Below are 57,442 nucleotides of genomic sequence, written 5' to 3'. Positions count from 1 at the left end.
CTTCGATGTAAGCAACTACGACTTTTGTTTTTGATATAGAACCAACTATAACTTCTTTGAAAACTAATTGTTCTGTGACGATATTTCGCCGAAGTAAGTGTATATTTGTATCGATATTCTCAACAAATCCGACTTTTGGACCGATGACACTATATTCATTTTCAGTATCGTTATATAGCCGTGTACCTAAAACGGAACTTTCAGCACGAATAAGTGCATATTCTGCGATTTGAGAATCATTTTTTAGTTGTATAAGTACATACCCACTTAATAATTTTTCACGAATGTCATCAATAGTAGGGCCAGTGATAATCTCCTCAAGTGTGACGATATTTGCTATATCACTTATATTTTCAATGTGATCTAATTCTCTTTTAATAGGTGTTAAAATGAATCGATTAATGAGGAGTGATTCAGCTGTAGATTTATAATAAAACAAACACAATGTTCCATCGTCTACTACGTTATAAGACACGAAATCACTGGATTCTTTCATAGTGTGGATAAACTCCGGAATAGAACAGAGTGCTTTTTTCTTCTTTTTAGATGATACACGGAACATTTCCTCACCCCTTACACACATCATTTACTTGTGTTAGTTTTTGGGAAAGACGGGAATTTATACTTGAAAATTGAAAGTTCATAAAGTGAAGGCTAATAATCGGGATTTTACGGGCAGCACGACTCCCACCTAACTTCTTTGCTCCAGCCGAATTTTGAGGTGGGAGTTTTACTACCCAGAAATAGCGGGATAAAGAAAAGGAAGAGTATTGAATATCTCTTCCTTTTTGACAGGCTAATTTGTTTTCTTTTCTTTAATAGACTTCACTAATTTAATCATTTCTGCCCGTATATCTTCTTTTTTAACATTTAATTTTTCCGCAATTTGTTTAATATCCATCCCATCTTTTTTCATTTTTAGTACATCGTCAAGAGGGGTATTACTTTTTTGAGAGATGATTGTTAACACGGTAAGTTGGCGTAAGCCGATGTTATATTCTTTCATTTTTTGTTTCAGTCCATCTGGTGTGGACTTTTGCATATTTGCTAATTTTTGCAGTAGTGCTTTTTTCGTTTCTTTATTCATATGATGCTTTTTCAATTTACTTGGGTCTACACCGAAATGCTCGGCTGTTTTCTCCCAAGATTTATTTTGCTTATAGTAAGCTAAAACGTCCTTAATTTCTTTTTTACTTATTCTTGCAATGTGGGCAGCTTTCCAAATTTCATGTTTATTATAGCCGAGTTTTTCGAGCGACTGCATTTCTTCTTCTGAAATAGGCTTATGATGGTGCATTGTTACTTCTTTTGGCGTGGCAGCGGAAGCAGGAAAGACAGATATCCCGCACAATAATGCTGCCATAGTCATACTTACTGCGATTTTCTTGTACATATAAACTCCTCCTAGATGGGTAATGTGGAAAACTTACACATATCATTTCCATAAAATGTGAAAAACTTGTGAACAAGTTAAGTTTTTTTATTCACAGTATAAAAAGAAGTTTTTCATGGTTTTCCAACATAAAACATTGATTAATAGTGAAAAACTAGGTTATAATCGAAATTGAAAATCAATATCAATGACGGATTTATACATATAGATAAAAATAAGGGAGAGAAAAATATGACTACATATACTTCCATCGCAAACGTTATTAAAGAAAGACGTTCTGTTCGTACATTTACAAATAAAGCAGTAGAAAAAGAGCTATTAATTGAACTATTGAACGACGCAACATGGGCACCGAATCATAAACACCGTGAACCATGGAATTGTAAATTATACATTGGAGAAGGCCGTCAGAAATTAGTAGACGCAGTACTAAACTCTTTCACAGAAGAAGAAAGAGCAAAACGCGGCAAAACTTTATCTGATCGTTTCTTAAGCACACCTGCACAAATCGTTGTTTACATTAATGAAGATCCGCGTCAAATTCAACGTGACGAAGATTACGCTGCAACATGTGCATTTATGCAAAACTTCCAATTACTTGCTTGGGAACGCGGCTTAGGTTGCGTTTGGAAATCAGGTGGATTAAACTACAATCCACTATTTATAGAAGGAATTGGTTTAACAAGAGGTCAACGCATCATTGGAATTCTTCATATCGGCTATTTCGATAAAGCACCAGAAGGAAAAGCTCGTACACCGATTACGGAGAAGATGGAGATCATTGAAGGTTAATTAGAAAGAGGCATTCTCGTTTTTTTAGAGGGTGTCTTTTTATTATGCAATCAATCCTCATGAAAGCTTGTTCCTCATCATACACTTTCTTAAGGGAAAGTGTAAGGAGGGAAAATAATGAGAGCAAGTGATGATAAAGCACTACAATATGCGATTGCTGAAATTACGGAAATTGCGACTGGATTTGGTCTTGATTTTTATCCGATGCGCTATGAAGTATGTCCAGCGGAAATTATCTATACATTTGGTGCATATGGGATGCCGACGAGGTTTTCGCATTGGAGTTTTGGAAAGCAATTTTTCAGAATGAAATTACAATACGATTTAGGACTTAGTAAAATTTATGAACTCGTTATTAACTCTAATCCATGTTACGCCTTTTTATTAGATACGAATTCTTTAATTCAAAATAAATTAATCGTGGCGCACGTTTTAGCACATTGTGATTTCTTCAAAAATAATATTCGTTTTTCTAATACGAAGCGCGATATGGTGGAGAGTATGGCAGCGACAGCAGATCGTGTGAAGGCGTATGAACATAAGTATGGAAGAGAAGAGGTAGAAACATTTTTAGATGCCGTACTTGCCATTCAAGAACATATTGATCCATCGCTTATGCGTCCGAAACTTGCATGGAGTATTGAAGATTTAGAAGAGGATGTAGAAAAGAAAAAGATATCACAGTACGATGATTTATGGAATTTAGATGATCGAAACAAAAAGAGAGAACGACCTAATATGCATAAAAAGAAGAAAATCCCACCGCAGCCAGAAAAAGATTTACTCCTCTTTATTGAAGAATATAGCCGTGAGCTAGAAGAGTGGCAGCGCGACATATTAACGATGATGCGTGAAGAAATGTTATACTTCTGGCCACAGCTTGAAACGAAGATTATGAATGAAGGTTGGGCTTCCTTCTGGCATCAACGCATACTTCGTGAAATGGACTTAACATCTTCTGAAGCAATCGAATTCGCGAAGCTTAACGCAGGTGTCGTACAGCCATCAAAAACAAGTATTAATCCATACTACCTCGGTATTAAAATGTTCGAAGATATTGAAGAGCGCTATAACAACCCGACAGAAGAAATGAAACGACGCGGTGTGAAACCTGGTTCTGGTCGTGACAAAATCTTTGAAGTACGGGAAATTGAATGGGATGTATCGTTCCTAAGAAACTATTTAAATAAAAAACTTGTAATGAGAGAAGATATGTACTTATTCCAGCGCCAAGGAAAAGAATATAAAGTAATTGATAAAGAATGGGAGCATGTACGCGATCAACTCGTAAATATGCGCACAAATGGAGGTTTCCCGTACTTAGTAGTAGAAGATGGAGACTACTTAAAGAATGGGGAATTGTACATTAAACATAGCTATGAAGGAATTGAGTTAGATTTAAAATACTTAGAAAAAGTATTACCGTATCTTCATCAGCTATGGGGAAGAACAGTGCATATGGAATCGATTGTGGAGAGTAAGGGCGTTGTGTTTTCTTATGATGGGAAGATGGTGCATCGGAAGTATGTGTGATGGAAAGAACGGACATAGAAATGCTATGTCCGTTCTTTTTTATTATATGGAGTTTTTGTTTACCAAACAGGTCGTATGCTCGATGATAATTTTCCTGTATTTTCTTTAGTAACGAATGTTGTTAAATCCTCTTTAAGCATTTGCATTCGTTCTGCACCTATGTTTGCAATCCATCGTTGTTCTATTTCAGCTACTATTTCTTCTTTTGCTTTCATTACTGCTAAACCACGCTCGGTTAAAACAACAATTTTACCTCTTTTATCAGTAGGATGCGTTTGGCGCGTGACATAACCACTGTTCTCAAGAGAATCTACCATTTTACTTATGGCTTGTTTTGAAACCCCTAAAGATTCAGCTAGTTCTATACCGGTTGCTCCATTAGGAAGGATGCGTTTGAACATAAAACCATGCGCTGGCCTAATATCTTCAAATCCTAATTCACTTAATTTGTCATGTAGTTCAGTAATTAATGTGCTGAAAGATAGTGATAAAAGTGATGTAAGATCTAGTTCGTTAAGTGTTTGATGAGTCATGTATATAACCTCCTTACTTATAGTCAATTAAGTTGACTATGAGTGGAATCTATTGTACTATACAGGATATAGTCAATCAAATTGACTATATAATAGTAATAGAACAAATAATGATTTATCTAAATAAAATCAATGAATTATGGAGGTTTCACATGGTTAATATCGTTAAAATTAGAGGGAGTGTATTTGCACCGTATGCTTTGCTGAAACCTATTCAGGATCCTGCGACGGGAAGAGTGTTTGAATATGCCGGAGATGCACGTGAATTTACACCATACGCTGTGAACACAAAGCGTTCAAGATTAGAACAAGAAGTGGTTGTTGATTTTTATAAAAGAGAAATTTTCACATATGCAGATGCTTGTATCGTTACTGTGAAAATTACAAATCCAGATGGCTCAATTGAGTATCAAAAAGGAGAAACAAGTACAGAAAACATTGCATGTACAAATATTGTATGGAGTGAAGATGAAGTTTCATTTGAAATGAGAGCAAGTGCAAGTAATCCGTTAAACGCGGTAGCACCTGCAGCTGATTATTTTTTGACTATACGAGTTAATGAAAGTGGTACTGTGCATGTTGAAGGTTTACATGATGGTTTTCCTTGCTATGAATTTTATAAACAAATCGACTTTAGTTCATTTGAATTAATATATACACATGATTTCAGGAAAACGGATGATACCCCAGCAGCACTAGCTGGAGAAATGGAATATAGCTTTAAAACGAAAATCTAGATATAAATATAGCGCTATTTTTTAGAAGGAAGTAGCAAACGTAAAAGAGAAAGCTATTGGTTCTAGGATTGAAATTGTGGTCTATTTTATTCAATAGTATGCAGTATATAAAATTAGAATTACAGGGGTGTTTCTTATGACGAATATCGTTAAAATTAGAGCCAGTGTATTTATTCCAGTGTCTTGGACAGAACCGCGGAAGGATGTACAAACAGGGAAAGTAATCCAATTCGAAGGTGATTCACGTGAGTTTACACCACATGCGGTAAATACTATGCGCTCTAGAGTTGAGCAAGAGGTAGTAGTGGACTTTTATAAAGAAGAAGTGTTTTCATATGCAAACACGGGTATTACGACAGAGAAGGTCACAAATCCAGATGGTTCTGTGAATAAAAGAACAGGAAAAGCGAGTACTGAAAATATTGTATGTACGGATATTTCATGGAATTCTGATGGTGTGCAATTCAAAATGAGTGCAAGCGCTAGTAATCCGTTAAATGTGTATGCCCCTCCTGTGGACTATTTATTAACTGTATGTGTGAACAAGGATGGTAGTATCGATATTCAAGGAGAACATGATGGATTCCCTTGTTTCGAATTTTATAAGCAAGTAGATTTCGGTTCATTTGAACAAATTTATACACATGATTTTAGAGAAACTGGTGATACACCTGAAGCGTTAGGTGGAGAAATGGATTATAGTTTTACAAAGAGGTTATAAGAAGTAGGATAATAAAACGGTTGATTCCTTGATTCGTAAATGAAATGAATTAGTTGGACTACCAAGCAGTGTAGTTGAGAAATGCAAAAGCCAATAAAATCAGTGGCTTTTGCATTTTTACTATACTCTAGGAGATTTCAAAAAAATAAACCACTTTACAATATACCCTTAAGGGTATATGATATTATACAAAGTTACAAAGTAATGTATAATATAGTTATAATTACGGAGGTGGTCTACAGTGGAATATAATCAAGATATGAAAAATAGATTGAAACGTATTGAAGGTCAAGTTCGTGGTGTGCTTCGCATGATGGAAGAGGGAAAAGATTGCCGAGATGTGATTACACAGTTAACTGCATCCCGTTCTGCACTTGATCGTACAATTGGACTCGTTGTTGGAACAAATTTAGAGCAATGTTTGCGCGAGCAGTTTGAAACAGGTAATGGTTCAAATGAAGAGTTAATTAAAGAAGCTGTTCAATTACTTGTAAAAAGCCGATAATCTGTCAAACATATGTGTTGACAGATTTTCAAAAACATTTTATTATACCCCTACAGGTATACGTATAATGGTTAGGGAGGAAATGATTATGAGTATAAAAGTTGATATGAATTTAGACTGTAAAGGCTTGGCTTGTCCGATGCCAATTGTGAAGACAAAAAAGGCGATGGAAGGATTGGCATCAGGACAAGTTATTGAAATAGAGGCGACGGATAAAGGATCGACGTTAGATATACAAAGTTGGTCAAATAAAGTAGGGCATCAATATATTGGAACGAAACAAGAGGGAGATATATTAAAGCATTATGTACGAAAATCCCATGAACATGAAGTAAATGAAGTTGTGAAGTATCCTCATACAATTACGAATGGGGAATTGCAAAATATATTATTAAGTGGTGAAGAGTGCACTGTATTAGATGTTCGTGAAGAAGCGGAATTCGTCTTTGGTCATATTCCATCCGCAATTTCGGTGCCGTTAGGTGAATTAGATAGTGCTATGTTAGACAGTGCGAAACCAATTTATGTCGTTTGCCGAACTGGTAACCGTAGTGATGTAGCTTGCCAAGTGTTGAAAGAGAGAGGTTTTTCAAACGTGAAAAATGTCATTCCAGGTATGTTAGAGTGGCAAGGAAATATAGAAAAATAAAATTTTTTAAATATAAATATACATCAGGGGGTAATTGAATGAGTGTTAAACTGTTACAAGCAAAAGATGTCGTAGAGAAAGTTTTATTCGGAGAATTGTTTATTTTAGATGTTCGTAATGAAACGGACTATGAAGATTGGAAAATTGGAGGGAAACAAGTTTCTTCTATAAATAAACCGTATTTTGACTTATTAGATGGTGTAGATCATATTGTAGATGAATTGCCGAGGGAGAAAGAAATTTTAGTCGTATGTGCGAAAGAAGGTTCTTCGCAGTTTGTCGCAGAGCAATTGTTACATGCCGGATTCAATGATGTTTATTATTTAGCTGGTGGTATGAAAGCTTGGAGTGAATATGTAAAGCCGTTAAAAGTAGGAGATGTACAGGGTGGAGGAAGTGTATATCAATTTAACCGTCTTGGAAAAGGCTGTTTATCTTATATGATCGTCTCAAACGGTGAAGCAGCAGTTATTGATGCAGTCAGAACGGTTGAAGCATATGAAGATTTTGCGGAAGAGCATGGTGTTACTATTACGAATGTCATGGATACACATTTACATGCAGACCATATTTCTGGAGGACGTAGGTTAGCTGAAAAAGTAGGTGGTACGTATTGGTTACCTCCAAAAGATGCGGAGGAAGTCGTTTTCTCATATAAACCGCTTGTTGAAGGATCTGTTATTACGGTGGGGGGTACCAAAATTGAAATTGACGCATTATACTCACCGGGGCATACGATTGGAAGTACATCATTTATTGTAGATGATTCCTATTTATTATCAGGTGATATTTTATTTGTAGATTCAATTGGCCGTCCAGATCTTGCTGGGAAGGCTGAAGATTGGGTGAGTGATTTACGAAATACGTTATATAAACTTTATAAGGAACTGTCTCAAGATTTAATTGTTTTACCGGCTCATTATTCAAAAATAAGTGAAATGGACGACAGAGGCATTGTGAGTGCGCATTTACAAGATTTATTTAAGGAGAATGTAGGGTTAAATATTGTTGATGAGGGAGAGTTTCGTAAAAATGTGACAGAGAACTTACCGTCTCAGCCGAATGCTTATGAAGAAATTCGTCAAACGAATATGGGTAAGATTTATCCGAGTGTGGAAGAAGAGCGTGAAATGGAGATTGGCCCAAATCGTTGTGCAGTTCATGATTCATTATAAAATAACAAACTGGAGGAATAGATGATGAATGTAAAACAAGTATTAGATGCGAAAGGTTTAGCATGTCCAATGCCGATTGTAAGAACGAAGAGAGCGATGGATGCTTTACAAACTGGAGAAGTGTTAGAAGTACATGTAACAGATAAAGGATCAGTAAAAGATATTCCAGCATGGTCAAAAACAGGCGGTCATGAAATAGTAAAGCATAATATAGAGGACGATGTACTGAAGTTTTGGATTAAGAAGGCGTAGTGAAGAACTAGTTTTGTAAAGGCGGAGAGGTTGGTTATATGAATACAATATTAAGTACGCTTTTCATTGTACTTGCTGCATGGTTTGTTATTTCGCGTTTTTTACCGGTGAAAGGTGTTCAAAATATAAATGGAAAAGAATTAAAGAGTATAGTGGGAAAACAGGGAAAACAATTTGTCGATGTTCGTACAGTAGGTGAATATAGAGGAAATCATATGAAGGGATTTCAGAATATCCCACTAAATGAGTTAGCTAGTAGAGCAAATCAATTAGATAAAAATAAGGAAGTGATTGTTATTTGTCAGAGCGGGATGAGAAGTAAGCAAGCAGCAAAAGTGTTAAAAAAATTAGGGTTTCAGCGCATTATAAATGTTTTAGGCGGTATGAACGCTTTGTAAGGGGAAATTAGTATCGGGTGTAGCTAGATAATTTGAGCCATTTCACAATTTTTTAAATACCCCCATAGGTAATTAGGAGGAGAACAACATGGAACAACAGAAGAAAACAACAATTGTTTTATTTAGCGGAGATTATGATAAAGCGATGGCTGCTTATATTATTGCAAATGGTGCAGCGGCGTACGATCATGAGGTGACTATTTTTCATACTTTCTGGGGTTTAAATGCCCTTAGGAAAGAGGAGCATGTGAAAGTAAAGAAAACGTTCATAGAAAAAGTATTTGGAAAAATGATGCCGCGTGGTGCGGATAAGATGGGATTATCAAAAATGAATTTTGCTGGTATGGGGCCAAAAATGATTAAAGGTATTATGAAAAAACATAATGCGATGCCTTTACCAGATTTAATTGATTTGGCGAAAGAACAGGGAGTTAAACTTGTAGCTTGTCAAATGACAGTAGATTTATTAGGGTTAAAAGAGGAAGAGATTATGGAAGGGGTAGAGTTTGCAGGAGTAGGTGCATATTTAGCAGATGCTTCGGATGGGAATGTGAATTTATTTATTTAAATCACCTTCTTTTTAGAAGGCGGGGGATACAATATGAGTTTAACAGTACTGCTTTTTATTATTGGGTTTATAGGGTCATTTATTTCAGGAATGGTTGGGATTGGCGGTGCAATTATTAATTATCCGATGATCTTATACATTCCAGTATTGCTAGGATTTGCTGGATATACATCACATGAAGTGAGTGGTATTACAGCGATTCAAGTATTCTTTGCAACTTTTGCAGGCGCGTGGGCGTATAGGAAAAGTAACGATATGGATAAAACTTTAGTTGTGTATATGGGAGCTAGTATATTAATGGGAAGCTTTGTAGGTAGCTTTAGTGCGAATCTATTAAATGAGCATGCTGTAAACGTTGTTTACACATTACTAGCTACTATTGCGTCTATTATGATGTTTATACCGAAGCGAAGCAATCGTAAGGGGACAGAAGGAATTACGTACAATAAGTGGCTCGCTAGTTTGCTAGCGTTTATTGTAGGAAGTGTTTCCGGCATTATTGGGGCTGGTGGTGCATTTCTTTTAGTACCGATTATGCTAGTTGTTTTAAAACTACCGATACGTACAACAATAGCAACATCTATCGCTATCACTTTTATTTCCTCGATAGGAATTACTACTGGGAAAGTGATTACTGGACAAATAGTTGTTATTCCGGCTCTTATCGTTGCGATAGCAAGTTTATTTGCCGCTCCTCTTGGGGTGAGAGTAGGGAAGAGAGTGAATCAAAAAGTTTTACAATATGTATTGTCTATTTTAATTGTAGGCACCGCTATAAAGATGTGGATCGATATGATATGAATAAAAAAGGATGGTGCTGCTTGCAGCCCATCCTTTTACTTATGCCCAAATAACTTTCATTAAGTTTTTATACTCGTCATTTGCTAATTTATATAGCATTCTCGTATGTTCAAAGACAAGTGCGGGATTAAAGTTTGGTTCTGAGAATGCAAGGGATGTTGAAATATCAATTGCATTTTGTTTGTTTAGCGTGAATTTTGCAAATCGATAAGATGTGTTTAATTCATTGATGACATGTAAAATATCATTTGTTGATGTTGAATCAGGTACAAGAGCAACATTGAAGCAGTATATATCCACAGCAGGATGTTCGCTTTGGAAAGCAGCGATAAGTTGAATTTTTGCGCCAGCTTCTGTTTCTAATCCTACTGAAAAATGTACAGAACCATCATTTTCATCTATATTTTCTTCCATGTATATATCGTTTGATTTTAAGTACTCTTTAAAATCTGAAATGTTATGTTTTACTGCAGCTTTCATATGTATGAGCCCCCTGATAATTGGAATAGATTACTATTATTTATTATAATTTAAAAATATTAAAAAAGATAGTTGGAAAGTTCTGATTTTTTGTTTTGAAAGCATTAAAAAGAAGCAGTGCTCTACCTCCATAGAGCACTGCTTCACTTTATTCATTGTCATTAGACGATGTTTCTGTATCTTCACTGTTATTCTTATTATTTGTTTCATTGTTACTTGATTCGCGTTCACTCGTATTTGCAGACTTAGATTCTTTTGTTTTCTCTGAGTTTGTTTTTTTCGAATCAGAATCAGATTTTGTATATGCAGGTAGTCCAAGGTGACTACGAAGTTCGTTTGTAACATTAGCTAATTCTTTTTTATCTGGATTGTAGTAGTAAGTTCGGCCACCACCAGATGACTTACTACATGTATCATCACCTTTTGCCATGTAACAATCTTCACCTTCAATTTGTAATTTCTCAATTGAAGAATCTGCTCCATATTTATAGAATGAAAGCATATCATCGAATGTTAAGTTTGTAACGAATTGTCCGTTAATATCATCAATGATGTTACCAACTTTTGTTACGGATCCAACGCTTGTTAGTTTCTTTAAAATTGCTTCAATAACGAGTTGCTGACGTTGTCCACGCATCGCATCACTATCAACGTGTCGTGTTCTAGCAAGAGCAAGAGCTTCTTCACTATTTAACTTTTGAACACCTTTTTTCAGGTGAATTGCATCGGCGTTATCATTACTATCTTGTTCAGTAAATTCAACTGGTACGTCAACTTCAATGCCGCCTAAATCATCAACGATTTTCATGAATGATTTAAAGTTGAATTTTACAAAGTAATCGACGGGAACATTCATTAATTTTTCAACTGCATCAATACTAGCTTGTGGTCCACCATCTTTTCCGTTTTTAGTAGAACCAAATGCATGAGCGTGTGTAATTTTATCTTTTTTCTTTTCTACTGGAATATAAGTATACGTGTCACGTGGAATACTTAATAGCTTTACAGTTTTGCTATCTTTATTAAACGTTGCAAGTAATAGTGCATCCGTTCTTATAGCTTCACCATATTCTTTCCCACGGACATCGCTTTCATCAACACCCATTATTAAGACAGAGACGTTATTTGTAATAGGTTTTACAGCTTTATCACGTAAATCAGATTTATCACCGCGCGCTAAATCGTGAGCGGCATTTCGAACAGCAGAAGATGCTTTATTTACTAAAAACCATGTATAACCGCCACCTACTATTAAAAAGAATAGAATGACGCTTATAATAATTTTTGTTTTTTTCTTACTTTTTTTCGGTTTATTGCGTGTATTTTCTTGCAAAGATGGGTTTTGCTCCATTTCTTGTACTCCTTCATTTGAATTGAAATACGACACTCATATCCACTTATTATAATGAAATTTAGCGAAAAAAAACATTACAAATCATTTACATTTCGTAAAAATTCAATTTATTTATAAAAAGTCAGATTTTCTATATTTTATTTTTAAGATGTAGAACAAGTATAATGTGTTTTAGTAGAAATGAAAATATGTAATGTGAGAAAGTGATAGAGAAGTAAGATTTGTTGAAATATAGCCAAGAAGATGTCATTAGCTGTATATATACTTCTTATATAATAAAGAAAGATTTTACGGATGAAGGAGAGAGCATAATGAATCATACATCATTCCGAGCAATTGTCGTGAACGAAAAAGAAAATAATCAATTTGAAAGAAATCTTGTTGAGAGAGAAATTAATAGTTTACCTGAAGGAGACGTATTAATACGTGTTTATTATTCTTCATTAAATTATAAAGATGCCCTTTCAGCTACTGGTAATAAAGGTGTAACGAGAACATATCCTCATACACCAGGTATCGATGCAGCGGGAGAGGTAGTTAGTAGTGAAAATAACGCCTTTCAGGAAGGCGATCAAGTTATTGTAACTGGATATGATTTAGGTATGAATACTTCTGGTGGTTTCGGAGAATATATTCGCGTGCCATCATCTTGGGTTGTTCCTTTACCGAAAGAAATGTCTTTGAAGGAAAGTATGATGTACGGGACAGCCGGTTTTACAGCTGCCTTATCGGTATATAAGCTCATTAGAGCGGGAATTACGCCTAGTATGGGAGATGTTTTAGTAACGGGTGCTACGGGCGGAGTAGGCAGTGTAGCAGTTAGCATTTTAGCGAAGCTAGGATATAACGTAGTAGGATCAACTGGGAAAATGGAAGAGGAACAGATGCTGCTACGTTTAGGTGCAAAAAAGATGATTCATCGCGCGGAGTTGAGTGATGAATCAGGAAGACCGATGCTTAAAGGAATATACGCTGGGGTTGTCGATACCGTAGGCGGAAGCATGTTAGAAAGTTCTTTAAAGGTAGTTAAGTATGGAGGCTGTGTAACAACGTGTGGTAACGTAGCAGGGCATGAATTAAATACAAGTGTATACCCATTCATATTACGAGGGATTAGCCTTTTAGGAATAGATTCAGTTCAATGTCCAGTAGATGTGAGAAGAGACGTGTGGGCATTGCTAGCAGGTGAGTGGAAAAATTCAGAGCTATTATCTTATACAGAAGAATGTACATTAAAAGAATTAGATGAGAAGTTTGCACTTATATTGCAAGGAAAGCTAAAAGGAAGAACGGTTGTAAAGATGAAATAAAAAAGAGACGCTTACATTAGCGTCTCTTTTTCTAATTATAATGATTGTTTTACTGCTAGTTTACCTTGTTCGCCTAAAACACCATCAGCAATATTTACAGCATGATCACCGATACGCTCTAAGTTACTTACCATATCAACGTAGATGATGCTTGCATCACCTGAACAGCTACGTTCGTTCAGACGTAATACGTGACGTTTGCGAAGAACACGTTCCATTTGGTCGATTTTACGTTCTTTTGCAATAACAGTTTGAGCTAGTTCAGTATCGAAGTTTGTTAAAGCATTGATTGCATCTTGTAATGTTGAAATTGTTAATTCAAGCATTTCATTTAATTCAGCTAGTGCCTCATCTGATAGTGAAACGCGGTTTGAAATTTGGAAATCTACAAGTTCTACAAGGTTTTCTACATGATCACCGACACGTTCAATATCTCCAACAACACCAGCCAAAACAGAATGCTTCTCAGAATCTGTAGGTGAAAGTGGTTTTTCTGATAATAAAACTAAATACTCGGTAATTTTTTTATCTAAATTGTTAATAGCGCCTTCTAATTGAGTAGCCATGTTCGCGTGTTTTTTGTCCTGTGTATTTAAAAATTGGTTTGCTTCTTTTAATCCATCTAATGAAAACTCCGCCATACGGATAATCTCTTTTTGAGCTTCTGTTAAAGCAATAGCTGGAGATTGTTCAATAAAGATTGGATTTAAATGCTGTGGTTTGAAGTTAATAGATGCATCTTCACCACGAATAAGTTTTGTTACAATCCATGCTAATACTGCAATGAATGGGAACTGAATGATTGTATTCGTTACGTTAAACGTCCCGTGTGCAAATGCAATTGTCATTTCTGGATTTAAGTTTAATGACGTTTGGAAATATTGAATTAAACTTGTAAATGGTATTAATATAATCGTAAAGATAATGGTACCGATAATATTAAAGATAACGTGAACTAATGCTGCACGTCTTGCTGCAATTGAAGTACCGATTGCTGCTAATACTGCTGTAATTGTCGTACCGATGTTATCACCGAATAATACAGGAAGGGCAGCTTGTAAGTCGATTGCACCTTGACCGAATAATTCTTGTAAAATACCGATTGTCGCACTTGAACTTTGTACAATTAAAGTGAAGACTGTACCAACAACAATTCCTAAAATTGGATTATCACTCATGCTAACCATTAACTCTTGGAATGACTCTAAAGAACGAAGAGGTTTCATACCTGCGCTCATTAATTCTAAACCGAAGAATAACATACCAAAACCGAATACAACTTGACCTACAGAATGTACTTTTTTATTTTTAAAGAAGAATAGTAAGATTGCTCCAACTGCCATAATTGGGAGAGCGTATTCTCCGATTTTAATTCCGATAATAAATGCAGTAACTGTCGTTCCGATGTTCGCACCCATAATAACACCAATTGCTTGTCTTAATGTCATAAATCCGGCACTTACAAGTCCGACTGTTAAAGCGGTTGTTCCTGAACTTGATTGAATTAATACAGTAACTAACATACCTGCTAGTACACCCATAAGAGGATTTGTTGTAAAACGATCTAGAATATCGCGAAGACGATCTCCAGCTGCTTGTTGCAGTCCATCGCCCATGTATTTAATCCCGAATAAGAAAATACCTAATCCACCAATGAACTGGAAGATCATATCTTGAATATTGTATTCCACGCATTCCACTCCTTAAATTTCATGTACGATGTAATTATTAACTAAACCTTGAGGCACTGTAAACGGTTTGTCTGTAAAATTTACACTAAATTTACAAAGTGATAAAAAGTTTACAATTCTTTAAAGAAACACCTGGATTTAATTGGTTTTCATGCATGGTATATGACTATTTTGTGAAGAAGTCACATTTATCACACTATTTATTGATAGTAAAAATAGGTGAAGAGAAACTACCCAACTGGGTATGCGGATTGGAATTTTATTTTGTTATGATGATGGTTCTTTGCATATTTTTTGATTAAAGTTAGAAAAATATGTAGGGAAACGGGGGAGGTTTGAAATGGATTTATTTAATGAAAGTAAAAAACGATTAAATTATTATAAACTGTTTTCTTTTGAGATGCTCGCAACAATAAAAAAGAGCAATTCGCATATGAATTTGCTCTGCTTTTTTATGTTAAAAACTTTCGGTGCTTTGCATTTTAACAATTATGCAAAGTGTTTTTTCTTTATTTAGAATCGTCATTATGCTCCATAGTTATGACGACATTGCCCTTCTTATGTCCTTTTTCAACATATATGTGAGCTTCAATAATTTCCTCAAAAGTGTATTGCCTATCAATGACCACTTTTATTTTACCGTTCTCAACAAGTTCTTTAAGGAAATTTAATGCTTCGGAAGTTTCAGGTGCGTTTTGACTTAATATGAGTTTCACGCGACTTGTCAATTTAGTCCAGAGCATTTGAGCACTTGGTAACGGTTCAACGATATTTATATAGGTACCATCTTCCTTTAACATTTTAATACACTCTGAAAAGGGGCTCCTGTTTACCGCTTCAAAGATAACATCATAAGTTTCGTCTGTAGTAGAAAAATTTTTTGTGGTGTAATCAATTACTTCGTCAGCTCCTAGAGATTTGACCAATTCTAAATTGGAGCTACTGCACACACCTGTAACTGTTGCGCCGAAATACTTGGAAATTTGTACTGCATAACTTCCGACACTTCCAGAAGCTCCGTAAATAAGAATGTTTTGACCGCTTTGAACGTTAGCTTTCCTAAGGAAAAACAAAGCTGTACGTGCTCCAATTGGGATGGCTGCGGCTTCTTCATAGGATATATTGGAGGGCTTCATGCACACTGCTCCACCTTCAGGTAGACAAATATACTCAGCATAAGAACCAAAATTTACTTGGGTAGCTGCAAAAACTTGGTCTCCTTTTTTAAATCGTGTGACGTCTTTTCCTACCGATTCAACTTCACCAGCCAATTCCATTCCGAGTATTTGTTTTTTCGGTTGCTTAAATCCAAGTGCGATTCGAGCGGGTAGCCAAACAGAAGAGGGAACCGTAAAACTTCGTGAGCGAATATCTCCTGCTGTTACGGTTGTCGCTTTTATTTTTACTAGTATTTCATTGTCCTTAGGAGCAGGTTTTTCTATCTCTTTCAGTTGAAGAACGTCGGGGAGACCGTATTTTGTGTACACTATTGCTTTCATTAATATTTCCTCCAATTCGTTCTATATTAATATCATACGAACAACATGAATAAATAGAACAGCGGTTCACTCTTCAATACAATGCAAAAAGCAGTGTGATTTTTTTAGGAATCCACTGCTTTTTACAAATGTGTATACATGATTTTTTGGTCCAAGTACTTCGAAAAAGAACCAATTAGCATTACCCAACGGCTTTTTCTTTTGTTTTATCCCCCTGTTTTTGCTTCCGTAAGCTTGTGATGTAAATGAAAAGAAAAGCGATAAGTAATAGAGAGGAATATCGATATACAGTTGCATAGTTGGTAAAGTGTGCAATGAATCCAAAAATAATCGCTCCAGCACCAATTCCAAGATCAAATGCTGAGAAGAATGTTGCTGTTGCTACTCCTCTCCGGTGCGGTGCTACTCGGTCAATCATCCATGCTTGTAGTGCCGGTTGAATTGCTCCGAAACCACTGCCGTAGCACGCTGCGGCAATAATTAAACTCGGAATTGTAGTTGTATACGACAGCAAGATAATACCTGTAAACGTAATAATAACTCCTGGAATGATGACGAATGTATGGCCTTTCGTATCATATAATCTTCCAGAAAACGGGCGAGTTACAGCGATTGCAAGTGCATTAAATAAAAAGAAGAGACTGATATCAGCAATCCCGACTTCTGTAGCAAATAATGTGATAAAGCTCCCAATTCCCCCGTACATTAATGTAATACATAATATTAATAATGAAGGAAGTAAAGCTTTACGCTCAATAAATCCATCGAGAAAGGTACCAGATGTTTGCTGTGGTGGTTGCGGCGATTTTTTGATTTGAAGTAGTTTCGTTAATATTAATGAAACTATTGTGCATGAAAGTGCACATAAAAAAAGAATCGTGAAGTCATATGCTTGCATAAGCCAAAGTCCGATAAGGGGACCGAGCGCCATGGCGATAGTTCCAGAAAGACCGAAATATCCCATGCCTTCACCGCGGCGAGCTTGCGGAATTAAATCTGAAACGACAGTTCCGTATGTAGTCGTTGTAATACCAAAACCAGCTCCGTGTAAAATTCGAACGGCAAGCAATAGGAAAACGGTTGAAGCGAAAAGATAACTGCCCATAGCGAGTAAACAAATAGCGGTACCGATCATTAAAATGATTTTTTTGTTGAATTTCTGCAAGGCATTTCCAGTTAGCGGCCTAATAAAAAGTGCTGCAACGGTAAACATGCCGACAACGAATCCGATATTTGAACTTGTGCCCCCAATTTCTTTCACATAAACAGGTAAAGTTGGAATTAACATTTGAAATCCTAAAAACATACATAAGTTTGCTAGAATTAGCGCAATAAACTCTTTTGTCCATAACGGTTCTCGTTTTACGAGTACTGCCTCTCCCATATATTCATCCCCTATATAAAAGTTTTCCCGCGTTAACGGGCAGTAAGACTCTCACCTCAAAATTTGGTTGGAGCAAAGAAGTTAGGTGGGAGCCCTGCTGTCCGTTAAAGCCCGATTGGTTCAACTAATAATCAGTGGGGGATGAACAATACCCCCACTGATTAAAGTTTCACTTTATCTCTGTTCTTTCGAGTATATGTAGTGGTCAACGTAACAGTCAAGGAAGGTGCCTTGAAAACGTATAACAATTTTCAAGGCAAAAAAACTGACAAATTTGTGGAAAGACTACACAACTATGAAAAAAAGATGTAAAGTATAGATGTATAGACTAGTAGTTGTTATGAATGATAGAAATTGTTTTTTCTTTAAAGAAAGCGGATTCAAATTGTAGTGGAAGAGAAGGGGATACATACTTTTTCGCTACATATATTTGAAAGGGTTTACAATATGATGAAGAAAGAGGCGTGTACATATGAGACGATTAGGTATTTCTATTTATCCAGAACATTCGACAGTAGAGAAAGATAAAGAGTATGTAACATTAGCAAGTAAATACGGATTTACACGTGTATTCACATGTTTATTATCTGTAGATGGCGAAAAAGAGAAGATTGTAGAAGAGTTTAAAGAAATAATTTCTCATGCGAATGCATTAGGGTTCCAAGTATTGGTTGATATTAGTCCGTCTGTTTTTGAGCAACTAGGTATTTCTTATAATGATTTATCGTTTTTCCATGAACTAGGTGCTTACGGTATTCGTTTAGATGTTGGTTTCTCAGGATTAGAAGAATCGATTATGACGTACAATCCATACGGTTTAAAAATTGAGATTAATATGAGTAACGGTACGAAGTATGTAGATAACATTATGAGTCATAGACCAAATCGTGAAAATTTAATTGGCTGTCATAATTTCTATCCGCATCGTTATTCAGGATTATCATACGATCATTTTATTAAATGCTCGAAACAATTTAAAGATTACGGTATGAGAACAGCTGCTTTTATTTCATCATTCGATGCAACATATGGACCTTGGCCAGTAACAGAAGGGTTATGTACGTTAGAGCAGCATCGCGAATTACCGATGACAACACAGGCGAAGCATTTGTTTGCAACAGAATTAATTGATGATGTTATTATTGCGAATGCTTATGCTTCAGAAGAAGAATTACAAGCACTAGGTGCGTTAAATAAAGAGAAACAAACATTTGATATAGAACTATACGATACAACAACAGATTTAGAAAGAATTATCGTATTAGAAGAACCTCATTTTTATCGCGGGGATGTATCTGAATATATGATTCGTTCTACACAAAGTCGTGTGAAATATAAAAAAGAAGAGTTTAAACCGCATAATACGCGTGAAATTAAGCGTGGCGATCTTTTAATTGATAATGAGCAATATGGCCAATATAAAGGTGAATTGCAAATTGCTTTAAAAGATATGGTGAATACAGGAAAAACAAATGTAGTTGGTCGAATTATAGAGGAAGAAATCTTCTTATTAGATTATTTACAAGCTTGGGATAAGTTTGGATTTACGCTAAAGAAATAATGAACGCGGGATAAAAGGGAAAAAACTACTGATTTCAGTGGCTTTTTCCCTTTTATATAAAGAGCGAGAGGAAGAGCTATGACAAAAGTGCATCAGCGATTAATTTCCATTTTAGAGGAGTTTTTAGAAGAGAAATCGATGTTAAATCGAGCTTTTTTAGCGAGCCGTTTACACGTATCAACGAAGACGATTCAAAAGGATATAAAATTATTAAATGATATATTGGAAGAACACGGAGCGAAAATTGAATCACAAAGAGGGAATGGGTACGAACTAGAAATTATACAAACTAAGAAGTTTGAAGATTTTTGCGTAAATGTATTTCAAAAACAGACAGAAAAGATTCCAACTTCTTATGAAGAAAGAGTAGCTTATATTTTACACCGTATTTTAACGACAGATGGGTATGTGAAGCTTTCACAGCTAGCGGAAGAGATTTATGTGAGTAAATCTACTGTAAACTTAATTATGAAAGATGTTACGGATATTTGTAGTCGCTATGAGTTACAAATTGAAAAAAGACCATATTATGGTATACGTATTGTAGGAGAAGAATTTAATATTCGTTCTTGTTTATCACAATATGGTTTGCCACGTTATGACCATACTCCGTTTCATGAGAACTATGAGCAGACGGACACATATTTATCGTTACCCCATATTTCTCTCATCCGCTCAGTTATACTAAAGTATATCGAGGGAGGAACGATATATTTATCAGATATAGAAATTGATAATTTATCAATTCATATTGCGATTGCTTTAAAGAGATGCAGGGATGATCATTACATTCAAGCACTACATGTAGAGGAATCTGAACTTATAATAAAGAAAGAATATAAAATTGCGAAACAGATTTTAGGGAATTTAGGGGAAGAGCTAAAACTTCAATTTCCAGAAGAAGAAATTTTATATGTGACGATGCATTTATTAAGTACTGCTGTTACAGCGAGAGATCGCTATGAAAATGTGGAAGAGCTATTAGGGAAAGACGTATATGCATTCATGCAGCATATTCTTTTCAAAGTAGCGGAAGAACGGAATCTTACTTTTTATTACGATGAAGAATTATTATTTGGTTTTGGTGTTCATTTAAAAACGTTATTAAATCGTTTGAAATATAAGTTAAATACGAGAAATCCTCTTTTGGCAGAAGTGAAAAAGAATTATCCATATGCCTTTGAAATTGCAGTTCTCGTTGGAGATATAATTGGTGAATATACGGGTGAATCCATTCCAGAGAGTGAGATTGGTTATATTGCCATTCACTTTGGTGGGGCGATGAGCCGCTTGCAGGAAAATAATCAAAAGAAAAGATGTTTATTAGTTTGTGCAACTGGTCAAGGGAGTGCACAACTACTGAAATATAAAATTCTATCACATTTCCGAGATAAACTAGAGATTGTAGGTATTACAGGGTACTATCAATTGAAAGTGGAAGATCTTTATAAAGATAAAATAGATTGTATTATTAGTACGATTCATATACCGAGTGGTTTGCCTGTTCCGGTTATAAAGGTAAACTCAATATTTGATGATAAAGAGATTAAATCAATTGGTAAGCAGTTATTTACACATGTGAATGATAGTATGCAGCAATATATTAAGGAAGATTTGATCTTCTTAAATCGTAGTGCTTCTACGAAAGAGGAGGTTATTCAGTTTTTATGTGAGAAAGCTGCTGAGAAAAACTATGTACCCGCAAACTTTTATGCTTCTGTTATGGAGAGAGAGAACACATCTCCTACAGCGGTTGGAAACTTAGTGGCAATTCCGCATCCGATGCAATTATTAAGCGATACGACATTTTTGATGTTTTGTACACTCGATAAGGCGATTGACTGGGGAGATAAAAAAGTACAAGTTATTATTATATTTAGTGTGAAGCGCAATAATAATGAAGATTTACAAAAGCTTTATGATTTTTTATATGATATTATGTCTAGTCAAACTATAATAGAAAAATTGCATCAGGCTCAAGCTGTTGATGATTTTCAAGAAATCTTACTATCATTATGAAAAAGTATATTAAAACTTCCGTTACACAACGGAAGTTTTTTATGTTTAATTGTATGCGTTTTCATAATAAGATAAAAATATAGAAAAAACATAACTTGGGGGAATTTTAAATGACTGATATGCAAACTCCATTTGCGTTAATTTTACATGGTGGCAACGCGAGAAGCGCGGCACTTGAAGCAATCGCTTTTGCAAGACAAGGAGATTTTGAGAATGCGAGTGAAAAGATGACACTTGCTAGTGAGGAAATATCATCCGCTCATCGTATTCAAACGAATTTAATTCAAGAAGAAGCAAGAGGCAATCATGCAGAAATAAGTTTATTATTAGTGCATGCACAAGATCATTTAATGAATGCCATTACAGTGAAAGAACTTGCTGAAGAATTTATTACTCTTCATAAACGAGTGGAAGAGAAAGTGACAGTGTAATATGTACATTTTATTATGTTGCGCGGCAGGTATGTCAACGAGTATGGTTGTAAGAAAAATGCAAGAAGAGGCAAAGAAACAAGGGAAGGATTATAAAATTAAAGCAGTCGATTCAGAACTTGTGAAACTGGAAATGAAAAATGCTGATGTTGTTTTAATTGGACCACAGGTGAAGTATTTGTTTCCAGCGGTAGAGTTTCTTGCGAAATCATACGATATACCAGTTGCAATTATAGAACAACGAGATTATGGCATGTGTGATGGTTTGAAAGTACTTAAGCAAGCAGAACAATTAATTTTAGCGTAATTATATTTTTTTAAATATAAACATTATAATGTTATAACTTTTAAGTTTTGCCACATTGAACATAGGGAGGGTTATCGATGAATGGTTTTATGAGCTTTATGGAACAGAAGATTATGCCGACAACGCAAAAGATTGCGGGGCAACGACATTTATTAGCAATTCGAAACGGAGTTATTTCTACGTTACCGTTAACGATTGTCGGATCATTTTTCGTTATCTTTTTAAATTTACCAATTGATGCATATATGGAGTGGATTGCACCGTTTCGCCATATTTTAGATATTCCATTCCGATTTACAGTAGGATTAATGGCATTATATGCAGCGTTTGGGGTAGGGGCTTCACTCGCGAACTTTTATCAGCTCAATCAATTAAGTGCAGGATTATTATCTGTACTCGCCTTTTTACTAGCATCAGTTGAACCAATTCAAATAACAAAAGCTGTACCAGGTGTTATTGATGCAGGTAGATATATTTCAGTAGGAACATTAAGTGCAACTTCTTTATTCGGAGCAATTGTTACAGCATTAATTGCAGTAGAAATTTATCACTTTATGATTAAGCATAATATTTCGATTAAATTACCAGATAGTGTACCACCAGCAGTTGCAAACTCGTTTGCAGCATTAATTCCAACTTTAGTAGTTATTCTTTTATTCTGGGGTATTCGTTACGGTTTGAAATTTGATGTAAACACAACAATCACATATTTAATCGCACCATTAAAATCAGTATTAGTAGGAAATAATTTATTCGGCGGTTTATTAACAGTATTCTTAATCGTGTTCTTCTGGTCGTTCGGTATACATGGCCCAGCGATTTTAGGACCAATCATCCGTCCGATGTGGGATTCAGCAATTCTTGAAAATATGGAAGTGTTCACGGCTACAGGAAATGCACATCAGTTACCAAACTTATTTACAGAGCAATTTATTCAATGGTTCGTATGGATCGGTGGATCAGGCTCAACGTTAGCTTTAGTAATTATGTTTATGTTCTCTAAATCTAAGTTCTTAAAAGAGTTAGGTAGATTATCATTCGTACCAGGATTATTCAATATTAACGAGCCAATTATTTTCGGGGCACCAATTGTAATGAACCCGATCTTAATTATTCCATTCGTTATTACACCGTTAGTTACAACGACGGTATCATATTTCGCAGTTGTTTCAGGTATGATTCCGCTCATGATGGCGAAGCTGCCATTTACGATGTTAGCGCCAATTGCAGCGATTATTAGTACGGACTGGACAATTATGGCTGGTGTACTTGTACTTGTTAACTTTGTTATCTCATTCGTTATTTACTATCCATTCTTCAAAATGTATGAGAAGCAACAATTAGCAGGAGAGGAGAAAACAGAATGCTCGGAGCAATTATCATCTTAATTACATTCGTGGCGGGGCAGTGTATTGCACATTATTCAAAATGGGTACAAAGTAAATCGCTATTAGTTTTACTACTTGTGTCGATATTATTTATTGGATGTTCAATGGGAGCTTATGTGGCATTTAGTTTAGAATCACCGTACTTTATAATCGTACCAACGATTTTATGTGCAACATGTTTATCTGCAAAATATAGATTTACGAGCATGGCATTAATACAACGTGTGAAGGAGATGCAAAAGCATGGAGCGTAAATTAGGAATTTCACTTTATCCAGAGCATTCAACGAAAGAACAAGATATGGCATACATTTCGGCAGCGGCACGCCACGGTTTTTCAAGAATATTCACTTGTTTACTGTCTGTTAATCGTCCGAAAGAAGAAATTGTAGCTGAATTTAAAGAAATTATTAATCATGCAAAAGATAACAATATGGAAGTTATTTTAGATGTAGCTCCAGCTGTATTCGATCAACTTGGTGTTAGTTATAGTGATCTATCGTTCTTTGCAGAGCTAGGCGCGGATGGAATTCGTTTAGATGTAGGGTTTGACGGGTTAACAGAAGCGAAAATGACGAATAATCCATATGGTTTAAAAATTGAGCTGAATGTAAGTAATGATATTGCCTATTTAGAAAATATCCTTTCGCATCAAGCGAATAAATCAGCTTTAATTGGTTGTCACAATTTTTATCCGCAAAAATTCACTGGTCTTCCGTATGATTATTTCATTCGCTGTAGTGAACGCTTCAAAAAGCATGGTATTCGTAGTGCAGCCTTTATTACATCACATGCAGCTGACATCGGTCCATGGGATATTAATGACGGATTATGTACGTTAGAACAACATCGTAACTTACCAATTGAAGTACAAGCGAAACATTTATGGGCAACAGGGCTTATTGATGATGTTATTATCGGAAATGCTTATGCGAGTGAAGAAGAGTTAGAGAAACTAGGAACCTTAAATCGTTACATGTTACAGCTAAAGGTACAATTTGTAGACGAAGCGACTGAAGTAGAGAAGAGAGCGACACTGCAAGAATTACACGTAAGACGCGGTGACATAACAGAGTATATGGTACGTTCTACAGAAGTACGTAAAAAGTACAAAGACTATGACTTCCCAGTGCGCGAAAGTGTACGACAGGAAAGAGGGCAAGTTGTAATTGGTAATAACCTATTCGGAAAGTATAAAGGTGAACTACAAATCATTCTGAAAGAAATGACAATAGATGAACGGAAAAATATTGTCGGTACAATTGCAGAAGAAGAGTTATTCTTACTAGATTATGTAGGAGCTTGGACACAGTTTACTTGTGTGGAATAGGGAAGGTAAGAGAGGATGCTATAGCATCCTCTTTTTTCTGTTGAAATAGTAGTCTATCGTATATAGAATTCAAAGGGATAGATTTAACTTGGACGGGGGAGAAGGAGATGGAAGAGTATATAGATGATTTATTAAGGAGGATGGCGGATGCAGAAACAGAGATTTGGCATCGTGCGTATGATGAAGCAAAAGAGCTAACTGACCTATTAGCTTTTCCTTATTTACAGCAGAAGATAGTCAAAACCAAGAAGGTATCTATGAAGAAAAATATTTATTATTTAATGACGAAATTCGCTATAAATACGAAAGAAATCTGTAGCGCTGATTATCTTATAGATCGTTTGGAATGTGAAGAAAGTCCGACTCTGTTAAGTGAAATGCTTAGTAATATTTATACATTGCCAGAAGTAAGTAATACAAATAAAATTATTCCTTATATTTATCATAAAAACGATGAAGTTCGTTCTTGGGCTATTTCTTCCTTAAAGTTATATAAATCATTAGAAGCGGAAAGTGCTTTACTAAAGTTACTAGCTGCTGAAGAAAATAAAGATGAGATTACAAATATTTGTTATACTTTGCTTGAGATTGGAACAAATCAATCGATTCTTCCATTAACAAAGCTTTTATATAGGGATAGTGCTTATGTTCGTTCAACCGTTATTGAAGTGTTAGCAAAAATAGGGGGAGCGGACTTACAAATAGTTTATATTGAAGCTTTAAAGGATAGAAATATTATGGTGAAATACGAGGCTGTTCGAGCTATTTATGCATATGGAGACGAAAGGGCGATTAAGCCAATTTGTGAACGTGTGAATAAGATTGTTTCTAGAAGACGTAAAAATGAAGTAGTACCTACCGATGAATCAGAGATCGTCATTGCTCTTCGTTTCTTACATAAGTTTGCTACTCATGAAGAAGTTTTAAAGACATTTGATAAAGTATATAAAAAACGAGGAAACTTGTTTATGTCAGAGAGAAAATGGATTCGGGATAATATTAGTTACTTTCAAGAGAAAGAAAGAGTGTAAGAATCATAAAAAAAGAGTTAGCCTCAATAATGAGACTAACTCTTTTTTTAATAATTAGTTTAAAATTTTCACTGTAACTGTTTTACGTCCCCAGTTACTTGATGTACCTTTATCTGGCATTAAAACGTCAATTTTATTTCCTTTAATAGCTCCACCAGTATCACCAGCGATTGCTACTCCGTAACCTTCAACCCATACTTTTGAACCTAATGGAATTACACTTGGATCAACTGCAATTAGTTTCATGTTTGGATTAGCTGTTAAGTTATGACCCATAGCTGATTTTACTTGGTCTCCTGCTTTGTAACCATTTTCAAGTGGATCTGCTGTGTAAGCTGTTGCTACAACTCTTAATTCACGAGAAGAAGATGGTGCACTTGTTTCAGTTTCTTTCGCAACAGGTTGTTGTGTAGCTGGTTTTTGAGCTTTAGCCGCTTCACGAGCTTTAGCTGCCTCTTGAGCTTTAGCTGCCTCTTGAGCCTTAGCTGCTTCACGAGCTTCAGCTGCCTCCCCGGCTTTAGCCGCTTCACGAGCTTCAGCTGCTTCTTGAGCTTTAGCCGCTTCACGAGCCTTAGCTGCTTCTTGAGCTTTAGCCGCTTCACGAGCTTTAGCTGCCTCTTGAGCCTTAGCTTCTGCTTGAGCTTCAGCTTCTGCCTGAGCTTTAGCTGCTTCACGAGCTTTAGCTGCTTCTTGAGCCTTAGCTTCTGCTTGAGCTTTAGCTGCTTCAGTTGCTTCTTGAGCTTTAGCTGCTTCACGAGCTTTAGCCGCTTCTTGAGCCTTAGCTTCTGCTTGAGTTTCAGCTGCTTCACGAGCTTTAGTTGCTTCTTGAGCCTTAGCTTTTGCTTGAGTTTCAGCTACTTCCCCGGCTTTAACTGCTTCACGAACTTTAGCTGTATCTTGAACGTTAGTTACTTTTTCAGCTTTAACTACTGGCTGAACTTTAACTGGTGCTTTTCCTGTTAAGTAAGGAATGTGTACATAAGCTGTTTGGCCGTTATATTCAAATTGGATCCAATCATTTTGTACTTGGTGTGTTGTTTCGATTACATCATCTTTTTTCAATTTACCAAGAATCGCTGAATCTGTATTCGCTCCAGCACGTACGTTTAATACGTTTGCTGTTACGTAGTAAGTATCTTTTGTGTAGTCAGCGCTTATGAAAGCCTCTTTACCACTATTTAATTTAACTTTTGACCATCCGTTTTCTGTATGTAAAACGTTAACTTTATATCCATCTAATAACTTTCCGACAACTTGTGATTCAGTAGTTGGGTTTTCTCGTACATTTAGTACATCAGTCGTTACGATTGTTTCTGCTTTAGCAGATGTTGTGAAAATCCCAAGACCAAAAACCGCTGCTGTTGCTATACCCATAAATTTTTTCATAATAGCCTCCATTGCATTTGTTTTCGTTGACCTCATTATAGCAACCATTATTTTCTTATTTGCGGAAAACACAAAACTACAAAGCATTCGTAACGAGGCATTAATATTCTGTAATAATTCCATTAATATCCTGATAGCGTTTTCTTTGCGTTTTTGAGGGGATTAGAACATACGATTTATAAAATCAACACTTTTTTAATTACTAATAGATTAATAATGTATCAGTGGTGTTACTCAAATGTTTCTGTAACGTTACAAAAAAGGGGTATTTAACTATTTGAATCGTAATGTAGTTATGAAAATATAATTTTCTTGTGTGTGAAGTCGTATATATAGGGGGGATTTTAATGAAATAGAGATATAATTGTTACAAAATAAGTTGTAGTATGGAAAAAATTACGCCTTGAATTTGTTCTTTTACATATTATTTTTGCAATAATAGGATTGTAGGATAGTGGTAATGCGAAATGAAAGTTGCAAGGATAAAAAGATAATCGCAACATGAAACATATATAATAGAAGAAACATGATTTAAAGGGATGATATCGTTATGAGTTGGTTCGCGAGTTGCAGTAGAATTATCCCGCTATTTGTGGGCAGTAAAACCCTCACCTCAAAATTCGGCTGAAGCAAAGAAGTTAGGTGGGAGATTAACTGCCCGTAAAAGCCCGATTGGTGAAGGCTAATAATCAGTGGGGGATGAACAAAACCCCCACTGATTATAGTTTCACTTTATATAATAGAAGTTAGAGGTTCTTATTTTTGTCAAAACGTCGATGAAATTACATTTGCCTTCAACAAAATAAAAAACGTAGGAGTGTAAACTCCTACGTTTTTTATTTACTCATATCGTAAACATTCAATTGGATCAAGTTTAGCAGCTTTGTTTGCTGGTAGTAAACCGAATGCAATACCGATTAGCATTGAGATACCTACTGAAAGAAGTCCAAGTTCTTTTGAGATAACGAGTGGCCATCCGGCAAAGATTGAGACGATCCAAGCGAAGAAAATACCAAGCATGAATCCGATGAAACCACCGAGACCTGTTAAAATACAAGATTCAATTAAGAATTGTGTTAATACTTTACCGCGCGTTGCACCAAGTGCTTTACGAATACCGATCTCACGTGTACGTTCTGTTACAGATACAAGCATGATGTTCATTACACCGATACCACCAACAAGTAAGGAGATAGCGGCAATGCCACCGAATACCATTTTCATCATACCGATGGATTCGTCTAATTGCTTCGTAAATTCACCTAAGTCCTGTGCTTCGAATTTGTGCTCGAATTTAGGAGCTTTCATGTCGTTTAAAACAGAAACAGCTTGTTTTTCTACACTTTTACGTTCTGTTGGAGAGGTCATTGTTAATTTTACAGAGTCATACTCATTTACTCCTGAAATGACAGGCGCGTTTTCAAGAGATGTATAACCTTCAGGCATAGCCATTCCAAATTCGTTTTTCGTTTCGTATACACCGACTATTTTATACGGCTTTCCTTTTACATCTGTGTATAGATTTGATTCCCAACCACTAAATAATTTGTTGAAAGCTTCTTCATTTAATATAACAGCAGGAATTGCTTGGTTTAATTCGCTGTCGTTTAATTCACGACCGTGAACTAATTTTATTTTCGAATCTGTCATAAAGGCGCCTGTTCCACCTTTTAAATCAAGAGAGACATCTTTTGAACCAGAAGATGCTTTTACTTTCATACTTACATCTGGATAAACATCTTTAACGCCTGGTACAGTTTGAAGACGTTTTAGCATATCAGGTGTGATTTTGGCACTATCAGTTCCATAATCAGGGTTGTTGTAGTAAATCGTTACTTCAGTATCTTTTCCTTGGCCTAACTCTTTTTTAAACTTTGCATTTGTACCATCACCCATTGAAATGATAGTAATAATGGCGCTAATACCGATAATAATACCTAGCATTGTTAATATAGAACGCATTTTATGAGCAAAGATAGAGGAAAGGGCCATGCGTATATTTTCACTCGTGTTCAAAATTAACCTCTCCAATCTTGGACGATATTTCCGTCACGAATTACAATTTGACGTGCTGCCGCTTCCCCAATTTCACGATCGTGGGTAATCATAATGATTGTTGAGCCTTGTTTGTTTAATTCGTAAAAGAGATCCATAATTTGTGTACTTGTTTTCGTATCAAGTGCACCCGTCGGTTCATCTGCTAAGAGAAATTTCGGGTTATTTACGATTGCACGTGCGACTGCGACACGCTGCTTTTGTCCACCTGACAATTCATTTGGTAAGTGAGTAGCACGATCAGCTAAACTGACTTTTGTTAAAGCTGCTAATGAGCGCTCACGTCTTTCTTTTTTATCGACTCCAGCGTAAATAAGAGGTAGTTCTACATTTTGAAGTGCTGTAAGTCTCGGTAATAACATAAAGTTTTGGAATATGAATCCGATCTCTTTATTACGAACATGTGCAAGTTCTGTTTCAGACATGTTTGAAATGTTTTGACCAGCTAGTTCGTACGCACCTGTCGTTGGTTTATCTAAGCAACCGATAATGTTCATTAATGTTGATTTACCAGAACCAGATGGTCCCATAATAGAAGTGAATTCTCCTTGGTTTAGTTTTACATCAATTCCGTGTAATATTTGAACGGACTCTGCACCATTTTGGAAAGATTTCGTGATGCCTTTTAAGTTAATCATTGAGTGACAACCTCCATACCGTCTTTTAAGTCTTTTTCAGGTTTAGAGATAATTTCCTCTCCTTTTTTCACTCCAGAAACTTTTGCTTCGCTATCTGTCTCGAATTCAACAGTAACTGCTTGTTCTTTCGCTTTACCGTCTTTTACAACGAAGACAACATTTTTGTCACCTTTTTTCACAATGCTGCTTTTCGGAACAATCGTACCAGTTGCTTCGCCAGATTTACTTGTTACGTAAACATGGAAGCCGTTTTGTAATTCTTCACTATTATCTAATGTGACAGTGAATTGATAATTAGAAACAGTTTTATTTTCGTCCATGCTCTTTAATGGTGTAGAACCGATTTCTGTTACTTTTCCTGTCCAAGTCTTACCAGCGACAGTTTTTGATGAAACAGTTACTTCTTGCCCAACTTTCATACTAGCAAGTTCATATTCAGAAAGTTGACCTTTTACTTTAAATTGACCAGCGTGACGAAGTGTAATGCCACTCATACCTGTTTTTTCATCAGCAGTTTTTACGATATCATCAATTACACCGTCGGTTGGACTCGTTACAGAAAGTGTGTTTACTTTCTCTTTTGCTGCTTTAATCATTTCATCAGCTTTTTCTACTTCAAACTTTTTCATTTCAAGTTGTGATTCTAATTGTTGCACTTCGACTTCCGATGCCTTTAATGCTTCCTGAGGAAGACCTGCATTTTTATCTTTTTGTAATTTTTGTTTCGCTGCATCAATTTGTTTTTGATATAATGTCACTTCTTTTTGTGCAATTTTCTTTTGCATTTCTGCTTCTGTTACACCTTGTTTAGCAGTAGGGTCATTATATTTAAATAGAAGCTGCCCTTTTTTCACTTCGTCACCTTTTTTAACAGCTAATTCATACGTACCTTTTGTTGGATCAAATGAAATCGTTTCAATTCCATTTGGAATAACTTCGCCGCCAAATTTTTGTGCATTTTCAATTTGTTTTTCTGTAACTTTATAACCGCTATATGCCATTGCTACTTCTGAACTACCGCCAGCTAAAGCAAAATATGATCCAGCAGCAATTCCGATCGCTACTACACTAGTAATTAACACTTTATTTTTCTTCTTCATCTATTTATCACCTTTTCGTTCGTTTTAGTATCTACATTAAGTATAGAAGAGGTGAAGAATCTGACAAATCGTTTTAGCTTACAATAACCTTACAGTTTTGTAAGGTATCGATATGTAAATGTAAGGTGGAGGTTGTCCTAGTTTAAGCAAATGAATTGACTCGTTGTTTCTTTCTAACAATAATATTGTATGAAGGAGAGGAGGAAGGAAGATGGAAGCTTATTTTAGTGCGTATCCATTAAAACCATTTATTCCATACTCAAGGCAACATGCTATTATATTATTTATTATGTTGGTGGGGATAGTTTTTCTATATCAATACCAAGATGTATTACGCCAAAGTGAGTGGAATATAACGGTTCGATATGCGATCGCATTTCTATTTATAGGGAGTGAGATTGGGCTTCATATGTGGGAATGGGAAGTGGGTATTTTTGAGCTAGGCACTTCATTACCATTTGAGTTATGTACGATAAGTTTGTTGTTAGCGTCGATTATGATTGTAACGAAAAGTTATCGAATATATGAGATTGTGTTTTTTACAGGAATTATCGGTGCATCACAAGCCATTTTAACGCCGAACGTGCAATACGCTTTTCCGCATTTTCGCTTTATAGAATTCTTCATTGCACATGTATTACTCATTTGGGCACCGCTCTTTATGACGTGGGTAGAAGGATATAGACCTACCTTGCAATCGATTAAGCGTACGATGATATTTTTAAACATAGTAATTCCAATCGTTTCATTTGTGAATTATAAAACGGGCGGCAATTATATGTTTTTAGCTCGTAAGCCAGAAACTGCTTCATTACTGGATATGTTAGGACCGCACCCTTACTATATTATTTCATTGGAGATTGTTGCTCTCATTGGATGTTTAATTTTGTATATGCCGTTTGCGAAAAGAGAAGAACATGCACAGAAAGAATCACTAGGATCATAACCTAGTGATTTTTTTATATAAATATTTACAATTCAGAAAATTGGGAATAAAATTAGAGGGTAAATTACATATAGAGAGAAGGGAAAACGTGGTCAAAAAAGTTTTTCTGAATGGGATGGAAGTGACGGTTCAATTTATTATTTCGATTTTGGGTATTATTTGTTTAGGGGCACTGCCAAAGTTATTTTATGGATTTGAGCTGCATGCATCAAAGTACATACAGAGTTTAAAAGAAGTGTTTGTGAACTTAATGGATATTTCCAATTTTCAATATGTGAGAGGTAAATTTTTATTTCCGCAGTTGTTCGTCCATTATAAAGAAACGATTGTTATTTTTTTGGCTGCTTTTTTCATTTCATTATTTGTAGCATTTTGTATTGTTTATGTCATTATGAGTAGTTCACCGCGTATACAACATCGTATTAAATCATTTCTTATCTTCCTAGAATCTATTCCAGACATTCTTCTTATTTTAGTATCACAAATTTTAGTTGTATGGTTTTTTAAACAAACAGGCTTTTTACCTTTTCAAATTGCGTCAATCGGAGGCGAGTCGATTAGAGGATTGCCAATATTTTGTTTGAGTATACCGACTACGATTCTGTTTGTAAAAATGTTAGTGCTTCGTTTTGAAAATGAGCTAGAAAAAGATTATGTACTATTTGCTAAGGCGAAAGGGCTGAATCGTATTCATATTTTAAATCGTCATGTTTTACGAAATGTGTTGCTTAGTACACTTTTCTTTGCGAAAACGAATGTTTTTTTTATGTTATCTAATTTATATATTATAGAATGGATTTTTAATACGGGTGGTATTTTTATGTTTTTGAAATCTTATGAAGGTATTAGGGTTGAGGTTTTCATCGTTAGTGTGCTGCTTATTTATATTCCGATTTTTATTTTATTCAAATTGTTTCATTATCTCATTCCAGCTGCGATGAAGGAGAGATTATAATATGTGGACGTATATAAAACGTGATAAAAGATTTTGGATAAGCATTGGATTTCTTCTCATATTAGTTCTTTTGAGCATCGGAAATACGATATGGAATGATGGACAGATTAAAAAAGTTACGTTGCAATATGATGCGGCTGGAAATCCAGAAGTGCCACCGTTTTCACCTTCATTACAATTTTTACTCGGGACAGACCGGAAAGGATACGACCTGTTACATTTAGTCATTGAAGGTGCGAAGTGGACGATTGGTATCTCTACTTTAATTGCGGCACTTAGAATGGTAATAGGTGTGTTTTTCGGTGTTATACTCGGAACATATGTAAAAAGAGGGTTTTCAAAAATCGAGGCTTTTTTTGATAGTTTTACGGTTATTCCGACAGTTATGATTGCGTATTTTTTTCTTCACTTTGCAAATGCATTTGGGAGTGGAGAGGAAACAACAACGTTTTTTGAAAGGGCTTCGTTTCAAGTTTTATTACTTGTAATGCTTGTGATGCCAGTTATTGCACTGTATGTTGCGAAGGAAGTTCGTAAATTGAGAACCGAAGAATTTATTGAAGCTGCGTGCATATTAGGTGGATCAAGAAGGCACATTGTTATAAAACATCTTTTTCCGCATCTCTATATGACGTTTATACTCGTATTTCTTCAACAGTTTACGCAGACTCTTACTATTTTACTGCACTTAGGGTTACTGGAAGTATTCTTTGGTGGAACAGTTAACTTTATGGGGCCGGTGGAAGAAGTGGAATCTTATACGCATGAATGGTCAGGTTTAATTGGAGTATACTTTAGGTCATTAACAGTGCATCCATGGATTCCTCTCGTCCCAATTACATTTTTCGGGCTTACTATTTTTTCAGGAAATATGATTGTGAAAAGTATAGAAGAGGCGATGTTGAAAGTAAGATTAGGAGGAGAGAGAAAGAAGATAGTTGTAGAAGAAGAACAATCTGCTGTGCAGTCAAAAGAAGAGTTATTTACTTTTAAACATACGATGTGAAATGAAAAAAAAGAAGCAAGCATAATCAATGCTTGCTTCTTTTTTTATTTCGTAGAAACTTCACCTTCAGCTTCTGTCTGTGGAATAAAGTATCCGATTATACCACCGATAATTGCCGGAACAATCCAGCCAATTCCTAAGTTATAAAAAGGAATTGTGTGTACGATATTAGCGATAAAACTTGGAATCATTTCCACATTATCAAGTGCATGAATACAGCTAATAAGGAATGCAGCGATCATCGCTCCGATATAGACAGAAGGTTTACGTTTCGTATATTTATCAATAAATGATACGAAAATTAAAATGATTGTAATTGGATATAAAATAATTAATACAGGTAATGTAATTTTAATTAATAAGCTTAAGCCTAAGTTTGAAATGATGAAGCTAAATATACAAACGTATAGTACCAGTTTCTTGTATGAAACATTCGTTAACACTGTTGCGAAATAGTTTGCGAATGCACTTACAACACCGATTGCAGTCGTTAAACAAGCGAAAATAATTGCGATACTTAATAAAACATTACCGCTTGTCCCAAAGAATTGATACATAATCGTAGCTAATAGCTGACCACCGTTTTCAAATTGTCCTAAGTTTCCGTTTGAAGCCCCGATATAACCGAGTAAGAAATAAACAATTGTTAAGAAAAGGGCAGCAATGCTTCCGCAAATAATTGTATATTTTGCAATGGATTTTTTATCTTGTATACCGTTTTGGCGAATTGCATTTACAACAATCGTTGATAATACGAGCGCCCCAATTGCATCTAAAGTTAAAAACCCTTCAAGAAATCCTTTGAAAAATGGGATGTCTTTATAGTCACCGATAGGTTCTGTGAATGATCCTGGTGAAAGAATTGCTTTTGTTGCCATAATTGCAATAATTACAAGTAAAATTGGCGTTAATATTTTACCGATATGATCTACTAATTTGGATGGATTTAATGATAGGAAGTAAACGACTGTAAAGAAAATAGCGCTAAAAACTAACATAGAATACCATTGATCTGGGAAAAGTGGTGCAATCCCAATTTCGTAAGATACAGATCCAGTTCGTGGAATAACAAATAGTGGGCCGATTGAAAGATAAATAATGATAGCGAATACTGCTGCGAATTTTGGATGAACACGGCTCGCTAAAGTGTTAAAACTACCACCGGCAAGGGCAACAGCTACGATAGCAAGTAAAGATAAACCGACGTCTGTAATAATAAATCCTGTAATGGAAACCCACATGTTTTCTCCGGAAGAAAGACCGAGAAGAGGCGGGAAAATCATATTACCAGCACCGAAGAAAACTGCGAATAGTAATAAACTAATCGAAAGTATTTGCGCTGGTTTTAAAGTTGTACGCATATAAAGAAGAGCCTCCTAATGAGCGTTTTTTTGTCGAAAATTCAAATAATTTGTCGATTGACTGTTATTATTTTAAAGGTCTGATGACTAGAAAGCAAGAGGGAATTTTAAAAATATTTTAAAATAATGCGTAAAATTGAATAAATATACTATTTATATGTTAATGCAGGAAGAATTTCACTTTTAACGTAAAAAAACACATATCGCTAGGATATGTGTATTAAAAATAAATTTGCCTATCACGTTCTTCTTTTAAAATTTCTACAGCCTCTCGGAAACGTTGAGAATGGACAATTTCTCGTTCGCGTAAAAAGCGTAAGCTATCATTTATATCGGGATCGTCTGATAAATCAATTAGCCATTGATAAGTCGCTCGTGCTTTTTCTTCAGCTGCAATATCCTCGTATAAATCTGCGATAGGATCTCCTTTCGCTTGAATGTAAGTGGCAGTAAAAGGAACACCACCTGCATTATGGTAAAACAAGGCGCTATCATGATTCGCATAATGCGCGTCTAATCCGGCAGCTTTCATTTGTTCAGGTGTTGCATCTTTTGTTAATTTATAAATCATTGTAGCAATCATTTCTAAATGTGCGAATTCTTCTGTACCAATATCGGTTAGTAAGCCAACGACTTTATCAGGAATTGTATAACGTTGATTTAAGTAGCGAAGAGCAGCAGCCAGTTCGCCGTCCGCACCGCCATATTGTTCAACTAATAATTTGGCGAGTGCTGGATTACAAGTACTCACTTTAACTGGATATTGTAATTTTTTTTCATAAATCCACATAGTTTCTCTCCTTTATCCCGCTATTTGCTGCCCGTAAACTCCACTTGATTAAAGTTTCATTTTATATTTGCCATGGCCACGGTCCTTGGCTCCATTGCCATGGAGCGTTAGAATAACTATTTCCGAACTGCTGAAGTGGCCCGTATTTTTCTTCAATTTTTTGTTGTAATACTCTTCGTTTATAGGAGAAATCATTGAATTGATTTATAGCTGCAGTATCGTCGGGGTGCGTATCTAAATAGAGGGTAAGTTCAACTAATACAAAGTCTAGTTCTTGTAGTTCTTCAATCCATTTGTAATATTCATCAGGCAATGTTTGTGTCACGTTTTTATTCACCGTCCTTTTTTGTGAGGATTTTCATAAAAATCATAAAAAGCAGGCCATAAAGTCCCTTTTCTTAAAGCTTCGTTTGGTGGGAATTGGGGTAAGTTAGGTGGTTGAAAGCCCATAAATAGGTGTGGGGGAGTTGAGTAGTATTTCTTTCCAATTGGAGGGCAAGGATCATTTGGACCGTGATAAGGTATGTAAGATTTCATGAATTTATCCATATTACACGCCTCCTTTATAAATGAAATATTCATCACTATGTATTGTATTCGTACATAATTGCAAATTATGACTCATATAGAAAACTAAAAGGGGCAGGGGGAGTGCGGATGGAAAGTGTTACAACATGTATTGTCTTAGAATCTAAAAACTTAAAGGAAACATTATATTTTTATGAAGGAATTCTAGGGTTTAAACCGAGCAAGGAGAGGCCACAAATACGTGTAACAGGTGTGTGGTATGATATTGGTTTAACGAGAATTTGTTTTGTTGTAAACAGGGGACTGGGAGAGCATAGAGAGACTGTTATATCATCAGTGAAGGAACTATTGTTACAAGCTACAAATATCGAGCGTTTAAAGAAAAAGTTAGCGTTTTATCAAATATCATTTGTAGAAAAGCGCCGCGGTGAAGAAGTTAGAATAATATTTCATGATCCAGATGGTTATAAACTCCAATTTATTTCAATAGAGAACATGGAAGAGAGTCTTTTACAATGTAATAATCTGAATGGTGAATGAAAAAAATATTGACAAGCTTAGGTAAATATTTTAATGTGATTGTATAAAACTGTGTATATAAAGGGGAGTAACTTATTACAGTAAAGTCGTCATTACAGGGAGAAACCCTCGGCTTTATTGGCAACGTTTCGTTGTTAGTGAGACCTTTACCAGCAATGGTAAAGGCCCCTTCTTGTCTTTTTTAGGACCCTTACCATATTTGGTAGGGTCCTTTTTGTATACAAAGAGAGGAGAAATAAAAATGAAAAAACTTATAAGTAGATTAAGAGTTGTATTTCATGTCCGCCGTTTCGTTCCATTCCTATTTGACTTTTTTACTTCAAAAGAGGTTTCAATAAAGAAGAAAATTTTATCTATTGCTTTTTTAGTTGGTTATGTAGCGATGCCGCTCGATTTAATTCCAGACTTCCTACCGTTCATTGGTATTTTAGATGATATTGGAATTGTGTTATTTATTTTGAACCGAATTGTAAAGATGGCGCCAGTTCAATTACAAGAAAAGCATAACGTAAACGTAGGATAGGAGTTGAAAATATGGAGCAAATTATTTTAGATATAATCGAGTTTTTAAAGCAGTTTTCTTATTTTGGAGTTGTGTTAGCATTAACGTTTGAATTTATTCCAGCAGAAGTAGTTTTGCCCATGGTTGGGTATTGGGTATATGAGGGAGATATGAATTTTTGGCTAGCTGTATTAGCTGGAACGCTTGGCGGAACGACAGGACCTTTAACGTTATATGCGCTCGGGTATTACGGTGGTCGTCCTCTATTAATAAAATACGGGAAATACTTCTTCATTAAAGAAGAACAAATTCAAAAAGCAGATGATTTCTTTGAAAAATATGGACCGGTTGTAGCATTTGTTGGACGCTTTGTGCCAGGAGTTCGAACGCTTATTTCCGTTCCATGTGGTATGGCGAAAATGAACATATGGAAATTTAGCATATATACATTTGTAGCAATGTTCCCATTAACGACTTTGTATATTTATTTTGGAATGAAATTAGGTCCGCATTGGGAAAAAGCAGCGGGTGTTGTTGGACAATATATGCTACCGATATTAGCCGTCGTTCTTATTATTGTAGGTGGTATTTTAATCTATAAATTTATGAAAAAACGAAACAGATCGGAATCTATCTAGTCATTGGTAATGGAATTTGCATATTTTTTGAAAATAGATGAATAGTACAGGCAAAAGACTCTGAGGGACATACACATATAGGGAATATAAAAGAGAGAGGGGAAACAACTATGTCTTGTGAGTGCTCAGGGTCAGCATTAACTTGCTGTCCAGATAAAAATTATGTACAAGATAAAGTGTGTAGTCCGTGGTCTGCTACTGTAGTTGCAACAGCAATTGATAATGTTCTTTATACAAATAATATTAACCAAAATGTAGTTGGTACTGGTTTTGTTAAATATGATGTTGGTCCAGGTCCAATTACTGTAGAAGCGCTTGATTCTGCTGGGGCTACAATTGATACACAAACATTAAACCCAGGAACGAGTATCGCTTTTACGTATCGCCGCTTTGCTAGTATACAAGTTGTGTTACCTGCAACACCTGGTGGAACGTATCAGGGAGAATTTTGTATTACAACACGTTATCCACTTTCATAGTAGAATAGGAGAGGATCGAAATGGGAATGAGAAGTTCCGGTTTGTCTTGTTGTTCTAATAAAACACTTGTGCAAGATCAAGTATGTACAGACTGGTCTATTACAGGTGCTGGTACTCAAATTGTATATACGAATAATATTACACAAGAAGTATATGGTTCAGGTTATGTGAAATATGATGTAGGCGCGAATCCCATTACAGTTGATTTTTTAGTCGGTGCTACAGTAGTTGATACAATTACTGTACAACCACAAAGTAGTGGTACTTTCACTGTACGATATTTTACTACTGTCCGAATTACTACGACAGGAACAACTGTTAATCAAGGCGAGTTTTGTATTACAGTACGTTATCCAATTTCATAAAAAAAGCATACCGTAAATGGTATGCTTTTTTTAATTGAGGAAGTAATAAAATTGGTATTCTATAAGCAACATGTAAATTGGCAACAGTACTTGCCTTCTAAATATAGTGAAGGATTATTTTGTATATTAATAATACTAACGGATTTTAAATCTTTACCTGTGTAAGATATTGTATTGCCAGGAAACACAGTGAAAATATTGGTTACTGCTCCAATGATTTGAATTGTAATTGCTTCAGTGCTGCTAGTACTATTGTAAACCGAGACAGTACCTGATATAAGCAGTATCCCATCACTTTGCCACAGTATCATTGATTGTAGTGCATCTTTGGTAGAGGGAATGGTGTTGTTAGTTATGAGGAAATTCCCTGCAAATTCATTTGTTACTCGCTCACAACTTGGATTTGGAGGAGGGGGCGGTGGACAAGGGTCTGGACAAATGATAGATAAAGGAGCGAAACAGCCAATATTTTTTTTGTTCTTCAATACAACCCCTCCTTTTTAAGTTGTCTTTTACTACTATTAAATGTAGAAGCATGGCCGATGTGTTAAGAAAAGAAGAAAATTTTTAAAATTAAGATTGTCTAATAGGCTTACAGCTTAACTTATCATTAATGTTATAGAAAAGATTATATGTGAATAGACATGGGAAAAGAATGATCAGACTCTTTTAGACAAAAGGTGGTTGTATACAATAGTACGAGTAATGTTGGACTTAACACTTAATTAACTGTATATTTACAAAAAACTAATAAAATTCATTTGTTATTTAAACGATATTAATATGTTTAAGATAAAATAGCCCTTGTAATGAATCAATTATTATGAGGAGGATTCACGTGGAAAGAACTGCTTTACGAAAAGTAAAAGGTCTTATTGGATTATTAATGGTGTTTGTATTGGCATTTGTATCATTACCGTGGAGTACGTCGGTTAAAGCGGAAGAGAAAAAGCAAGAAAAGGCACCAAGTGAGAAGAAAATCGTTTTCCCAGTTGTAAGTGATGTGCATATTAAAGATAGTGGAACAGATGATACGTTCCGCTGGAAAAGAGCGATTGAGCAATTTAATACGCTTGCACCAAAGCAAGATGCGTTTGTCATTGTAGGTGATTTTACTGATTCGGGTTCAGTAAAGCAATATGATCGTTTCATGCAAGTGTATAACGAAAATGCAAATAAAGATGCGGTACGAATGAATTCTCTAGGTAATCATGATTATTGGAACGGCTTATCTGTAGAGGGAGCACAGAAGCGTTTCTTAGAAAAGACAGGAATGGAATCGGTTTATTATCATAAGGTGGTAAAAGGGTATCATTTCCTTGTTATGTCTCCAGAGGATGGGACAACACATGGCTATTATTCGGACAAGCAAATTAATTGGTTAAAAGAAGAAATGGCAAAGGCACAAAAAGATGATCCAGAAAAACCGATTTTTGTGTTTTTACATCAACATATTAAAGATACAGTGTACGGTAGCCAAGAATGGGGAACGAAAGATAGTGCGAAAATTAATGCGGTATTAAAAGAATACCCACAAGTAATTACGTTTTCAGGTCATTCACATTATCCGTTAGATGATCCAAGATCGATTCATCAAAAAGATTTTACGTCTGTTGGAACATCTTCTGTAAGCTATATGGAAGTTGAAGGCGGTAAAGTACAAGGGAATATCCCGCCAGGAGCTAGTACATTAAGCCAAGGTTTATTGGTAGAGGTAGATGACAAAGAGGTAACAATTAATCGCCGTGATTTCCATACAAACTCTTGGACAGGTGAGCCTTGGAAAATTAAATTACCAACGAAAAAAGAAGGATTCAACTATGGAGAAGATCGTGATAAAGAAAAGCCATACTTTGCGAAGGATGCAAAGCTTGCTGTATCAAATGTAACGGAAAATGCGGCAACAGTAACATTCCCGCAAGCATTGGACAACCTTCTTGTTCATTCTTATCGCTTGCAAGCAAAGGATAAACAAACAGGTGAGATTAAAAATAAGCTATTAGCATTCTCAGAGTTTTATCGAGATCCAGTGCCGAAAGAACTGACATTTACACTTGCAGGACTAGATGGCGGGAAAACATATACACTTGAAGTTGTTGCGATTGATTCATTTGGCAATGAAAGTGTACAACCATTAACGGCAGAAATTACTACGAAAAAAGATAATATTGACCCGAATGTGAAAGTACCAAAGGCAGATGTTTTTGATGTAAACTTTGCAGATGGTACATTTAAAGACAGTTCATCATTTGGTACAAAAGGTGATGTTAAGGGCAATGTGACTATTGAATATGATAAAGCATTGAAAAAGAATGTTATGAAGTTAAACGGAAAAGCAAATACATTTGGATACCTTCCATTTTCAGCAGCACAAAAAGAAAAAGTAGCAAATTCATTTACGTTAGAAACTGTATTTTCAATGAATGAAATTCGTGGACAAGGTATTTTGCAAAATACAGAGAGCGGTGGAATTGGTTTTGAGTCTACAGGAAGTGGCTATGTAGAATTATGGGCTCATATTGGTGGAAGCTATAAACGTGTGGGTGTTCAATTAGAAGCAAACAAAACGTATCATTTAACAGGAACATATAACGGCAGTGAAGTAGCAATTTATGTAGATGGTAAAAAAGTAAATAGTCAGCCGGCTCAAGGGAAAGTATATCACCCGAACGTACCATTCGCACTTGGTGCAGATCCTGATAGCAACGGAAATGGCGGTATTCCGTTAAATGGACAAATTGCATTAGCAAAATTATATAGTAAAGCATTAAGTTCTTCAGAAGTAGTAGCGGCATATAACGAGTTTTCTACTCGTACAAAATTAGAGCAAGTAAATACGTTATATGAAGAAATCGGAAAAGTGAAAGAAGTATTGGCAGGTACTTATGAATTTGGTGAAAAGCCAGGTCAGTATTCACAAGCAGCTTTTAACGAATTACAAAGAAGCTATGACAATGCAAAGAAAGTGTTTGAGAATATAGCGAGTACAGGAGAACAAATTGTTCAAACGTATAATGAATTAAAAACAGCAAACCAAACATTTGTCCAATCAAAGGTAGCAGAAGAACAGCCAAAAACACCGAAAGAAAAATTACAAGTGAATATTGAATCTGCAAAAGCTTTAGTAAAGAAAGCGCAAGATGGAAATGTAACAGACGGTTCTGTTAAATCATTAAGTCAAAAAATCACAGTTGCGGAAGCTGTGTTAAAAGATAAAAATGTAAAAGATGAGTATGTGGAATCAATGAATCGTACGCTAGAGCACGCTATTTCACTTGTTGAAAAAAGCATCAACAAATAAGGTATAAGAAAAAGAAGCTTATCATGATAGGCTTTTTTTTTGTTATACTAAAAGTAGTATAGAAAAAGGGAGCGAATAATTTGGAAGAGAAAAAGCTAAAAAGAATTCTTGAATATGTATGGATCGCCGTTGTGCTCCTTGTAGGATATTATTTATTAAAAGATAAAAGTATATGGATTCTATTTTTAATGACATTTTTATTAGCGGGATTAGGAACGCTATTTATTAACTTTTTCTTTGATAGTGTAAACGCGTGGAGAAAGAAAAAGAAAGAGACGAAGTAAGGGAGAATAAAGTGAAACTTTAATCAGTGGGAGTCTTACTGCCCGGCAAATAGCGGGATAGGTATACAAAAGTTGATCGGTATATTTTTCGTTTTACAATCGTTAATGAAAATAGCTCGCCTTTATTATAGGCGAGCTATTTTTTTATACTTCTTTTTTCTCATCATTTGTTTTTTTAGTAGCTAAATGACTATGTTTTCTAGAGTAGAAGAAGTATACGCATAAACCGACTATAAGCCAAAATGAAAAGCTGATCCATGTCGTTTTGGACAAATTAGTCATTAAATATAAACAACAAAGAATAGCGACAACCGGTAGTACAGGTACGAGTGGTGTGCGGAAGCCTCGTTTTAAATCAGGATGAGTTTTCCGTAAAATAAGTACAGCAAAGCAAACGAATGTGAAGGCTGTTAACGTACCGATGTTTACTAAATTCGCTAGTAAATGTAGGTCTAAAAGTCCTGCTAATAAAGCTGCAAATACTCCAGTAATCCATGTGTTTAATAAAGGGATTTTTACTTTTTTATTTACGCGTGATAAAGCTTTTGGGAGTAAGCCGTCTCGGCTCATTGCATAAGAAACACGAACTTGTCCATACATAACGACTAAAAGAACGGTTGTCATTCCTGTCATCGCACCAACTGCAAGTAGCCCCGCAATAGTATCTTCACCAACGAAATGTAGTGCAAATGCAACTGGATCAGAAACGTCTAATTGCGTATAAGGAACCATGCCTGTTAAAACGAAAGATACGATCATGTATAAAACTGTACAAATAAGAAGGGAACCTATAATGCCAATTGGTAAATCACGCTGCGGTTTTTTCGTTTCTTCTGCCGCGGTTGCGATTGCATCAAAACCTAAAAAGGCGAAGAAGACAGTGGCAGCTCCGGTAATAATACCGTCGTACCCGAATGGAATGAACGGTGTCCAATTTTCAGGCTTTACATATTTTGCGCCTGCTACGATAAAGGCGATAATAACTGCTAATTTGATAAGGACCATAACATTATTAATGCGTGCGCTTTCGCGTATACCAAAACTTAAAAGCCCAGTAATGAGAAGTAAAATACAAACAGCTGGTAAATCAATGAGACCACCTTTTCCTGTACCAGGGGCCGAGGAAATAATGGTGGGAAGGTGTATATTGAACCCTTGAAGCAATGATTGTAAGTATCCAGACCAGCCAACAGCTACCGCTGCAACAGCGAGTAAATATTCGAGCATTAAACACCAACCAACGATAAAGGCGACGACTTCCCCGACTGTCATGTATGCGTAAGTATACACACTTCCTGAGACAGGAATAGAAGAAGCAAATTCGGCATAACAAAAGGCTACACAAGCACAAGTAAATGCAGCAATAAGGAATGATAGCATAATACCAGGGCCAGAATGTTTTGCCGCTACGATACCTGTTAATACAAAAATCCCTGTCCCAATTACGGCGCCCATTCCTAAAAACGTTAAATCAAGTGCCGTTAATGTTCGATCTAGCTGTCGTGGTGATTCAGTACTAAGCGCTTTTTTTCGTAATAATGACTTCACTTTGAACTCTCCTCCTTTAGTTTTCATTTCCATAACTGCGAATATAGTACGAGCCCATTGGAAAAGAGTATGTAAGTGAATGAAAATACAGTTATGGTATGTAGTTTTTTAAAATTTCTGGGTTAATCTTATTATAATTCAGAATATTTTGTCAAATAAAATTTTAACAAATAAAAAGCCGGTTGTAAGGAGAAACTATGTGCAGAAATAGATGCAGGTTAACAATCAGTAGAGATGAAGAATAATCCACTGATTAAAGTTTTACTTTATTATAGTAGGAGAAGATGTTATGTTATTTTATTTTGAACTTGTCGTCATTTTACTTTGTACGAAATTAGCTGGTGATATTAGCGTTAGACTTGGCCAGCCTTCTGTACTCGGTAAATTAATCGTTGGTATTATTATCGGTCCGGCTTTGCTAGGTATTATTAATAGTTCAGAACTTATTGATGAGCTTAGCGAAATTGGTGTTTTGCTACTTATGTTTATGGCAGGACTCGAGACTGATTTAGAAGAGTTAAATCGTAATTTAAAATCTGCATTCGCAGTAGCGATGGGAGGAATTATTTTCCCATTCCTTGGTGGGTATTTAGCAGGACTTGCGTTTGGAATGTTACAGTCGCATGCGATTTTTTTAGGGTTATTACTTTGTGCCACTTCGGTTAGTATTTCTGTTCAAACACTAAGAGATTTAGGGAAAATGAATACGAGAGAAAGTACGACGATTTTAGGTGCAGCTGTATTTGATGATGTAATTGTCGTTATTTTATTAGCATTTGTGATGAGTTTTTTAGGTACACAAGATGTAAATGTAACGCTAGTCATTGCAAAGAAAATTATCTTTTTTGTAAGTATTGTTTTCATCTCTTGGAAAGTTGTTCCATGGATTATGAAAATGCTCGTACCACTTCGCGTAACAGAAGCATTAATTAGTGCAGCTCTTATTATTTGTTTCTCTTTTTCGTATTACAGTGAAATGATGGGGATTGCAGGTATTATTGGAGCATTCGCAGCTGGAATTGCCATTTCTCAAACAGAGTATAAGCATGAAGTGGAACATAAAATTGAACCAATTGCTTATGCAATATTTGTTCCAGTGTTCTTCGTAAGTATCGGAATGGAAATTACATTTCAAGGTATAGGAAGCCAGCTTTGGTTCATTATCATCATGACTCTTATTGCGATATTCACAAAGTTAATCGGATCAGGTTTAGGCGCAAGACTGACAGGATTCAACCTTCAATCTTCTATTAGTATCGGTGCGGGAATGGTTTCGCGCGGAGAAGTGGCGCTTATCATCGCAGCAAATGGACTTGCGGCGAATTTGTTAGCGAAAGAAAATTTCACAGCGATTGTCATTGTTGTTATATTGACGACAATTATTACGCCGCCGCTTTTGAAGAAGTATTTTGTATAGAGAGGAAGGGCTTATCTGATGTAGGTAAGCTCTTTTTTTATTGCAAAATGCAGTGGTCATGTAGCATGAATGGATTGTAATTATGATAAAATCTATGTATGTGATATGACAAGGAGAGGGAAGTGTGAAGATTACAAAGGGGAAAGTTATAGGTGTAATCATACTTATTGCACTATGTATACCATTTACTGCATGGAAAGATTCAAAAGTGAAAAATTTTCCAGTTTCTATTTTTTCTTCCTATGTAGAAGATGAAAATCCGAAAGACTATAAGTACACTGCTTTTGTACCTGACTTTGCAATTTGGATACATGGATGGGAAAAACAGCGATCTGAAGGTGAAATAACGTCATATAAAAAAGGGGATCGAACTGTAATTGTTCACCATCCACCTGGCAATGATGGTTTTTATCTATATGATACAAATGATATTAGAGAATATACGCAACCATAAGAAGTGGAGGTTAAATAGTGAAAGCTTCAACATTACTATTTAAAATTGAAAGTAATATGGATCAATTTTCACCAGCCGAAAAGAAGGTTGCCATGTACATAATGGAGAATGCAGAAATTGTTCCGAACTTAACGACGAAAGAAGTGTCAACGAATGCAGGCGCAAGTGAGGCAAGTGTTGTTCGCTTTTGTAAGTCGATTGGGATTGGGAGCTTTAAATCATTTAAAATCGCGCTCGTTCGTGAATTAACGATTGCTGATTATAATATTAATGATTTTTCAGTGATGAATACGGAAGATGGACCGTACGACTTGTTTAATAAAGTTACATATGTGAATAAAGCTGCAATTGAGGCGAGCGTCACGGCGATAGATAAGAAGGAACTTGAGAGAGCTGCAGATCGTATTGTAAATGCGGATAAAGTTATATTTTACGGAGTAGGTGGTTCAGCTACTCCAGCGATGGACGGGGCTTATAAATTTACACGACTCGGATTTACAGCGATGATGCTATCTGATTTTCATATGATGTTACCGCTTGTGACGAATTTAAAAGAAGATGATATATTTGTTGCGATTTCAACTTCTGGTCGTACGAAAGATGTACTTGAAATGGCGCAATATGCGAAGAAGCGAGGGGCTACAGTTATTGCGATTACGAAGCTAGACCAATCATCTCCGTTATATAAAGCGGCAGACATTCGCCTTTGTATGCCAGATGTAGAGCAAGACCATCGCATTGCGAGTATTGCTTCGAGAATGACGCAACTGAATATGATTGATGCTTTATATGTGATTACTTTCAATCGAATTGGTAATAAAGTATTAGATCAATTTATGGAGACGAGAGAAGAAGCATTACGGTTACGGAAATTGAAGTAGAAGAAAAGATGGGGAGACTCATCTTTTTTATTATCTTTGACACAAATATGTCATGTTGTGAAATTTAATTTCATAAAATAAGAAAGAGTTATTGATTTTTAGTTTCTTAAAGTTATAATAAAAGTGTGAAATATAATTTCGAAGAGGGTGGCAATATGTTAGAGAATTTATCGACAGAACACCGTAATGAGAAAACGATGAATCTAGATGAGATGAGTATAAAAGAAGTTTTACAAAGTATGAATGAAGAAGATCGAACTGTTGCGTTAGCAGTTGAAAATGAAATAGAAGAAATTGAAAAGGTTGTACAAATTGTTACTAAGTCTTTTGAAGAAGAAGGCCGTTTAATTTATATTGGGGCTGGTACGAGTGGCCGTTTAGGCATTTTAGACGCAGTGGAATGTCCCCCGACATTTGGAACAGATGATAACATGGTTCAAGGATTTATAGCAGGTGGATTGAAAGCGTTTACTAAGGCGGTGGAAGGTGCCGAAGATCGTGAAGAGTTAGCAAAAGAAGATTTAAAAAGTATTGGATTAAACGAGAAAGATACGGTTATTGGAATTGCAGCAAGTGGTAGAACACCCTATGTAATTGGCGGATTGAAATATGCAAGTAGCGTGGGAGCAAGTACAGCTAGTATTTCCTGTAATAAAAATGCTGAAATAAGTAAATATGCAAAACTAAATGTGGAAGTGGAAACAGGCGCAGAAATATTAACAGGCTCAACACGGTTGAAGGCTGGAACAGCGCAAAAGTTAGTACTCAATATGATTTCTACAGCGTCTATGATTGGTGTAGGGAAAGTATATAAAAACTTAATGGTAGATGTTCAATCTACAAATGAAAAATTGGTAGAACGCTCAAAACGAATTATTGTTGAAGCGACAGGCGCTAGTTATGAAGTAGCTACAGAGTGTTATGAGAAAGCAGATCGAAATGTGAAAGCTGCAATCGTTATGATATTACTACAGTGTGAATATGGGGAAGCACTAGAAAAATTAAAAGGTGCGAAAGGATTTGTGAAGAAAGCACTTTAAACTTTGGGGAGGGGGATTCTATTATGAAGAAAGAAGAGAGAATGGCCAAAGAGATTTCAGAGCAACTTGGGGGAGTAAAAAATATTCGTGGCATTGCTCATTGTATGACGAGACTGCGATTAACGCTTCATGATGAAAGTAAAGTGAATATGGACCTTTTGAAAAAGGTTGAAGGGGTTATGGGCGTTATTGAAGATGAGACGCTTCAAGTTGTTGTTGGACCAGGGACAGTAAATAAAGTAGCAGCTGAGATGGAAGGTTTAACGGGACTGCGAATTGGTGAGGTGGCAGATCACCACCTTGAAGATCTTGGGCAAGAGATGAAGTCAGAGATTAAGAAGAAAAATAATACACCAGTGAAAAACTTTTTAAGAAAAATAGGAAGTATTTTCATTCCGCTAATTCCGGGGCTTGTTGCGTCAGGAATTATAAATGGGGTTGCTAACTTTGCGAAAAACGCAGGTGCTGACCCGAATGCAACGTGGCTACAAATGCTACTACTTATTGGCGGCGGTATCTTTACATTCTTAGGAATTTTAGTCGGTTGGAATACAGCGAAAGAATTTGGCGGGACACCAGTTCTTGGGGCAATTGCAGGTATTTTAATTTTCAACCCAGCGATGGCGAATGTAAAATTATTCGGTGAAGCGCTCGTACCCGGACGGGGCGGATTGTTTGCAGTTATTTTTGCAGCATGGCTTATGGTTGTAGTAGAAAGACAAGTTCGAAAAGCAGTGCCAAATGCAGTTGATATTATCGTGACACCGCTCATTACTGTGTTAGTAGTAAGTATCGTAACGATGTTAGCGATTCAGCCAGTAGCAGGTTTCTTATCTGAAGGAATTACAAGCGGAATTAATGGTATTTTAAGTATTGGTGGCGCATTTGCTGGAGCAGTGCTTGCTGGAACATTTTTACCTCTCGTTATGGTCGGATTACATCACGGTTTAACACCAATTCATATGGAGTTTATTAATCAAACGCACGTAACGCCTTTATTACCAGTACTAGCAATGGCTGGGGCTGGGCAAGTAGGAGCAGCGATTGCGATTTTTGTAAAAACAAAAAACAAACGACTTCGTAACGTAATTAAAGGTGCATTACCAGTTGGATTTTTAGGAATTGGCGAACCGTTATTATACGGGGTTACATTACCACTTGGGAAACCGTTTCTTACAGCTTGTTTAGGTGCAGCAGTTGGCGGTGCATTCCAAGCAGTTATGAAAACAGCCGCACTCGGAATCGGTGTATCAGGATTATCATTAATTCCGTTAATTGCTGATAATAAATATTTATTATATTTCCTTGGATTAGTAGTGGCATATACGTTCGGATTCATCTTTACGTACTTCTTCGGATTCAAAGAAGAAATGGCAGAAAACATATAGAGAAAGGGATTCCTTTCTCTTTTTCTATTCATAGAAAGGGAGATTCATATGATCGGAGTTTCAATTTATCTTGCAAAAGAACGAGTAGAGAAGCAAGAAGAGTGGCTAAAAGTAGCGAAGGAAAACGGGTTTTCATCTATTTTTACATCACTTCATATACCAGAGGATGATCCTGGTACGTATAAAGAGTTAATTCAAATACTTGGGAAACAGGCTCTTGAAAATGAAATGGAATTAATGGTCGATGTTTCTTCAAAATCGTTACACCATTTAGGTATGACGTACGAAAATGTCGAAGAGTTAGTAGACTGGGGCATTACTGGTTTACGAATGGATTACGGTATTACGCCAAAAGAAATCGCACGTGTATCTCATAAGATGAAGGTAGCTTTAAATGCGAGTACGATTACAGAATCATTTTGGAAAGAGTTACTTGCGGAAAATATACGAGTAGATCGTGTAGAAGCGTGGCATAATTTTTATCCACGTCCAGAAACAGGACTAGCAAAGTCGTTTTTGCAAAAACAAAATAAATATTTACATGAGTGCGGAATAAAAACGATGGCGTTTATTCCGGGAGATGGTGAAAAACGCGGTCCGTTATATGAGGGTTTACCAACTTTAGAAAAACATCGCAGTATGCGCCCGCTTCAAGCATATTTAGAACTTGTGCAAGATTGTGCTGTTGATAAAGTTTTAATTGGCGATATAAGCGGGAGTTTAGAAAGTGTACAAGAAATCTCGAGTGCGAGTGGTGGGATTATTCCAGTGCGATATGAGTCATTTATAAATGCAAGTGAAGTATTAAAAGTGGTAGAGCAAGTGCATACAAATAGGTTAGATCCGGCTCGTGATGTAATTCGTTCTGTAGAATCGCGCGAAGAAAATAAAGTTGCATTACAACCGATGAATACAATTTCAAGAAAACGAGGCAGTATTACAATTGATAATGAATTGTACGGTAGATATGCTGGGGAGATGCAAGTTGTTGTAAATGATTTACCTGTAGATGAGAAAGTGAATGTTGTCGGAATGGTTGTGGAAGAGGACGTGCCGTTATTGCCTTATATTGGTGCTGGAAAAAACTTTCAACTTTTTCTGTGTGATAGAGTAAAAGCTTGAATTAGCACTATTTTATAAAAAACATTATCTGCAAAAAGGATAATGTTTTTTTGTTTCTTTAAAAAAGCATTTGACGAATGAAAAGAAATACCGTATTGTTTTGTCTTGTGAATAAATGTTCACCATAACGAAACAAAAAAGGAGAGTTCAGAATGAATCAATATATTGGTAATTTAATTATTCGTATCGTATTAGGAGTTACTTTTTTTGCACACGGTTTAGCAAAGTTTCAATCAGGTATAGATAACGTAGCAGGATGGTTTACAAGCATCGGTTTACCAGGTGGTCTTGCATATGGCGTAGCAACAGTTGAATTAGTTGGTGGTATATTATTAATTATCGGTTTAGGCGTGAGGTATGTAGGATTGTTATTCGCTCTTATTTTGGCTGGAGCTATCGTAAAGGTAAATGGAGCAGCAGGCTTATTAGGAGATGGAAAGAATCCGGGATATGAATTAGATCTTGCATTATTATCAATGGGTGCGTATTTATTCGTTGTAAAAGCAGAAGGATATGTAGATCGCTTCTTAAAAGAGAAAGTAATGAAAACGAAGTAAATTTTATTTTTTTAGTGTTGACTTGACGACTTGGTGTAACTATAATGATTACATCAAGTCGATTAGTAATAAAATGATTCGTATATTTTTTTATTCTGGTTGTAACTAACTTAGTTACAACCAGAATAAAGCTTAAAGAATAAAGGAATATAAAAGAGTAAATAAAAAGTGGAGGAAATAACATGTCAAAATTACATTTAGAGGTTTTTACAGGATCTGAGCAAGCATTTCAAGTTACATCCACAATTGTATACGGAGAAAAAGATGCAATTCTTATCGATGCACAATTTTTATTAAGTGATGCGCACCGTTTAGCAGCTCAAATTATTGAAACAGGAAAGAATTTAACTCATATTTATGTGACTCATTTCCATCCAGATCACTATTTTGGATTAAATGTATTACATGAAGCATTTCCAGAAGCGAAGATTGTTGCATTACGGAATACTGTTGAAGATATTCGTAACACATTTGAGAAGAAAGTGGAACAGTGGAAACCATCTATTGGGCATAATGTTCCTCATCAACCAATTGTTCCAGAGGAATTAACAGAAGAGAAATTGATTTTAGAGGGAAATGATTTAATCATTAAAGGTGGTTTGCAAGGTGATACACCGAATAATAGTTATGTATGGATTCCATCATTAAAAGCCGTTGTTACAGGCGATATCGTTTATAACAATACTTTCGTATGGACGTTAGAAACAGATGCTGAAGCTCGTCATAAATGGTTAGAAACATTAAGTGAACTTGAAAATCTTCATCCTGAAATTGTTGTAGCGGGTCATCGTGATTATGACGTACCAAATACAGCAGACGCGATTAAACATACTCGTAAATATTTAGTTGCATTTGATGAAGTTCTTGCAGGAAATCCTTCAAGTGAAGAAATTCAAACGGCAATAAAGGAACGGTTCCCGCACGTTAAAGCGTTAGAAATTGGACTTGTTTTAGCGGCAAACGCGTTTGGGGTGAAAAAATAATGAAGCAAAAAACAAATTTAGAAATTGTTCGAAGCACATATGAAGGATCAGCTTCTTCGAATGCAAAACATTTAGCAGAAGCATTTTCTGAAAAAGTGGAATGGACAGAGGCAGAAGGTTTTCCGTACGGCGGAACGTATATAGGTACAGAAGCTATAATGGAAAATGTATTTAGTCGTTTAGGATCAGAATGGGATGATTATAAAGCGAGTGTAAAGACGTACCATGAAGTAAACGGAAAAGATGTGATTATTGCTGAAGGTGTTTACTCAGGAGTTTATAAAGAGACGGGAAAATCATTTGAGGCGGAATTTGTTCATGTGTGGCAGCTTGAAAATGGAAAAATCGTGAAATTTAAGCAATATGTGGACAGTTACATTGTACGAGAAGCGATGAAGGCTTAAAATGAAATAAGGAAACAAATGGAATCGACTATGTGCAGGCGATTCCATTTGTTTATGTAATTATTAGGGGGAATGGGGAGTACATAATATGAAAAAATGGATAATAGGGACAATTACAATGATTGTAATTGCGGTAGGAGCTGTATTCGGTGTTACTAAACTTCTTAATTATATAGAGGAGGAGGAGAAGAGCCTTAAAGTACAAAAAGTAATGGATCAACAGGAGAAGAAAGTAAAGGAAGAGAAGCCACAAGTTAGTGAAGATGAAATTATTTCTACAATGCATAGGATGGTACATCAAAAAGTGAAATCCTCTGAGAAATGGGGATTTATCGAAATGACAAATAAGGAAATTAGTAGTGCGAAGAACGCAGTAGAAAGCAGTACTAATTTTAAATATAAATCAAAGCTACTTTCTACTTTAGAGCGCTGGGAGAAAGGGGATTTTTCACAGACGGTTGAGGAGCATAACTTTTTGTGGGAAATTCAAGGTGGTGATACCGGAAAGGCAACAGAACGTTTATCGCCAGAAGAAGAAAAACAGTATGTGAAAGAAATGAAAGGTAAATAAAAACATCGCCACTCTGGTGGCGATGTTTTTTCATTAAGAATGCTTTCGTACTAAAGCTCTAGTCGTCTGAGGAGAAACAGTTTTAAAATGAGAAAATAAATAACACCCTGTCACGACGATGATTGTACCGGAAATTTGAATCCATGTTAATTCTTCTCCAAGGAAAATAAATGCTAAAATAGCTGTGAAAATTGGATTGAAATTTAGAAAAATCCCCGATGTAGTAGCGCCTAATTTCTGTACACCAATATTCCAAAACACCATACAAAGTACCGTTGAAATGAGTCCTGTATATAAAAGTGATGTAATGAAAGAAGAATTAATATTGGAAACAGTGAAGCTTCCTATGTTAAATGGTAGTAATAAAATAACGCCGAAAATACCAGAATATAATGTTGCCATGAGTGGTGTAGTTGTTTTTGTAGCCCATTTACTACAAACAGAATAGATTCCCCAAATACAAACAGCCGCAATCATCCATAAATCCCCGCTATTAAAATGTAGTGAAAATAAAAGAGCAAAGTTTCCTTTTAAAAGAACGAGGATGACCCCGAAAAATGAAAGAATCATAGAAAGAACTTGAAGCGTATTTACTTTTTCTTTTAGAAATAGCACAGAAAATAATGCAATTGAAATAGCGTTCAATGTAGAAATAAGACCTACATTCGTTGCGGATGTTTTTTCTAATGCTAAAAATTGAAAAATGTTGAAAAGAGCGACGCCTGTAATTCCCATAATTACTAACGGGATTATAGCAGCACGCGGTGGAATAATTTTCTTCTCTTTAAACCATACGAGTGGTAATAAACAAACAATCGCAATCATCCATCTTAAACTTGTCAGTGTCATCGGAGACGCATGATCGACAAGTGATTTCCCAACGACAAAATTTCCTCCCCATAATAAGCTTGTTAATAATAGTAAAAAGACGTAAAAATAAGGCATACTAAAAACCCCTTTGTTGAAATAAGAATGAACTGTAAATAATTTTAGCATTTTTCTTTATTATCTAATATATTCTTTTGTATAATGGTAAAAACTCGATAAAATGTTTCGTTAGAAATCTTATTTACAGAAAAACATTCATTTTTATATAAGTTATGAGATGTTTCTTCGAATAATCGTCGGTAAGAAAAAAGGGGGAATTTTGATGGAGTCATCTGTTATTAAAGTGCTTGATGATTTGGATGTGAAAATTTTAGATATATTGCAGAAAGAATCACAAGTAAGTAATGCAGAGCTTGCACGCCGTGTTAATTTATCTCCAGCTGCGATGCATGCACGAATAAAAAGGTTAGATGGGGAAGGTTTTATTGATAAGCAAGTAGCAATTTTAAATCAAGAAAAGCTTGGATTTGATTTATTATGTTTCATTTTTATGAGTACGAATATTCATCAGTATGAAAAGCTGGAAGTGTTAGAACGAGAATTAGAATCTATGCCTGAAGTGTTAGAATGTCACTGTTTAACAGGAGAGTATGATTATTTATTAAAAGTTGCGAATCGTGATCGTAAAGAACTGGAGCAGTTTATTAGAAAGTTGAACAAGCTTGGTATTACACGGATACAGACGAGTTTAGCACTTCGTGAAATTAAATATTCGACGGTATTGCCGATACGAAATGAGGAACCGAGCATCGATTAAGTTGCTTGGTTTTTTGTTTGTGTAAAGTGAAACTTTAATCAGTGGGGGTTTTGTTCATCCACCACTGATTATTAGCCTTCACCAATCGGGCGTTTAGGGGCAGTTGATCTCCCACCTACCTTCTTTGCTTCAGCCGAATTTTGAGGTGGGAGTCTTACTGCCCGTTAATGCGGGATAAAATTCAGAAAAGTGATTGACGGAGAGAAAAGAGAGATGTATTATTATATGAAATTATGAATTAAAATTCATATAATGTTATAAATATTAACACTGGGGCAAGGGGATATAATATGAAAATCTTTAATGCGGTTACAAGTGATGTGAAAGAAATTTATAATCTCATTGAAATGTATGCAAAAGAAGGAGTTGTTTTGCCGCGTTCTCTTTTGTCTCTCTATCAATATTTACAATGTTTATATGTTATGAAAGAAGGAGAGGAAGTCGTTGGAGTTGCTGGTTTACATGTGTTAGGAGAGGACCTTGCAGAAGTACGATCGTTAGTAGTTTCGCATACATATGCAGGAAAAGGGATAGGGCGTATGCTCGTGAGTCATGTGATGGAGGAAGCGACGAAAATAAATGTAAAAAGAGTGATTTCTTTAACGTATGAAACAGTATTTTTTCAAAAGTGTGGATTTGATTTTGTAAATAAAGAATTGCTGCCAGAGAAAGTATGGGTTGATTGTAGACATTGTCCAAAAGTCAATTATTGTGATGAGGTGGCGATGATACGGTATGTTGGATGAAATTTTTAGAGAGAAAAAAGGCCCACTATTATTTAAGAAATAGTGGGTATCTATATTTTAATACAAAATGAGATGGTATTAGGAATTTGAATTCGTTTTTCTCACGGCAAAATTATAAAGTGGATCTCTAAGTTCATAGTTATACGTAGAACCATCGACAAGCCCTACAACTTTATCGCTATCATAAAGGTCGAGCATAAATTGTGCCATTTGTTTTGCAGTGTGGAATTTCGGTACAACATTATCGTATTGGAACTCATCAATATCAAATGAACGTTTTGCGAATTCTGTTTCAGTTGCAGCAGGAGCTAAAACTTTTGCTTGTAGTTTTGCACCTTGTTCTTTCAGTTCGTGAGATAGTCCTTCTGTAAATGCACTTACATAAAATTTCGTAGCGCAATACGTAACAGCATCAGCAACAATCGTGTATCCACCGCCTGATGAAACGTTAATAAGCTGTGTTCCTGCGGTCATTGAATAATCTCGAACGAAAAGGGAAGATAGTATTGTTAGTGCTTCTATATTTACATGCAACATCGTTTCTATCTTGTTTAAATTTTGTTCAGCAATTGAGGCGAAATTACCAAAACCTGCGTTGTTAATCCACGTTTCAATTTGAAAACTTTGTAGACTTTCATAAAATTTATAAACTTCTTCAGTGACTGATAAATCAGTTCTTCGAATGACAACATCCAATTCCGGATGCATTTCGTTAATTTTCAATTTTAATTCTTCTAATTCTGCTTGTCTTCGAGCTACAAGTATTAAGTTTTTTCCGCGAGATGCAAAGGCTAAAGCGGATTCATAGCCAATTCCTGAACTAGCACCAGTAATAACAGTATATTTCATATAAAAGCCTCCTAAATTCAAATTAATTTATCATGGTTAGATTGTATTTGTTAGAGTATACTCTAAGTCAAATGTTTTTTATAATTTGGATAAGGCAGTAAAATATATGAGAGTAAATGGCGTGCGGAGGGAGAATGGTTATGTACACAATTAGCGAGGTAGCTAAATTATTAGGAGTGAGCACACATACATTACGTTATTATGAAAAGGAGAACATATTAATTGCAAATCGCGATGCAAATGGGAATAGATTGTATGAAGAGTCACATATAAAGTGGTTGCAGTTTGTAATGAAATTAAAACAAACACAAATGCCGATAGCGAAAATAAGAGAATATGCTAGATTATATTTAGAAGGGGAGCATACAACCGAAGCTCGTTTACAGCTCTTAGAAGATCATAGGAAATCTATTCAGATTCAAAGAGAAAATTTAGAAGTTACAGAGAAGATGCTCGAAAATAAAATTATTGCATACAAAGACTCGTTGAAAAGTAAATAGCGTACAAAATATTTCGTTCTTTGTTGCATGTTGAAAAGGGAGTACAGGTTTTTGTTTTGGAATTTATCTATGAGTATTTTATTATAATGTGCCGATAAATTAAAAAAGAGCAGTTAGCTAAAAGCAACTGCTCGATTCAAAGGGATCTCCAAGGGGGGAATGGAGAAAATATTATGTTACTACCATTATTGACAGATTATTAAGAAATATTCATGTGGATTTAAGAAATTTAAAATATTTTTTGGTTAATAGAATCCGGGTGTTGACACTTTATCAATTGGTCATGTAGAATGTTTATGAATGACATTCAGTCATTTTTTCTGTGAAAGGGTGTAGATAAGCAACTTTTATATGTAGTTAGCTTAATAACGGAACAAATATAAGGATAAATGAGGATGATATTGGTTTTTTAAATAGTAGTTAGAGTGAGATTATATTTTTTAAATTAAAAATGACTGACGGTCAGTCAGTGAATAATAGAAGGTGAGAGATATGAAAAATAAAGCTTGGTTATATGTCATATTAACATGTATTTTTGAAGTCTTTTGGGTGTTTGGTTTTAATACAGCTCATACTTGGTGGCATTGGGTCATTATTGTAGGAGTTATCGCTGTTGATTTTT

The 57,442-nt window shown here is 35.6% G+C and carries 64 protein-coding genes (2 of these 64 only partly in view); 44 read left to right on the top strand and 20 right to left on the bottom strand.

Translation table 11 applies throughout. The annotated features are described in order from the left end of the window. On the bottom strand, window positions 1-562 hold the 5' portion of the coding sequence (locus tag CQ058_RS16210) for a spore germination protein (protein WP_002188379.1). The gene continues 944 nt to the left of window position 1, outside the view; 562 of the gene's 1,506 nt are visible here — the first part of the coding sequence; its start codon is at window positions 560-562; the stop codon falls past the left edge of the window. 234 nt (window positions 563-796) lie between these two features. Then, window positions 797-1,393, bottom strand: a complete 597-nt coding sequence (locus CQ058_RS16205) for a hypothetical protein (protein WP_002087481.1) — start codon at window positions 1,391-1,393, stop codon at window positions 797-799. A gap of 231 nt (window positions 1,394-1,624) precedes the next feature. On the opposite strand from CQ058_RS16205, the gene CQ058_RS16200 reads away from it, so the two are divergent. Both CQ058_RS16200 and spoVR read left to right on the top strand, forming a co-directional pair. After that, on the top strand, window positions 1,625-2,185 hold the full coding sequence (locus tag CQ058_RS16200; protein WP_002125380.1) for a nitroreductase family protein: 561 nt from the start codon (window positions 1,625-1,627) through the stop codon (window positions 2,183-2,185). A gap of 117 nt (window positions 2,186-2,302) precedes the next feature. Further along, window positions 2,303-3,718 carry a stage V sporulation protein SpoVR gene (gene spoVR, locus CQ058_RS16195; protein ID WP_002125381.1) on the top strand — a complete coding sequence of 472 codons (1,416 nt, stop codon included), beginning with the start codon at window positions 2,303-2,305 and terminating at the stop codon, window positions 3,716-3,718. A gap of 59 nt (window positions 3,719-3,777) precedes the next feature. Here spoVR and CQ058_RS16190 read toward each other — a convergent pair whose 3' ends face one another. Next, window positions 3,778-4,251: a MarR family winged helix-turn-helix transcriptional regulator gene (locus CQ058_RS16190; RefSeq protein ID WP_002188380.1), complete on the bottom strand. Its 474-nt coding sequence runs from the start codon at window positions 4,249-4,251 to the stop codon at window positions 3,778-3,780. A 152-nt stretch (window positions 4,252-4,403) separates the two neighbouring features. Here CQ058_RS16190 and CQ058_RS16185 point away from each other — a divergent pair, with 152 nt between their 5' ends. From CQ058_RS16185 to CQ058_RS16145, 9 genes are all read left to right on the top strand, one after another. Beyond that, complete coding sequence (locus tag CQ058_RS16185) at window positions 4,404-4,988, top strand: DUF3238 domain-containing protein (protein ID WP_002188382.1); 585 nt, start codon at window positions 4,404-4,406, stop codon at window positions 4,986-4,988. Between the two features lie 136 nt (window positions 4,989-5,124). Next, complete coding sequence (locus CQ058_RS16180) at window positions 5,125-5,709, top strand: DUF3238 domain-containing protein (protein WP_002169114.1); 585 nt, start codon at window positions 5,125-5,127, stop codon at window positions 5,707-5,709. A 241-nt stretch (window positions 5,710-5,950) separates the two neighbouring features. After that, on the top strand, window positions 5,951-6,214 hold the full coding sequence (locus tag CQ058_RS16175) for a metal-sensitive transcriptional regulator (protein WP_000456201.1): 264 nt from the start codon (window positions 5,951-5,953) through the stop codon (window positions 6,212-6,214). Window positions 6,215-6,302: 88 nt separating this feature from the next. Beyond that, the gene (locus CQ058_RS16170; protein WP_002125386.1) at window positions 6,303-6,863 is read left to right on the top strand and encodes a sulfurtransferase TusA family protein; all 561 of its coding nucleotides are present in this window, start codon (window positions 6,303-6,305) and stop codon (window positions 6,861-6,863) included. 38 nt (window positions 6,864-6,901) lie between these two features. Beyond that, complete coding sequence (locus tag CQ058_RS16165) at window positions 6,902-8,038, top strand: MBL fold metallo-hydrolase (RefSeq protein ID WP_105589872.1); 1,137 nt, start codon at window positions 6,902-6,904, stop codon at window positions 8,036-8,038. A 21-nt stretch (window positions 8,039-8,059) separates the two neighbouring features. Continuing rightward, a complete protein-coding gene (locus tag CQ058_RS16160; RefSeq protein ID WP_002125390.1) occupies window positions 8,060-8,290 on the top strand; it encodes a sulfurtransferase TusA family protein in 231 nt (76 codons plus the stop codon). A gap of 38 nt (window positions 8,291-8,328) precedes the next feature. Next, on the top strand, window positions 8,329-8,688 hold the full coding sequence (locus CQ058_RS16155) for a rhodanese-like domain-containing protein (RefSeq protein WP_002188386.1): 360 nt from the start codon (window positions 8,329-8,331) through the stop codon (window positions 8,686-8,688). Between the two features lie 88 nt (window positions 8,689-8,776). Continuing rightward, window positions 8,777-9,256: a DsrE/DsrF/DrsH-like family protein gene (locus CQ058_RS16150; protein ID WP_002125394.1), complete on the top strand. Its 480-nt coding sequence runs from the start codon at window positions 8,777-8,779 to the stop codon at window positions 9,254-9,256. Window positions 9,257-9,289: 33 nt separating this feature from the next. Continuing rightward, complete coding sequence (locus CQ058_RS16145) at window positions 9,290-10,057, top strand: sulfite exporter TauE/SafE family protein (protein WP_002188388.1); 768 nt, start codon at window positions 9,290-9,292, stop codon at window positions 10,055-10,057. 39 nt (window positions 10,058-10,096) lie between these two features. Here CQ058_RS16145 and CQ058_RS16140 read toward each other — a convergent pair whose 3' ends face one another. Then, complete coding sequence (locus CQ058_RS16140; RefSeq protein ID WP_002029912.1) at window positions 10,097-10,537, bottom strand: hypothetical protein; 441 nt, start codon at window positions 10,535-10,537, stop codon at window positions 10,097-10,099. A 148-nt stretch (window positions 10,538-10,685) separates the two neighbouring features. Continuing rightward, on the bottom strand, window positions 10,686-11,888 hold the full coding sequence (locus CQ058_RS16135; protein WP_002188390.1) for an LCP family protein: 1,203 nt from the start codon (window positions 11,886-11,888) through the stop codon (window positions 10,686-10,688). 314 nt (window positions 11,889-12,202) lie between these two features. Between CQ058_RS16135 and CQ058_RS16130 the strand changes: the two genes are divergently transcribed. Beyond that, window positions 12,203-13,201: a YhdH/YhfP family quinone oxidoreductase gene (locus tag CQ058_RS16130; RefSeq protein ID WP_002169109.1), complete on the top strand. Its 999-nt coding sequence runs from the start codon at window positions 12,203-12,205 to the stop codon at window positions 13,199-13,201. A gap of 35 nt (window positions 13,202-13,236) precedes the next feature. Here the strand turns inward: CQ058_RS16130 and CQ058_RS16125 are convergent, their stop codons facing one another. The 3 genes from CQ058_RS16125 to CQ058_RS16115 form a co-directional block, all read right to left on the bottom strand. After that, a complete protein-coding gene (locus CQ058_RS16125) occupies window positions 13,237-14,892 on the bottom strand; it encodes a Na/Pi cotransporter family protein (RefSeq protein WP_002188391.1) in 1,656 nt (551 codons plus the stop codon). Between the two features lie 509 nt (window positions 14,893-15,401). Next, a complete protein-coding gene (locus CQ058_RS16120) occupies window positions 15,402-16,391 on the bottom strand; it encodes an NAD(P)-dependent alcohol dehydrogenase (RefSeq protein ID WP_105589871.1) in 990 nt (329 codons plus the stop codon). A gap of 181 nt (window positions 16,392-16,572) precedes the next feature. After that, window positions 16,573-17,775 (bottom strand): MFS transporter, encoded by a 1,203-nt coding sequence (locus CQ058_RS16115; RefSeq protein ID WP_002188394.1) that lies wholly within the window; start codon window positions 17,773-17,775, stop codon window positions 16,573-16,575. Between the two features lie 472 nt (window positions 17,776-18,247). On the opposite strand from CQ058_RS16115, the gene CQ058_RS16105 reads away from it, so the two are divergent. The 8 genes from CQ058_RS16105 to CQ058_RS16070 all read left to right on the top strand — a co-directional run bounded on the left by CQ058_RS16105 (window position 18,248) and on the right by CQ058_RS16070 (window position 25,841). Beyond that, window positions 18,248-19,336, top strand: coding sequence for a DUF871 domain-containing protein (locus CQ058_RS16105; protein WP_002125409.1), 1,089 nt, complete (start codon window positions 18,248-18,250; stop codon window positions 19,334-19,336). A gap of 78 nt (window positions 19,337-19,414) precedes the next feature. After that, window positions 19,415-21,355: a BglG family transcription antiterminator gene (locus tag CQ058_RS16100; RefSeq protein ID WP_002188395.1), complete on the top strand. Its 1,941-nt coding sequence runs from the start codon at window positions 19,415-19,417 to the stop codon at window positions 21,353-21,355. Between the two features lie 110 nt (window positions 21,356-21,465). Beyond that, complete coding sequence (locus CQ058_RS16095) at window positions 21,466-21,786, top strand: PTS lactose/cellobiose transporter subunit IIA (protein ID WP_002188396.1); 321 nt, start codon at window positions 21,466-21,468, stop codon at window positions 21,784-21,786. A 1-nt stretch (window position 21,787) separates the two neighbouring features. After that, entirely contained in the window at window positions 21,788-22,093 is a 306-nt protein-coding gene (locus tag CQ058_RS16090) for a PTS sugar transporter subunit IIB (RefSeq protein ID WP_002188397.1), read from the top strand. A 77-nt stretch (window positions 22,094-22,170) separates the two neighbouring features. After that, a complete protein-coding gene (locus CQ058_RS16085; RefSeq protein WP_001013048.1) occupies window positions 22,171-23,481 on the top strand; it encodes a PTS sugar transporter subunit IIC in 1,311 nt (436 codons plus the stop codon). Then, window positions 23,457-23,735 (top strand): hypothetical protein, encoded by a 279-nt coding sequence (locus CQ058_RS16080; RefSeq protein WP_002087437.1) that lies wholly within the window; start codon window positions 23,457-23,459, stop codon window positions 23,733-23,735. The genes CQ058_RS16085 and CQ058_RS16080 overlap by 25 nt, the downstream gene beginning before the upstream one ends. Then, on the top strand, window positions 23,725-24,810 hold the full coding sequence (locus CQ058_RS16075; protein ID WP_105589870.1) for a DUF871 domain-containing protein: 1,086 nt from the start codon (window positions 23,725-23,727) through the stop codon (window positions 24,808-24,810). Before CQ058_RS16080 ends, CQ058_RS16075 begins: the two co-directional genes overlap by 11 nt. 107 nt (window positions 24,811-24,917) lie before the next feature. Continuing rightward, window positions 24,918-25,841 carry a HEAT repeat domain-containing protein gene (locus tag CQ058_RS16070; protein ID WP_002188400.1) on the top strand — a complete coding sequence of 308 codons (924 nt, stop codon included), beginning with the start codon at window positions 24,918-24,920 and terminating at the stop codon, window positions 25,839-25,841. Between the two features lie 54 nt (window positions 25,842-25,895). On the opposite strand, the gene entC is transcribed toward CQ058_RS16070, so the two are convergent. The 4 genes from entC to CQ058_RS16050 all read right to left on the bottom strand — a co-directional run bounded on the left by entC (window position 25,896) and on the right by CQ058_RS16050 (window position 31,020). Beyond that, complete coding sequence (gene entC / locus CQ058_RS16065; RefSeq protein WP_105589869.1) at window positions 25,896-27,350, bottom strand: cell wall-binding protein EntC; 1,455 nt, start codon at window positions 27,348-27,350, stop codon at window positions 25,896-25,898. Window positions 27,351-28,067: 717 nt separating this feature from the next. Beyond that, complete coding sequence (locus tag CQ058_RS16060; protein ID WP_002029935.1) at window positions 28,068-29,219, bottom strand: ABC transporter permease; 1,152 nt, start codon at window positions 29,217-29,219, stop codon at window positions 28,068-28,070. Window positions 29,220-29,245: 26 nt separating this feature from the next. Next, on the bottom strand, window positions 29,246-29,920 hold the full coding sequence (locus tag CQ058_RS16055; protein ID WP_002188403.1) for an ABC transporter ATP-binding protein: 675 nt from the start codon (window positions 29,918-29,920) through the stop codon (window positions 29,246-29,248). Next, a complete protein-coding gene (locus tag CQ058_RS16050) occupies window positions 29,917-31,020 on the bottom strand; it encodes an efflux RND transporter periplasmic adaptor subunit (RefSeq protein WP_002010766.1) in 1,104 nt (367 codons plus the stop codon). Before CQ058_RS16050 ends, CQ058_RS16055 begins: the two co-directional genes overlap by 4 nt. 211 nt (window positions 31,021-31,231) lie before the next feature. On the opposite strand from CQ058_RS16050, the gene CQ058_RS16045 reads away from it, so the two are divergent. The 3 genes from CQ058_RS16045 to CQ058_RS16035 all read left to right on the top strand — a co-directional run bounded on the left by CQ058_RS16045 (window position 31,232) and on the right by CQ058_RS16035 (window position 33,927). Next, on the top strand, window positions 31,232-31,966 hold the full coding sequence (locus CQ058_RS16045; protein WP_002188404.1) for a YwaF family protein: 735 nt from the start codon (window positions 31,232-31,234) through the stop codon (window positions 31,964-31,966). Between the two features lie 88 nt (window positions 31,967-32,054). Continuing rightward, complete coding sequence (locus CQ058_RS16040; RefSeq protein WP_002188405.1) at window positions 32,055-32,921, top strand: ABC transporter permease subunit; 867 nt, start codon at window positions 32,055-32,057, stop codon at window positions 32,919-32,921. Window position 32,922: 1 nt separating this feature from the next. Then, window positions 32,923-33,927: an ABC transporter permease gene (locus tag CQ058_RS16035; RefSeq protein ID WP_002188406.1), complete on the top strand. Its 1,005-nt coding sequence runs from the start codon at window positions 32,923-32,925 to the stop codon at window positions 33,925-33,927. Window positions 33,928-33,971: 44 nt separating this feature from the next. On the opposite strand, the gene brnQ2 is transcribed toward CQ058_RS16035, so the two are convergent. The 4 genes from brnQ2 to CQ058_RS16015 form a co-directional block, all read right to left on the bottom strand. Then, a complete protein-coding gene (gene brnQ2, locus CQ058_RS16030) occupies window positions 33,972-35,288 on the bottom strand; it encodes a branched-chain amino acid transport system II carrier protein BrnQ2 (protein ID WP_001260928.1) in 1,317 nt (438 codons plus the stop codon). 220 nt (window positions 35,289-35,508) lie between these two features. Then, entirely contained in the window at window positions 35,509-36,078 is a 570-nt protein-coding gene (gene cotJC, locus CQ058_RS16025) for a spore coat protein CotJC (RefSeq protein WP_002010774.1), read from the bottom strand. 61 nt (window positions 36,079-36,139) lie between these two features. Then, window positions 36,140-36,403, bottom strand: a complete 264-nt coding sequence (locus CQ058_RS16020; RefSeq protein WP_000194953.1) for a spore coat protein CotJB — start codon at window positions 36,401-36,403, stop codon at window positions 36,140-36,142. 8 nt (window positions 36,404-36,411) lie between these two features. Beyond that, window positions 36,412-36,627: a spore coat associated protein CotJA gene (locus CQ058_RS16015; protein ID WP_002193326.1), complete on the bottom strand. Its 216-nt coding sequence runs from the start codon at window positions 36,625-36,627 to the stop codon at window positions 36,412-36,414. Between the two features lie 108 nt (window positions 36,628-36,735). Between CQ058_RS16015 and CQ058_RS16010 the strand changes: the two genes are divergently transcribed. The 5 genes from CQ058_RS16010 to CQ058_RS15990 all read left to right on the top strand — a co-directional run bounded on the left by CQ058_RS16010 (window position 36,736) and on the right by CQ058_RS15990 (window position 39,130). Beyond that, window positions 36,736-37,146 (top strand): VOC family protein, encoded by a 411-nt coding sequence (locus CQ058_RS16010; RefSeq protein WP_105589868.1) that lies wholly within the window; start codon window positions 36,736-36,738, stop codon window positions 37,144-37,146. 241 nt (window positions 37,147-37,387) lie between these two features. Continuing rightward, window positions 37,388-37,669: a YkvA family protein gene (locus tag CQ058_RS16005; RefSeq protein ID WP_000733844.1), complete on the top strand. Its 282-nt coding sequence runs from the start codon at window positions 37,388-37,390 to the stop codon at window positions 37,667-37,669. A gap of 11 nt (window positions 37,670-37,680) precedes the next feature. Next, a complete protein-coding gene (locus CQ058_RS16000; RefSeq protein WP_002010780.1) occupies window positions 37,681-38,286 on the top strand; it encodes a DedA family protein in 606 nt (201 codons plus the stop codon). Between the two features lie 110 nt (window positions 38,287-38,396). Then, window positions 38,397-38,765, top strand: a complete 369-nt coding sequence (locus tag CQ058_RS15995) for a DUF3992 domain-containing protein (protein WP_002087413.1) — start codon at window positions 38,397-38,399, stop codon at window positions 38,763-38,765. Between the two features lie 20 nt (window positions 38,766-38,785). Next, entirely contained in the window at window positions 38,786-39,130 is a 345-nt protein-coding gene (locus CQ058_RS15990) for a DUF3992 domain-containing protein (RefSeq protein WP_000525803.1), read from the top strand. 59 nt (window positions 39,131-39,189) lie between these two features. Here the strand turns inward: CQ058_RS15990 and CQ058_RS15985 are convergent, their stop codons facing one another. Continuing rightward, complete coding sequence (locus tag CQ058_RS15985) at window positions 39,190-39,615, bottom strand: S-Ena type endospore appendage (RefSeq protein WP_002087412.1); 426 nt, start codon at window positions 39,613-39,615, stop codon at window positions 39,190-39,192. 353 nt (window positions 39,616-39,968) lie between these two features. Between CQ058_RS15985 and CQ058_RS15980 the strand changes: the two genes are divergently transcribed. Both CQ058_RS15980 and CQ058_RS15975 read left to right on the top strand, forming a co-directional pair. After that, window positions 39,969-42,431 carry a LamG-like jellyroll fold domain-containing protein gene (locus tag CQ058_RS15980; protein ID WP_002186675.1) on the top strand — a complete coding sequence of 821 codons (2,463 nt, stop codon included), beginning with the start codon at window positions 39,969-39,971 and terminating at the stop codon, window positions 42,429-42,431. Window positions 42,432-42,511: 80 nt separating this feature from the next. Next, complete coding sequence (locus CQ058_RS15975) at window positions 42,512-42,715, top strand: hypothetical protein (RefSeq protein WP_000391506.1); 204 nt, start codon at window positions 42,512-42,514, stop codon at window positions 42,713-42,715. A 144-nt stretch (window positions 42,716-42,859) separates the two neighbouring features. On the opposite strand, the gene bcaP is transcribed toward CQ058_RS15975, so the two are convergent. Continuing rightward, a complete protein-coding gene (bcaP, locus tag CQ058_RS15970; RefSeq protein ID WP_105589867.1) occupies window positions 42,860-44,263 on the bottom strand; it encodes a branched-chain amino acid transporter BcaP in 1,404 nt (467 codons plus the stop codon). A 289-nt stretch (window positions 44,264-44,552) separates the two neighbouring features. Between bcaP and CQ058_RS15965 the strand changes: the two genes are divergently transcribed. The 10 genes from CQ058_RS15965 (at window position 44,553) to CQ058_RS15920 (ending at window position 53,080) form a co-directional block, all read left to right on the top strand. Then, entirely contained in the window at window positions 44,553-45,680 is a 1,128-nt protein-coding gene (locus CQ058_RS15965) for a cation:proton antiporter (protein WP_000899801.1), read from the top strand. A gap of 124 nt (window positions 45,681-45,804) precedes the next feature. Then, a complete protein-coding gene (locus CQ058_RS15960; RefSeq protein WP_002186673.1) occupies window positions 45,805-46,134 on the top strand; it encodes a hypothetical protein in 330 nt (109 codons plus the stop codon). A gap of 17 nt (window positions 46,135-46,151) precedes the next feature. Continuing rightward, window positions 46,152-47,015, top strand: a complete 864-nt coding sequence (locus tag CQ058_RS15955) for a MurR/RpiR family transcriptional regulator (protein ID WP_002188418.1) — start codon at window positions 46,152-46,154, stop codon at window positions 47,013-47,015. A 155-nt stretch (window positions 47,016-47,170) separates the two neighbouring features. After that, window positions 47,171-48,055: an N-acetylmuramic acid 6-phosphate etherase gene (gene murQ, locus CQ058_RS15950; RefSeq protein WP_002166328.1), complete on the top strand. Its 885-nt coding sequence runs from the start codon at window positions 47,171-47,173 to the stop codon at window positions 48,053-48,055. 23 nt (window positions 48,056-48,078) lie between these two features. Beyond that, on the top strand, window positions 48,079-49,443 hold the full coding sequence (locus CQ058_RS15945) for a PTS transporter subunit EIIC (protein ID WP_000711310.1): 1,365 nt from the start codon (window positions 48,079-48,081) through the stop codon (window positions 49,441-49,443). A gap of 48 nt (window positions 49,444-49,491) precedes the next feature. Further along, entirely contained in the window at window positions 49,492-50,565 is a 1,074-nt protein-coding gene (locus tag CQ058_RS15940; RefSeq protein WP_105589866.1) for a DUF871 domain-containing protein, read from the top strand. 152 nt (window positions 50,566-50,717) lie between these two features. Further along, complete coding sequence (locus CQ058_RS15935) at window positions 50,718-51,122, top strand: DoxX family protein (RefSeq protein WP_001077751.1); 405 nt, start codon at window positions 50,718-50,720, stop codon at window positions 51,120-51,122. 182 nt (window positions 51,123-51,304) lie between these two features. Continuing rightward, entirely contained in the window at window positions 51,305-52,105 is an 801-nt protein-coding gene (locus CQ058_RS15930) for an MBL fold metallo-hydrolase (protein ID WP_002125460.1), read from the top strand. Further along, on the top strand, window positions 52,105-52,509 hold the full coding sequence (locus CQ058_RS15925; protein ID WP_105589865.1) for a nuclear transport factor 2 family protein: 405 nt from the start codon (window positions 52,105-52,107) through the stop codon (window positions 52,507-52,509). The genes CQ058_RS15930 and CQ058_RS15925 overlap by 1 nt, the downstream gene beginning before the upstream one ends. Before the next feature lie 88 nt (window positions 52,510-52,597). After that, window positions 52,598-53,080, top strand: a complete 483-nt coding sequence (locus CQ058_RS15920) for a PRK06770 family protein (protein ID WP_002087394.1) — start codon at window positions 52,598-52,600, stop codon at window positions 53,078-53,080. Window positions 53,081-53,113: 33 nt separating this feature from the next. Here CQ058_RS15920 and CQ058_RS15915 read toward each other — a convergent pair whose 3' ends face one another. Continuing rightward, entirely contained in the window at window positions 53,114-54,025 is a 912-nt protein-coding gene (locus CQ058_RS15915) for a DMT family transporter (protein ID WP_105589864.1), read from the bottom strand. A gap of 205 nt (window positions 54,026-54,230) precedes the next feature. Between CQ058_RS15915 and CQ058_RS15910 the strand changes: the two genes are divergently transcribed. Beyond that, complete coding sequence (locus tag CQ058_RS15910; RefSeq protein WP_002188423.1) at window positions 54,231-54,725, top strand: Lrp/AsnC family transcriptional regulator; 495 nt, start codon at window positions 54,231-54,233, stop codon at window positions 54,723-54,725. 290 nt (window positions 54,726-55,015) lie between these two features. Further along, on the top strand, window positions 55,016-55,471 hold the full coding sequence (locus CQ058_RS15905) for an N-acetyltransferase (RefSeq protein WP_002166324.1): 456 nt from the start codon (window positions 55,016-55,018) through the stop codon (window positions 55,469-55,471). 78 nt (window positions 55,472-55,549) lie between these two features. Here CQ058_RS15905 and CQ058_RS15900 read toward each other — a convergent pair whose 3' ends face one another. Further along, the gene (locus tag CQ058_RS15900; protein ID WP_002188426.1) at window positions 55,550-56,320 is read right to left on the bottom strand and encodes an SDR family NAD(P)-dependent oxidoreductase; all 771 of its coding nucleotides are present in this window, start codon (window positions 56,318-56,320) and stop codon (window positions 55,550-55,552) included. Between the two features lie 140 nt (window positions 56,321-56,460). Between CQ058_RS15900 and CQ058_RS15895 the strand changes: the two genes are divergently transcribed. Further along, window positions 56,461-56,820, top strand: coding sequence for a MerR family transcriptional regulator (locus CQ058_RS15895; protein ID WP_002188427.1), 360 nt, complete (start codon window positions 56,461-56,463; stop codon window positions 56,818-56,820). 492 nt (window positions 56,821-57,312) lie between these two features. Then, a protein-coding gene (locus tag CQ058_RS15890; RefSeq protein ID WP_002188428.1) for a DMT family transporter crosses the window boundary here: on the top strand, window positions 57,313-57,442 show its 5' end (the start). 227 nt of this gene lie beyond the right edge of the window; the window shows 130 of its 357 coding nt (coding positions 1-130); it begins with the start codon at window positions 57,313-57,315; its stop codon lies beyond the right edge, outside the window.

Origin of the sequence: Bacillus sp. MYb56 (assembly GCF_002976445.1) — a bacterium.
GTDB classification, from domain to species: Bacteria; Bacillota; Bacilli; order Bacillales; family Bacillaceae_G; genus Bacillus_A; species Bacillus_A mycoides.
The sequence above is the reverse complement of the archived record's forward strand: the minus strand, read 5'-3'. Positions and strand labels throughout refer to the sequence as shown.

Excerpts from the sequence above, each read along its gene's own strand:
- CQ058_RS16205 (WP_002087481.1), bottom strand. The coding sequence starts at position 1,393 with ATGTACAAGAAAATCGCAGTAAGTATGACTATGGCAGCATTATTGTGC.
- CQ058_RS16200 (WP_002125380.1), top strand. The coding sequence starts at position 1,625 with ATGACTACATATACTTCCATCGCAAACGTTATTAAAGAAAGACGTTCT.
- spoVR (WP_002125381.1), top strand. The coding sequence starts at position 2,303 with ATGAGAGCAAGTGATGATAAAGCACTACAATATGCGATTGCTGAAATT.
- CQ058_RS16190 (WP_002188380.1), bottom strand. The coding sequence starts at position 4,251 with ATGACTCATCAAACACTTAACGAACTAGATCTTACATCACTTTTATCA.
- CQ058_RS16185 (WP_002188382.1), top strand. The coding sequence starts at position 4,404 with ATGGTTAATATCGTTAAAATTAGAGGGAGTGTATTTGCACCGTATGCT.
- CQ058_RS16180 (WP_002169114.1), top strand. The coding sequence starts at position 5,125 with ATGACGAATATCGTTAAAATTAGAGCCAGTGTATTTATTCCAGTGTCT.
- CQ058_RS16170 (WP_002125386.1), top strand. The coding sequence starts at position 6,303 with ATGAGTATAAAAGTTGATATGAATTTAGACTGTAAAGGCTTGGCTTGT.
- CQ058_RS16165 (WP_105589872.1), top strand. The coding sequence starts at position 6,902 with ATGAGTGTTAAACTGTTACAAGCAAAAGATGTCGTAGAGAAAGTTTTA.
- CQ058_RS16160 (WP_002125390.1), top strand. The coding sequence starts at position 8,060 with ATGATGAATGTAAAACAAGTATTAGATGCGAAAGGTTTAGCATGTCCA.
- CQ058_RS16155 (WP_002188386.1), top strand. The coding sequence starts at position 8,329 with ATGAATACAATATTAAGTACGCTTTTCATTGTACTTGCTGCATGGTTT.
- CQ058_RS16150 (WP_002125394.1), top strand. The coding sequence starts at position 8,777 with ATGGAACAACAGAAGAAAACAACAATTGTTTTATTTAGCGGAGATTAT.
- CQ058_RS16145 (WP_002188388.1), top strand. The coding sequence starts at position 9,290 with ATGAGTTTAACAGTACTGCTTTTTATTATTGGGTTTATAGGGTCATTT.
- CQ058_RS16140 (WP_002029912.1), bottom strand. The coding sequence starts at position 10,537 with ATGAAAGCTGCAGTAAAACATAACATTTCAGATTTTAAAGAGTACTTA.
- CQ058_RS16135 (WP_002188390.1), bottom strand. The coding sequence starts at position 11,888 with ATGGAGCAAAACCCATCTTTGCAAGAAAATACACGCAATAAACCGAAA.
- CQ058_RS16130 (WP_002169109.1), top strand. The coding sequence starts at position 12,203 with ATGAATCATACATCATTCCGAGCAATTGTCGTGAACGAAAAAGAAAAT.
- CQ058_RS16120 (WP_105589871.1), bottom strand. The coding sequence starts at position 16,391 with ATGAAAGCAATAGTGTACACAAAATACGGTCTCCCCGACGTTCTTCAA.
- CQ058_RS16115 (WP_002188394.1), bottom strand. The coding sequence starts at position 17,775 with ATGGGAGAGGCAGTACTCGTAAAACGAGAACCGTTATGGACAAAAGAG.
- CQ058_RS16105 (WP_002125409.1), top strand. The coding sequence starts at position 18,248 with ATGAGACGATTAGGTATTTCTATTTATCCAGAACATTCGACAGTAGAG.
- CQ058_RS16100 (WP_002188395.1), top strand. The coding sequence starts at position 19,415 with ATGACAAAAGTGCATCAGCGATTAATTTCCATTTTAGAGGAGTTTTTA.
- CQ058_RS16095 (WP_002188396.1), top strand. The coding sequence starts at position 21,466 with ATGACTGATATGCAAACTCCATTTGCGTTAATTTTACATGGTGGCAAC.
- CQ058_RS16090 (WP_002188397.1), top strand. The coding sequence starts at position 21,788 with ATGTACATTTTATTATGTTGCGCGGCAGGTATGTCAACGAGTATGGTT.
- CQ058_RS16085 (WP_001013048.1), top strand. The coding sequence starts at position 22,171 with ATGAATGGTTTTATGAGCTTTATGGAACAGAAGATTATGCCGACAACG.
- CQ058_RS16080 (WP_002087437.1), top strand. The coding sequence starts at position 23,457 with ATGCTCGGAGCAATTATCATCTTAATTACATTCGTGGCGGGGCAGTGT.
- CQ058_RS16075 (WP_105589870.1), top strand. The coding sequence starts at position 23,725 with ATGGAGCGTAAATTAGGAATTTCACTTTATCCAGAGCATTCAACGAAA.
- CQ058_RS16070 (WP_002188400.1), top strand. The coding sequence starts at position 24,918 with ATGGAAGAGTATATAGATGATTTATTAAGGAGGATGGCGGATGCAGAA.
- entC (WP_105589869.1), bottom strand. The coding sequence starts at position 27,350 with ATGGAATTATTACAGAATATTAATGCCTCGTTACGAATGCTTTGTAGT.
- CQ058_RS16060 (WP_002029935.1), bottom strand. The coding sequence starts at position 29,219 with ATGGCCCTTTCCTCTATCTTTGCTCATAAAATGCGTTCTATATTAACA.
- CQ058_RS16055 (WP_002188403.1), bottom strand. The coding sequence starts at position 29,920 with ATGATTAACTTAAAAGGCATCACGAAATCTTTCCAAAATGGTGCAGAG.
- CQ058_RS16050 (WP_002010766.1), bottom strand. The coding sequence starts at position 31,020 with ATGAAGAAGAAAAATAAAGTGTTAATTACTAGTGTAGTAGCGATCGGA.
- CQ058_RS16045 (WP_002188404.1), top strand. The coding sequence starts at position 31,232 with ATGGAAGCTTATTTTAGTGCGTATCCATTAAAACCATTTATTCCATAC.
- CQ058_RS16035 (WP_002188406.1), top strand. The coding sequence starts at position 32,923 with ATGTGGACGTATATAAAACGTGATAAAAGATTTTGGATAAGCATTGGA.
- brnQ2 (WP_001260928.1), bottom strand. The coding sequence starts at position 35,288 with ATGCGTACAACTTTAAAACCAGCGCAAATACTTTCGATTAGTTTATTA.
- cotJC (WP_002010774.1), bottom strand. The coding sequence starts at position 36,078 with ATGTGGATTTATGAAAAAAAATTACAATATCCAGTTAAAGTGAGTACT.
- CQ058_RS16015 (WP_002193326.1), bottom strand. The coding sequence starts at position 36,627 with ATGGATAAATTCATGAAATCTTACATACCTTATCACGGTCCAAATGAT.
- CQ058_RS16010 (WP_105589868.1), top strand. The coding sequence starts at position 36,736 with ATGGAAAGTGTTACAACATGTATTGTCTTAGAATCTAAAAACTTAAAG.
- CQ058_RS16005 (WP_000733844.1), top strand. The coding sequence starts at position 37,388 with ATGAAAAAACTTATAAGTAGATTAAGAGTTGTATTTCATGTCCGCCGT.
- CQ058_RS16000 (WP_002010780.1), top strand. The coding sequence starts at position 37,681 with ATGGAGCAAATTATTTTAGATATAATCGAGTTTTTAAAGCAGTTTTCT.
- CQ058_RS15995 (WP_002087413.1), top strand. The coding sequence starts at position 38,397 with ATGTCTTGTGAGTGCTCAGGGTCAGCATTAACTTGCTGTCCAGATAAA.
- CQ058_RS15990 (WP_000525803.1), top strand. The coding sequence starts at position 38,786 with ATGGGAATGAGAAGTTCCGGTTTGTCTTGTTGTTCTAATAAAACACTT.
- CQ058_RS15965 (WP_000899801.1), top strand. The coding sequence starts at position 44,553 with ATGTTATTTTATTTTGAACTTGTCGTCATTTTACTTTGTACGAAATTA.
- murQ (WP_002166328.1), top strand. The coding sequence starts at position 47,171 with ATGTTAGAGAATTTATCGACAGAACACCGTAATGAGAAAACGATGAAT.
- CQ058_RS15945 (WP_000711310.1), top strand. The coding sequence starts at position 48,079 with ATGAAGAAAGAAGAGAGAATGGCCAAAGAGATTTCAGAGCAACTTGGG.
- CQ058_RS15940 (WP_105589866.1), top strand. The coding sequence starts at position 49,492 with ATGATCGGAGTTTCAATTTATCTTGCAAAAGAACGAGTAGAGAAGCAA.
- CQ058_RS15935 (WP_001077751.1), top strand. The coding sequence starts at position 50,718 with ATGAATCAATATATTGGTAATTTAATTATTCGTATCGTATTAGGAGTT.
- CQ058_RS15930 (WP_002125460.1), top strand. The coding sequence starts at position 51,305 with ATGTCAAAATTACATTTAGAGGTTTTTACAGGATCTGAGCAAGCATTT.
- CQ058_RS15925 (WP_105589865.1), top strand. The coding sequence starts at position 52,105 with ATGAAGCAAAAAACAAATTTAGAAATTGTTCGAAGCACATATGAAGGA.
- CQ058_RS15920 (WP_002087394.1), top strand. The coding sequence starts at position 52,598 with ATGAAAAAATGGATAATAGGGACAATTACAATGATTGTAATTGCGGTA.
- CQ058_RS15915 (WP_105589864.1), bottom strand. The coding sequence starts at position 54,025 with ATGCCTTATTTTTACGTCTTTTTACTATTATTAACAAGCTTATTATGG.
- CQ058_RS15910 (WP_002188423.1), top strand. The coding sequence starts at position 54,231 with ATGGAGTCATCTGTTATTAAAGTGCTTGATGATTTGGATGTGAAAATT.
- CQ058_RS15905 (WP_002166324.1), top strand. The coding sequence starts at position 55,016 with ATGAAAATCTTTAATGCGGTTACAAGTGATGTGAAAGAAATTTATAAT.
- CQ058_RS15900 (WP_002188426.1), bottom strand. The coding sequence starts at position 56,320 with ATGAAATATACTGTTATTACTGGTGCTAGTTCAGGAATTGGCTATGAA.
- CQ058_RS15895 (WP_002188427.1), top strand. The coding sequence starts at position 56,461 with ATGTACACAATTAGCGAGGTAGCTAAATTATTAGGAGTGAGCACACAT.